Here is a 47618-nt window from a genome sequence, read left to right on the forward strand (position 1 = left end):
GAAGGAGAGCTTGAGCCTTTACCTTCAGATAAGTACCTCAAGAAAAGCCAAGTTAAGCTTACGGTTTGCGACTATAATCAAAGCCAATTAGTGGTCGGGCTTAGCGATGGAACAATTGCCTGTTATGAGTCTGCTAATGGAAAATTCATAAGAGAGAAATCGAGGACTTCTCGAGCTGTTAGATTTCTTCAGGTAGGCAAAGAATACTGTATTAGTGCGGCTAATCCACCTTACTTCTTTGAAGTAGATTCACTTACTCTTGCCGATCTAGCTAGAAAAGATCTCCATTTTAAACGGCCAGGTGAAGTTAGAGAGATAATTTCAGCGATAAGAACTTTTTATTCTAGTAAACGAAGTTTAGCCAGTTGCGATACCAAGGGTTGGCTAGAGCAATGGAATTTTGATGGAATCATCAGTCGGAAAAAAGGAAGTATTTCCCCAAGTAACGACAAGCATAAAGATACGCTTTTACACCTCACACCTTTCCTCTTCAGTTAGGTGTTAGAGGCCTAAGGCGTTTAATTAAAAATATTTGTAAGTCCTGAAGATTTGTCTCTTCTTCAGAAGTGTTTTCTATCTGCTTCGTTAGCTGTTGGGTGGCTTTAAATTGTAATTCAACATATGTTTGGTATCTTGATAATGCTTGTTTAAGTTCATTTGTCATTACCGGGATATCTGGCTGATTACTTTTTAGAAAATTATTTAAATCCTCAAATACTATAGATATATAGGTGTTTATTTCTTTACTACGATATATATTCTTGAATAGCTGTGTGTTGTTCGTCTTTTAAATTTTTAAGCTTTTCCTTATAGCCTCGAATGGCCTCTGGTATTTCTTTTTTTGCTATCTTATATGAAATGTTAGCTTTTTCAGCACGAAAAGGACAAAGAGCAAGAAATTAATAATAAATAGAAAGAGAAGGACAATTATCTATTAATAAAAGCAAAAAGTCTTACTTTTAATTTTTAAAGCGCCTAGTTGCCAGAAAAAACAAGCCTCAAGCACCCCAACCGTAGAGGAGCGAAGTTCTCTATGTGCCATTAAATTTCATGGGAAGCAGAGAATAATAAACGCTAAAAAATTAGGGGCAAACTGTGACTTTAACTATTTGCAATAAGCAAGGGCAGCTTCAATGTCTTTAAACATAAGATCTTTTCCTATGGCTTCTGCTATTCCTGAGTTAATAAATAAATCATAGTTTTTATCATCAACATCAGCGAGCATAAATATTATGCCTTTCTTTTTGCACTTCAACCCAAATTGTTTAATAGCTCGTAATCCAGTCGCGTCAATTAAGGGAGTTTTATGAAGACGTAGAATAAAAACTCGGGGGTGATAGTTTAATTGAAAAAGAACCTCATCGAGTAGATCAGCCACGCTATAGAAAAATGGCCCTCTAATCTCAAAAACTGTCATATCAGAAGGGATATCTTTTCGAAAAAGGAGCTCACCATCCGGGGGTTCTGCTATTTCATTTTTATTCTCATTCACCAAATTTTGGCAAATTTCTACGGTAGTTTTATCAGTCATGCGTTTTAGAAATAGAAGAGCTGCCAAGATAATACCGACTTGCACAGCAACTGTAAGATCTATCAACACGGTTAGCAAAAATGTGATGAGTAAAATAATTGCGTCACTCTGATGTCCTTTCAGAATTTCTATAACATGCGGCAGCTCGCTCATATTCCAAGCAACAAATGTTAGGACACCTGCAAGAGCCGCTAAGGGAATTTTGCCTGCTAGAGGAGCCAAAAAAAGCATAAGCAGAAGAAGGGTAATGGCGTGAATCATCCCGGCTACAGGCGTTTTGGCCCCCATTTTTATGTTAGCGGAGGTACGGGCAAGGGCTCCCGTTGCTGGAATGCCTCCAAAGATTACTGATCCTATATTAGCTAATCCTTGAGCCACTAGCTCCCCATTTGATTTATGTTTGGTTCCTATCATTCCGTCAGCCACAACAGCGGATAATAAAGACTCTATAGCCCCTAATAAAGCTATTGTAATGGCGTCAGGGAGCACCGCTTTAAAAAGATCATAGGAAAAGTGGGGAAGAGAGGGGCTGGGAAGCGTTCTAGGGATTCCTCCAAATTTGGATTCAATAGTTTCAATAGGAAGATCAAAAAAATAGGCAGCAGCCGTAGCTAGAGTGATTGCAATGATTGCACCTGGCCATCTAGGATGATAATGCCTTAATACAAATATTAAGGTGAGCGTCGAAAAGGCAATTAAAAAGGCCCATAGGTTCCAGGTAGGTGCGATTTCATAATAGAATTTATACTTCTCAAGGAACTCAGAAGGAACTTTATCTGCCTCTAGTCCAAAAAAATCTTTAATTTGCGAAGAAAAAATAATCAGTGCAATGCCTGTGGTAAACCCTGTGATTACAGGGTAGGGAATAAATTTAAGAAGCACACCCAAGCGTGCCAACCCCATCAATACGATCAGGATACCAGCTATGAGGGTGGCCAAAGCTAACCCTTCATATCCGTGCTTTTGTATGACTGCATCTACGATGATAACAAAAGCTCCCGTTGGACCCCCAATTTGCACACGGCTACCACCAAGCAAAGAAATGAGAAAACCGGCGATAATTGCTGTAAATAATCCTCTCTCTGGTGACACCCCTGAAGCAATGGCGAAAGCCAGAGCTAATGGAAGGGCAATGACACCTACGCTGATTCCTGCAAAAAGATCATTTAAAAAGTATTGCCTTGAATAACCTTCACGAAAACATACAAGGCTTTTGGGAATAAAATCCGTATACTTAGATTGCATAACTTGTCCTACATAATTAAATAATTCACTATACCAGCACAATAGCTTGCATGGATCAGGAAATAATTTTTTTGGCTATAAGAAAAGGTCTCTTTTTCCATGCTTCATCTATATCATACCTGCTGCTAAATCAATCCTCTAAGTTTACTGATTTGAGTCCATCATAATAGCTTATTAGCTGCTAGCAGCTTACACCGATAGGAAACGGTAAAAGGAGATGTTTTTAAAGCAAAATTATAAGCAGCGATTTCATCCTTTTCTATCTAGTGTAGCTTAAAGTGTAAGCTCATTCATGCTAAAAATAAAGCTTTGCTCTTAATTTTATAAAGTAACCAAATATTAGGTTTAATTTACCATTCCTGCTAGACGGCGTAAATTTTTTAGCTAAATCATCTTTTCTTTGTTTTTTAAGCAGTTTTTCTTAGTCAGCAGGATCTCTTTCTCCCAAGTTTATCGATTGCATCAGATCTCTATTAAACTCGCTTCAAGGGTTGAAAATTGAGTAAGGATAAAAAGTAAGTCGTTAACTTTTACATATTTTTCGAAAAAAAAGCTTTAATATTGGCGCCTTTGCTGAGCATTGCCTAGCTTGAGTTCTGCTCGATATTTGGCTATTGTACGTCTAGCGCAGTCCATTCCTTTTTCCTTTAATAGCTTAGATAAATTGGCATCGGATAAAGGATGTTTTTTATCTTCTTGGCTAATTACTTCCTTTAGTAAGTTTTTTATAGTATTAGAAGAAATGCCTTCTCCTTTTTCTGATTGTAAAGCATTTGTAAAAAAAGAGCGCAAAGGCAGGATCCCGCGGGGAGTATCGATATATTTATTAGCAACTGCGCGGGCAATAGTAGATTCATGCAAGTTCAATTGTTCGGCTATTGATTTCATGGTTAAAGGCATAAGCTTGCCACCATCATCCAAAAAAAATTCCTTTTGCTGATTGGTAAGTAGTTCTAAGATTTTTAAAAGAGTGTCATTACGCTGATGTACATTTTTAAAGAGCCATTTAGCCGAGGATAACTTAGTACGAATAAACTCTTTGGTATCTGCAGAAAGGGATTCGTCCTCTAGCATCTGTAAATAACGTCTGTTAATCCGCATGGAGGGTAGAAAATCATTGTTTATGCGTACAGCTAAGTTATCATTACTTATTTCAATAGTGGCATCCGGAGTAATATATTGGACAAAATGTTTAAAATGTCCTGTTCCAGGATGCAGATCCAAGCGAGAAATATCTTTTTGCAAAGCCTTTGAGATTTCTTCCGAGGAGCATGCAAGCTTTTTGTTAATAGAAGGAATGCGATTATGAATAAGGTCCTCATAATGTTCTTCAAGAATTTTGTAGGCGAGAGTATGATGCTTTTGGCGACAACGTAATTGAATCAGCAAAGATTCTTGCATATTAGCTGCTCCAACCCCATAGGGCTCGAAAGCTTGTATTGTTTTCAAAAGGTTTTTAATTTTTTCTATAGGAAAATTATAAAGCAAAGCGATTTCTTGGACAGGGGTTTGCAAAAATCCATTCTCATCGAAGTTACCAATGATTGCTTCAGCTATTGCTCTATCTTCTTCGCAATCAAAGGATTCTTTTGCCTGTTGCATTAAATGTTCAAAAAGAGAACTTTCCGCATAAATGGAGCTTTCCTGAAATGTTTTAAGCTTCTCTTCTTCTCGTGTGCGATGGCTAGAGGGAGGAAGATCATATAGATAGTCCCGAAACTCTTCATCGAGTTTTTTCATAATCTCAAAATCATTCTCATTAAAAGTTAATTCTTTTTCAGGTTGTTGCTCGCCCTCTTCAGGAATTTCCGCATTTTCTTCTTCTAACTTTTTTAAACTAGAATGCTCTTCTTCATCCTCGATAAAGTCGAGCAAAGGGTTTTGTTGAAGTTCTTGCTCCACTGTGGCTGAAAGCTCTAGCACAGGCATTTGCAGTAAATGAATAGCCTGTTGCATTTGCGGTGACATCATCAGGCGCTGGGTTTGCTTAAGGCTTGTGGCTTGGCGAGCTAATAGGTTTAAAGAAATTGGATCACTCATACCCCCTTTATTTAAAAGATTTTTATAGAATTGACAAGAATTTTTTTAACATAGCGTCAGCTGTTGAATGAATGTCACTTTGATTTTTAATAGGTTGCAAGACAGCTTAAAAAAAATAAGGCAAAGCCTGCCATTAATTCAGTACTTAAGCTACTTTTATTCCTCTTGTTTTTGCTAATAGCCGATAAATCTTAACTTATAGCATTTCTTTAATGGTGGGCTTTGATCTATGTAAATAAATATTTACTAAAATATAGATTAAATAATCTTAAGCCTTTCATATTAAAAAACTTAAGTTAAGAAAATTAAGGAGGAGTAAGGGCTAAAGCTAACGAAATGAACGGCAATTTCTTGGGATAAACTAGAGGTTTATAGTATAGTTTTATCCAAATTTAATGAGATGTGGGTATGTCAGATAATCCTTCTAAAGTTCGTGTTGCTCCTAACTCTAAAGAATCAGAAATGATGGTTCTAGGGTGCATGCTTACCAGTGTCAACGGCCTTAACATTGCGGCGGATGGCCTAGATGAAGCCGATTTTTATTACACCGAGCATAAAATAATCTTCGAGGTTCTTAAGACTTCTTATAAAAATGATAAGCCTGCTGACGTGCATCTTGTTTGTGAAGAGTTAAAGCGTTTAGGTAAGCTAAAAGCTGCAGGTGGAGCTGCTTATATAACAACTCTAGCTCAATATGCTGGCACTTCCGCCTATATTGAAGAATACACGGACATTGTTCGCAACAAAGCTATTTTAAGACGCATGATTAATACGTCTCAAGTGGTTGAAAAAAAAGCCCTGGAAGAGCCACAAGATGTGCTAGGTGCTTTAGATGAGGCCCAACAACTTTTCTATCAAATAAGCCAAACTGCCAATCAGACGACAGGTAAGCTGATTAGCCAAATTTTATCGGGCGTTAAGGCTGAAACGGCTACTCCTTTTTTGAAAGCTTTAGAAGAGCGGCAGGTTCGTTATCAAGAACGTGGGCCGGAAGAAAGTGGCATTACGGGCCTTCCTACTTACTATACCGACCTGGATAAGTTAATTAATGGACTTAACAATTCTAATTTGATGATCCTTGCTGCTCGTCCCGCTATGGGTAAAACGGCCTTGGCTATCAACATTGCTGAAAATGTCTGCTTTAAGAGCAATATGCCCGTAGGGGTTTTTTCCTTAGAGATGAGTGCAGAGCAGCTCGTGCATCGAATTATTTGTTCCCAATCGGAGGTTGAGTCAGATAAAATTAAAACAGGTTCTTTAAATGGCATTGAATACCAAAGGATTGTTTCAGCTGTCAATATGATGCAAAATCATGTCATGGTCATTGATGATCAGCCAGGCCTTAAAATTACAGATTTAAGAGCACGTGCCCGACGTATGAAAGAAACTTACGGCATAGGGTTTTTAGTGATAGACTATTTGCAGTTGATTACAGGTTCTGGCTCTTTTCGAGGACAGGAAAATCGTCAGAATGAAATCTCAGAGATCTCACGCTTGCTAAAGAATTTGGCAAGGGAGCTTAATATTCCTGTCCTATGTCTCTCACAGCTATCAAGAAAAGTAGAAGAGCGTCAAGGACATCGTCCGATGATGAGTGATTTGCGTGAAAGTGGAAGCATTGAGCAAGACTCGGACATTATTTTATTCTTATTGAGGCGAGAATATTATGATCCGATGGATAAACCAGGTATGGCTGAATTGATCGTAGCTAAAAACCGCCATGGTGGAGTAGGAAGTATTAACTTCACCTATCGGAAAGAAATTGTGCAGTTTGCTAATTATATCCCTGTTAAATACGATCCCAATGCCTCTGCAGAAAAAGAGATGGCCTCCGAATTTGGCAATTTTAATTAAAGCACTCCTTGGCTTTTTCGCCTTTTTCTTTATCCAACCAGTATAAAGAAAATGATGTTAAACTAAAGAAGGGGCTTAGCTCAATAGCCCCCATTATAAATTTATTTCAAGTTATCAGCCACCTTATCTCCTATTTTTTGTGCTTTTCTTCTTAAAAATATTCAGCCTATAACTAGGAAAGTAAGATTTTATAATTAATTTATCTCTCCAAGAATGCTAATATCTTCCCTTGGCCGTTTGCGGCAACCTACTCCTAGTTGCTATACCTTTATGATAAACCCAAAGCTCTATATCTTTAAAGATTTCTATGTTTACCTCTTTGCCCTTTTAAGGCTATATAAGAGGAAGGTAAATATTTTTTTAGCTAGAGATTAAAACGCTTCTTTATTTTAGCTGGAATATTGCTTAGCGGATTTCCGTCTAAGGAAAGCCCCCAAAGCTTAGAAAGCTGTTCTATCTCCGCAGGAAGAGAAGTAAGCCGGTTGTTTTCTAATCTAAGGGCTCCAAGTGTTAGCTGGCCTATCCATGTGGGAAGGGAAGTTAGTTGGTTGTTATTTAAGTGAAGCTTGTATAGATTCGGAAGTTGTCCTATCCATGCGGGAAGGGAGGTAAGCTGGTTGTCGTCTAAGCTAAGACATCCCAGGCCAGATAGCTGGCCTACTATCTCTGCAGGTAGAGATGTAAGCTTATTAATGCTTAAGTTAAAATCGTGCAGCCGAGATAGCTGTCCTATCTCCGCAGGAAGGGAAGTAAGCCCGTTTTTTACTAAGCTAAGGGTTAGCAGATGAGACAACTGCCCTATCTCCGCAGGAAGGGATGTAAGCTGGTTGTTGCCTAAATGGAGTTCTTTTAGCTTGGATAGCTGCCCTATCTCCGCCGGAAGGGAGGTAAGCTGGTTGCTGCTTAAATCAAGTTCTTGTAGCTGGGAAAGCTTCCCTATCCTTGCATGAAGAGATGTAAGCTGGTTATCTGTTAAGTTAAGCTTTTGCAGATGAGACAATTGCCCTATCTCCGCAGGAAGGGAAGTAAGCTGGTTGTTTTCTAATTCAAGGTATTGCAGATTGGATAACTGGCCTAACTCTGCAGGAAGGAAAGTAAGTTTGTTGCCTCTTAAGTCAAGCCTTTCTAGCTTCGAAAGCTGTCTTCTCCATGCGGGAAGGGAGGTAAGCTGGTTGTAGTTTAAGTAAAGAAATTGCAGACAAGTCAGCTGTCCTATCTCTGCAGGAAGGGAGGCAAGTTGGTTGCCGCCTAAGTAAAGGTATCGCAGCTTAGATAGTTGCCCTATCTTTGCAGGAAGGGAAGTAAGCCGGTTGTCTTCTAAGCCAAGGGTTAGCAGATTAGATAGCTGGCCTAACTCTGCAGGAAGAGTGGTAAGCTGATTGCTGTTTAAGTAAAGGTATTGCAGCTGCGAGAGCTGTCCTATCGAGGTAGGAAGGGGGGTAAGCTGGTTGTAGTTTAAGTAAAGGTATTGCAGCTTGGATAGCTGTCTTATCTCTGTAGGAAGGGAAGTGAGGCGGTTTTTTTCTAAGTTCAAGTATTGCAGCTGGGATAGCTGTCCTATCTCTGCAGGAAGAGTGGTAAGTTGATTGCCCTTTAAGTAAAGGTTTCGCAGCTGAGATAGCTGGCCTATCCATGCGGGAAGGGAGGTAAGCTGGCTGTAGTTTAAGTAAAGGTATTGCAGCTTGGATAGCTGTCTTATCTCTGTAGGAAGGGAAGTGAGATGGTTTTTTTCTAAGTTCAAGTGTTGCAGCTGGGATAGCTCTCCTATTTCTGGGGGCAAACAGGTCAAGTCCATTGCACTTAAGTCTAAATACTTAATATCTTCTCCATAGTTTTTTATCCAAACCTTAAACAGTTCTCCTTTTTTTTCTAAGGGTAGGCACTTAACTTTTTCTTCATCTAAAATTTCTTTTCCTCCAGGAATTCTTTTCCAAATCAAGAGCCTATTGGTATTTACAAGAGGAGATGATTGATCAGGCTGAGAGAGAGAAGGAGTATGTTGATCCAAATAATCTTTTATTTGTTTTTCCTTATATTGTTTTTTGCTTGTAATAAAAAAGCTTTCTAATTGATCGATGTTAATATTAGAAGGTAGGCCTGTATGACGATATTTAGCCTCAAAAGCAGGCAGAGTTCGTTTAATTTCCTCCAGCAAACTCTTTGCCCCTTCGAAATCATTTTGAGCACATTTTATTCGAAACTGTGTCTCTAATGATGTAAGCGGTAGAAGAGCTTTTTCGGCTTGATATTTATCATAATTGGCTTTGCTTGTAATAAAAAAGCTTTCTAATTCTTTGGTGTTAATGGAATGTGATAAATCTGTTTTATGGTAATCTTTTTCAAAGTTATGCACTTCTTGCTTAATTTTATCTATCGCACGCTTTGCTCCCTCCCAATCATGGGTAGCGCATTCCCGCGTAAATTGCTCCACTAAACTTTTAAGCTCCCCAAGAGCTATATTGGCTAATTTGGTGAGCTGATCTTTATCATAATTGGCTTTGCTTGTAATAAAAAAGCTTTCTAATTCTTCAGTGTTAATGGAATGTGATAAATCTGTTGTATGGTAATCTTTTTCAAAGTTATGCACTTCTTGCTTAATTTTATCTATCGCACGCCTTGCTCCCTCCCAGTCATGAATAGCGCATTCCCGTGTAAATTGCTCCACTAAACTTTTAAGCTCCCCAAGAGCTATATTGGCTAACTTGGTGAGTCGCTCTTTACCATACATTGTTTTCTTTTGAATATATTGTCTTTCTAACTTTTGAAGGTCAATCTCAGGAGAGATATTTATTTCTTGATATTCTCTTTCAAAGATACCTAATTTATATTTAATTTCCTGTAAGGAGCACTCAGCTGAGACAAAATCGTTAAGGTTGAGCTTTTCAAGAAATGTGCAGTGCAAGCCAGCGAGCTCGCGGGCTGCCTGCCCAGCCGCCTTCCTTTTTATGGAGAGAGCAAACCGCTTCTGTAAATCTTCGATATTGAATTGAGACTGAATTTGATTATCAAAATGTTGAATGCCTTTTTCTAAGCTAGCAAGGATGGCGCGTGATTCACCTTCAAGGCGATAGGATTCATCAGCACAGCAGCGATCAAACTGTTTAATCATTTCACGAAAATGCTCGGCAATGAGTTGCCTAGTCTCGGCGACTAGCTTAAAAATGCGAGGATGATCAATAATTTCTAGCTTTTGAAGATTATGTAGATAATCAGCAATTGTTTTAAAATCATTATCCGATAGGCTTGCTTTATCTAAAATAGCCTTAATATTTTTTTGGATTTGCTCAAAGATATCAATTAATTCTTTGATATCTGAATTATTCAAGGCTGTTTTAAAAATAGCCTTGGGATTTTGGATGCATTCAAGTTCAGCTATTTTGCTTAATACCTCCTCTTTAGTTAATGCCTCTGCATATTCTAACTCCTTAGGATCTACAGGATCATAAATAAAGAGGCGTTCACTTAACTCACGAAGGGTAGTTTCTTCAAATTCATTGATCAGCTTAATTTTTCTAATAATTTCTTTTAAGTCATTTAGTGAACCTTTCTCTTCATCAGGGTGAGCTGAAGGAATATGGGTGATACCTAAAAGAATAGCATTTTTGTGCTTGACGAGGTTTTCTTTTGATCCAAACAAATTACAACAAATATTAATTGCATCTTGAAGCCCACGAGCTCTGTCTGCTAATAAGCTATAATAGTTGATAAGTACTACTACTTTTACACTTTTAGCTTTCGTAAAAACCTTTCTTATATTAGTAACATTTGCGATATTGATCTCGTAGCCTCGATTATCCAAAAAGCCAGGACAATCGCAAATGCTCACATGGTTTTCTATTTCGATTAGCTGAGGCATAAAGGTTTGTGAATTGTTAGTATGACCAATCTTCATCACTTCGTCGCGAGCGCTACCTTTCTCAACGATCACCCTTGAACCTATTCCCTCTCCGCGACGTGTTGGAGCAACTTTTTTCATGGTGCAACCATACATAGCATTGCTAAAGGTGCTTTTGCCGCAGCCCGTATTGCCAATCACCATGACAAGCTCTTGGTCTTTAGCTTTCTCTGCTTCTATTTCTCCGCGTCTAATACACTCCATCAATACCGCGATACTTTCCTCGGGTGGCAATTTTTCGGAAGGATTATCGAGCTTACGAGCCAATGAATCATTGACATTAATGGTATGCGAGTCAGGTGCTAATACTTGAGCCTGCTCAGCAGGAGCGGCTAAAGAGATCGGTGTTTCAGCTCCTATAGTTGTTAAAAAAACTTGACTTTCATTGCGTTGAATGGGGGCCGCCATGATTTCCTCCTTTTTTTAATTGGAAGGTTAAAAGTTCTGCTAGTTGGCATCGTGCTTGTACATCGAATCGAATGCTCTTGCCTATGTTTTCAAGCTCTAAGCAATACATGCTTTGTTGATGTTTTTGGTAGATTTCCTGTTCTTTTTGTGATAGTTCTTGTATCGCTTGAATTTCTCTATTCCTTTGCTGCCAAGAAGCTATTTCTTGACGCATGGCTGCGGTATTTGTTTGTCGCTTTAATTCTTCTACTTGTAAAAGTTGATTGTAGAGCTGGGTCTCCTCCTTTAATTTGCCAGCATGCAATTTCATAAAGATTGCCCACTTGTGATCCTTCTGTTTTTCTACCAGCTCGTATTGCTTAGTCAAATCGTCAATCTCTAATTTTCTTGCATGGAACGCTAATTTTAGCGTCTCTTTAAGCTCTGACCCCATTTCTGTCGCTGCCTTTTTCTCTAGGCTGAGGCATTGCCAGGAAGTATCTTGGATAATCTGGAGGCTAAGCCGAGCAAAGCCAAAGAGACAATGAGCTTGTGCCATACGATTTGCTGATAGCCCTCCTTCCTTAAGCTCTTCTTCTAGCTTATCAGTAAGGGAATGTAAAGACTGGCTCAGTTGATAGGTTTGGTCTGCAAATTGTTGGGCATTAGTAAAGAGGAGCGCCCCTAATCTTTCGACCTCTGCATTTGCTGCTAAAACAATATTCATCAGCTGCTGAGAATGTTTCACATATTGTAAAGAAGTTGTTTTAAGTAATTGGGCCTGTAGGCCAATATCAGCAGAGGAGCGAAGTTCATCATCAAAAAGCTTAAGTAAACGCTTTTTTGTGCTAGAGTCAAAATGGCGTAGACCTGCATCCATATCTTTAAGAAGTTGAAAACTTTTCATATCTTCAGCCTCGTATAGGCGGCTAAACTCTTCCAGCAAATGCCGAAATTTGGCCGTTAAGATTTCTTGCAAGTTTTCCATTAACGTGGATATATGTTGATTTTCTAAAAAGTTGAGGGGCATAAGGCTTGCTAGATAAGTCGCTAACTGCTTAAAGTCATGATCGGATAACTCTGGCTTTGAGGTAATATGGGTGATTTTTTCTTTGAAGATACTTAACAATGTATCCAAGCCTTGCAAATCGCTAGGGGATAATACGACTTTGAAGTGGGAGGGATGTCCGATAGAGGGTAAATGTCTGATTCGCTGGATAATATCTTCTCTAGAACTTGCTCCTGCATTCTTCATGGGGAAAGTAGGGAGAGGCTCATAGATAAAGAGCCGCTGAGCTAATTGAGAGCAAACTTCGCGGTCTAAGGGGTCACCTACATTTGAGATAAAAGCTTTCAAATCGTCCACTAGTTCACTTTCTACAGAAGGGAGCTGGGTTACGCCCAGAAGGATAGAGGAGACATGCTTCAGAAGATTTTCCTTAGAACCAAAGAGATGGCTACAGAGGTACAAGAGATCAGTTAATCCTTTAGCTTTATCAGCTCTTAAACTAGCATAGCTAATTAAGATGATTACTTTTAAAGTCTGTGCTGTGTTAAAAATAGTTGGGAGAGTAACGGCTTTCGCTATGCCGATCTCATAACTATCTTGCTCTAAAAAACCCGGGAAATCGCAATATGTTGCTTGCTCATTAGTAACAAATTGAGGCAGAAAAGTTGTCTGTGAGTATCCTGAGTGCCTTATGGGTGTTATTTCATCAAGCTTCCCTCCTTGATGATGGGGCTTGACTGCGGCAACCTTGCTTAGACCGCAAAAGCCAAGCTCACGTGGTCGCTTAAAGAGTAAATCGCATCCACACAAATCATTGACCAAAGTACTTTTACCTGCTCCGGTTAATCCTATGAAGGCTACGATATGCTTATTTGCTGCTTGGCTTGCCACGTTCTGGCCATGCCGGATGCCCTCCATGAGGACAGCTAAGCTCTCTTGTTCGCTTAGTTTAAAGCTAGGATATTTAAGCTTGGCCTCCAGCAAGGTTGTTACATCACGTTGGGCTCTAGCAGAAGCTAAGGCGCCACTTCTTTGTAAATTTTCCGCTGAAGGCGATTGGCTATTTTCCAGGATGTTTCTTGCAAAGTGGGTCTGTATGTCTGTTTGGCAGGTACTTGCTTTTTGAGGTGAAGAGGGTGGGGATAGAGAAGGGCCTGAGGGCACAGATGGGTATACATTCTGAGTAGGATGCATAACTTCCTCCTAATTAAGTGAAGAGAACAGAGAAGCTCCCAAGTTTTTGAAATGAATGAAGCATGGCTTTAGTCCGAGTGTATAGGTTGAGATTGACCCAGAGGGGCTAGTCGCGGAAGAGGTGCAAGCCCCGCACTTCTCACAGAGGTAGAAGGCGGTGTACGACTTGAGTGCGTAGCTTGAGATTGACCTAGAGAGGCTAGTCGTGGAAGAGGTGTAAGCACCGAATTTCTTACAGCAGCAGAAAGGGAGCTAGAATTGGGTTGCACAGTTTGGGAATGGCCAACGGGTACTAACAGCGGGAGGGAGGTGCTTTCCCCTGTTTCGCCAGATAGATAAGGGGGACGCGGATCTGGCTGTGCAACTTGAGCGCAATGGATAGAGCTAGCTACAGCATTTACAGGAAGAGGGCTCTTTGCCTGAGGTACTGTTGGCATAGATGAGGGCGAAAGACTAGAATAAGCAGCTAATCTTGAGGAATCTGGCTCAGGAGATGGGCTACGTGCGGATGCATGAACAATAGGTTTTAAGGCAGCTTGCTTTTTTTCGAATTTCTCTTGTCTATTTTTAAATTCTCCTTCAAACTTTGCTTTATTGCTAGCTAGTTGCTTATTATGAGCTTCATCCTCTTGTTGTGCTCGGTGTCTTCGTGTTTCAATCTGCATGTGAAATTGATGCTGCTGCTCTTTTAAAGCCAGATCATGGAATACTTTTTGCCTCTCAAAGGCTTCTTTCTCTCGCTCCTGGCGTTGCTGCTGTTGGGCAGCATCTGCCTCGACTTGCTGCTGCTGTTGAAAAAACTGATCGATTTTATCGCTAGCTAACCTAATCGTTTTATTGCTCTCATTTCGATTTTGATCGATTGTATTGGCTGCTGATTGATAGGCCTTACAGATATCGGTAGGAAGATAAGTCATAACTTCACCTTTTAGTTAAGTTTCATGATAAATCCCCCTTATGCTCCTCCCTAAGACGGAAGGAGCATAAGGGTAAGTAAAACAGGTTATTCCTTATCTAACTACTGAAGGATACAAGGAGGCCTTACTATAGAAGCTACCGTTTTCAGGCGTTCGGTGCGTTCGTTCATAGCAATTTGCTTTTTTTGAATGGTAGCCTCAAGCCGATTTTTTTCCGCGGCAACTCTAGCTTCTGCTGCAATGCGCTCTGACTCTGTCCTAGCTTCTGCTGCAATTCGTTCTGCCTCATTTTTGGCTTTTTCTCGTATTTCTAACTCTTGATTCAGGGCTGCTGCCTTTTGTTCAGCTTCTTTTATAGCCGTCAATTTTTCTTCTATTTGAACAGCTTGTTTTTTTAAGTCAATTTCTGCGCTTAAGGCCTCTTTTTCGAGTTGATGCTTGTTATGGGACTCTTCTTCTTTTAGGTATTGGCCGCGAAGTTGGATTTGTTCTTCCAAATCAGCTTTTCTTGTTTCAATCTCTCGGCGTGCTTTGCCATCTGTAGCTTCCTCTTGGAGATGAATCACCTCTTTTAATTGTTGAAAAAACTGGGCTTGGTCTTTCAATTTGACCTCCTGGATCTTGAATATGAGATCAAGATCGTGTTGCTCTTGCTTTTGAAACACTTCAAGCTTTTGTGTAAACAAAGTAACTTGGGCAGCACGGGCTTTGAAAATAATATCTATAGTTCCCAAGGTTTGCTGGCTAATCGCGCTTCCTCCTTTGCTTGCCAGATCTAAAGCTGCTTCACTAGAATTTTTCATCACCACTACATTGTTAGCAGAAAACTCAACGATTAATTTAGCTTTTATTATATCATCGGGGCTGAGAGAAGCGTCATTGCTTATGGCGCGTGCCATAATAGCCTTACAATAATCGCTAATTTGGCGGTTTGCGTCTTGAACTTGTAGAGCAAATTCACGTATGGTACTGATGATGATGTCTATATTATCTGCAGTGCTCGATGCTGCTTTATTTAGCGTACGGTCAACAACTCTCATTTGCTCATTATGAGTTTCAACAGACAAAGCCCCCTCAGCTTGCGCTGCATCTGCAAGGGCATTACGACTATGCTGGGTGATTTGAAGCGTTTCACTTTGACCTTCAAAAGTATTTTGTGCTAGGTTACTCCATGCCGCTAAGGCATTAGAAGGGTTATCGATAACGCTATTAGGAAAACTTGGGTTAGCCGCCGCTGTATTTCGAGTAGTTTGTAAGGCCCATCGTGAGGGGAAAGAGTTTTCTGGATTTGAGGTGTCCGCTTGGAAGTTGCTCCAAACGTTGCTTGTAGCGGCAGCGGATGCTGGTACCTGGCGAGGCAAAGAAGCTAGGCTGTTCCAGCTTGAAGAGGATGGGTTGCCCCAGCTAGTTTTTGTAGGATCCATGCTAAACCTCCTAAATGTTTTAAGAATTATATTTCACTAAGCCACCTGATATTTTAAGGATTATAGTTCAACTTTTCTCACCCAAGTGAGATGATTACCATTTTTTTAATTTATGTTTATTCTTGTCAATGCTTTTTTTTTAAATGATTGATTCTGTAGTAATTATGAAATTTTTTTATTTTTTTTATTAAGAAAATTCTGTTTTCTTGTAGCGCCCTTTGAAACCTTATAGAACATTATAGCTAAAAAAGTTTTGGAAACTTTTAACATCCACATGAGGCTTAAGCTGGCACCTGTTGTTTTTGATTACGGTTGCGGCCAGGAAAGTTGCCTAAATTGGTGTAAAAATATTTTATCAAATTTAAAGCCTAAGGATAAAAAATAACCAAATTTTGTCTTAAGAGAAGGTCTTGAATGCTTCAAAAATAGGTTCCTAGCTATTAGCCTATATAATGAACAGGTTTTTTACCTCCCTCTCTATTTTGCAATCCTATACCCACTTTTAGCCACAAATTTACCTTCCTAAGAGTTGTCAATTTCAATACTTACAAGATCTTTTTCTTCTTTCTCTGTCCTTGAGCGTGTATAAAAAGCGTTAGAGGTAAATTTAAATTTGGCAATGGTTGGTGTTAAAAACGCTTAAGATCAACAGAAATTCTATGTGTGTTCTTTCAATCCCCTCCAGAGCTATGAATTTTTACTTGCCGTACCAGCTGTCTTGGCTGCATCTTCTCTTCAAGATATGACTTTACTTTTTAATGCCAAATAGAGTATCATTCCCCAAATTAGCCTTTTAAGCATTTAAATTTAAAATATATAACTGTTGTTCGGGAGAAACTATGTCATCTGTAAAAAAGAAGCGCAGATACAAAATTGCAAAGCATAAGCGCAAAAAGCGTAGTAGACGTGATCGTCACAAAACCTAACCGGCTAAAATAGCTGGCAAAGTTTTAAAGAGAACCCCTGCGTTCTCTTTTGCTTCTCAAATCATTCTTTCAATCTTTAATTTTTATGTGGAAATATCCAACCAAGTATGATGTTATTATCATGGGAGCTGGCCATGCAGGTTGTGAAGCTGCTTTAGCTTCTGCTCGCCTAGGTGCAAGGACACTTCTATTAACAATGAATTTGGATACGATTGGAAAAATGAGCTGCAATCCTGCTGTAGGGGGTGTGGCTAAAGGCCATATTGTCCGGGAAATCGATGCCCTAGGTGGAGAAATGGGCAAAGCTATCGATTGTACAGGAATTCAATTTCGGATGTTGAATGCTACTAAAGGTCCTGCGGTATGGGCTCCTAGAGCGCAAGCCGATAAAGCCGCTTATCAGTTGGAGATGAAGCATCGCTTGGAGAAAACGCCTGGCTTAGAAATTAAACAAGGGACCATTGAAGAATTAATTGTTGAACAAGATCGTATCCAAGGGGTCATTACTAAGGAAGGCATTCTTTATTATTGCTCAGCTTTAGTGATTTCTTCCGGAACTTTTATGCGAGGCTTGCTGCATATTGGGGAGACTAACTATGCCGGCGGCCGTGCTGGTGACCAGCCTGCTGTGGGCTTATCAGCTAGCTTGATCAAGCTAGGTTTAAAGTTAGGGCGCCTAAAAACAGGTACTCCACCACGAGTGAACCAGCGCTCGATCGATTATAGTCACACTGAAGAGCAGCCCGGCGATCCGAATGTGAAGTTCTCTTTCGATGATGAGCCCATCAATCGCTTACCTCAAATATCTTGCTATATCACTTATACTACCGAAGAAACTAAAAAGATCATTTTAGAAAATATTCATCGCTCTCCTATGTATTCAGGTAAAATCACAGGCGTGGGCCCCCGCTATTGTCCCTCGATTGAAGATAAAATCGTGCGCTTTGCAGATAAAGAGCGCCATCAAATTTTTTTGGAGCCTGAGGGCTTAAAAACAGAAGAGGTATATGTTAATGGGGTCTCTTCTTCTCTCCCTTTTGATGTACAAATGGCTTTCATTAAAAGTATTCCTGCTTTAAGAAATGCTGAAATCATGCGTCCTGCTTATGCTATCGAATATGACTATGTAGTCAGTGGGCAAATTGATAGCTCTTTGCAATGTAAGACGATAGAAGGACTTTTTCTTGCTGGGCAAATCAATGGAACTTCAGGGTACGAAGAAGCTGCTGGACAAGGATTAATGGCAGGAATTAATGCCGCTCATCATGTACAAGCTAAACCCCCATTAATCTTGAAAAGATCGGAAGCTTATATTGGTGTAATGATCGATGATCTGGTCACTAAGGGTTTAGAGGAGCCTTATCGCATGTTTACTAGCCGAGCCGAGCACCGTCTTTTGCTCAGGCAAGATAATGCCGACCTTAGATTGCGCCACTATGGTTATGAAATTGGCCTGATAGAAGAAAAACGCTATGCTTCTCTTAAATATAAAGAAAAAATGATTCAAGAAGGCGTGAATCGACTGGAAAAAGCTTTTGTTCAGCTCAAAGGAAAAGGGTATAGCCTAGCGCAGCTTCTTTGCCGCCCAGAAAATAATTATGCAAGTTTATTAAATGATTATCCCGCTGAGATGCAGAATTACGGTATGGAAATTAACTTTCAGATTGAGCTTGCTCTAAAATATGCAGGGTATATTCAACGTCAGCATGGCGAAGTCGCTAAATTGGCTCATCTTGAGCATATTCTCATCCCTGAAGATTTCGATTTTGCCTCTATTACGGGCTTAAGAAATGAAGCTCTCCAAAAACTAGCAGATGCCCATCCCTTAAATCTAGGACAGGCTTCACGCCTTTCAGGAGTTTCGCCAGCAGATATTTCTGTTCTAATGATTGCCTTGGTGCGATTTAATGCTAATAAAAATTCTGAGCTGGTCAATCAAGAGGCTCTTTCTTCTTTTCCTAACAGTGAAGGAAGTGAGTAACATCCTCTTGCGTCCCCCTCTTAATTTGCTGCTTTTAAGCCAATCTACTATCCTGGAGCAATTGCAGCTAGAGGAAGCTCTTTTGCGCGCCGATCAACGCAATTGGTGTTTAATCAACCCCAACCCCCCAGAAGCGATCGTTATGGGGATATCTTCTTCTCCTGAAAAAGTTATCGATCTGGAGAAATTTCGAAGGCAGCCTGTGCCGCTGATTCGCCGATTCAGTGGGGGAGGGACCGTTTTCATTGATGCGAATTCTATAATAAAGACTTTTATTTTTAATCAGGCAGATCTGGGCATTCCCTGCTATCCACAAGCTGTTTTTCGGTGGAGCGAGATTTTTTATCGTGTGGTCTTTAAGGAGATAGAATTGCGTTTATGTGAGAATGATTATGTGATTAAAGGAAGAAAATGTGGAGGGAATGCCCAATATATGACGAAAAATCGTTGGCTCCATCATACTTCATTTTTGTGGGACTACCAGGCAGAAAACATGGCTTACCTAAAAATGCCTCCTAAAATGCCTGGGTATCGTGAACAACGCTCTCATAATAATTTCCTATGCAAGTTAGGTGAGTATTTGCCAAGTAAGCAAGAAGTGGTGGATAGATTTTTAAAAACCTTAGAAGCTTATTTTAAAGTTGAAATTTTCTCTCTCTCTGAAGCTTGCAAAATCACCCAAATTCCTCATCGAAAAACTTCTCAACGAATCGATCTATTTTAAATAAGAGCAATAACCTTCTCTTTTTTAAGGTTAAATGGATCCATGCGCTTTACTAAAAGGGCTAGCTTAAATGAAGGGCTTAAAAAAAGAGCTCAGCGAGGGTAAAAAGGCCGCTGTAAGGGGCTTGGAAAACTGCGTAATCAACACAGTCTGTATAGGTGGGTCCACTCCCTAGCGATCGATGCCTCGAATAACAGGTATTCTGACATCGAGTGGCTAGCGTCGTGATCCCCCAAAAAAATAATATCGTTGATTGGCTTTATCTTCCCAAGGAGTCCCAAACAGCAGCTAGGATATTCTGCTTTCATGGTCTCATTGTAGCGTAAAAGCTTATTAATATTCTAGATGTAAAGCTCTAAAATCGAAAAAGAAAGGGCTTTTTTTTGCCTCTCTCTTGATGATTGAGTGCTTAGAATTTATTGGCCTGCTTCTTTTTTTAAGATCAATATAACTCTGGATCAGCCGGGAGGAGGCCTTGATAATTAATACATTTAAATAAAGCCGCTTCTTTAACTTTCTGATGGCCAAGGGAGAAAAGAATTTTTTTTTCTTTAAATTCAACTGTCTGAAAATATTTGGCAAGTAAGTGGCAGTAGTGTTGGATCTGAAGATCATCCAGCTGATCAAGATGGGGACTATTCTCAGTTACAATAAAATATCCCGTTTTTCCTAGCTGCTCTTCTTTCATGCTAGGCCAAAAGGAAAATTGATTTTTTCTTGCTCCTTGTAAATTTAAAAAATAAGCTCTTTGCTGAGTTGGATTATAAAAACTTAAGAGGCTACTCATCTGGTACTTATCGCTAAATAAAAATTCCTTCGTAGGATCTACCTTTATAGTAGCCAATTCCTGACGCAAGGTGCTCCATCCTAGGTTATGCTTGAAGGGATTAATTTTATAAGGGATGTTAAAAGCAAGAGAGGATTGCAGGGTGGGGAGTAGAAAAGCTAATTGACATAATAAAAGGGAGAGAACAAGCCCTCCTTTTAGCCAAAAAAGCATTTTTTGCGCTCGTTCACAGCAAAACCAGCAGAGACATACTATTCCTGAAGGAAAGGCAAAATCTCCCCAATTGCCTTGCAATTTTTTAAAAATAGAGAGCGTTAAAAATAGGCTAAGCAAAGAAAAACAAAGGAAACCGCAAAAGCATAAAGCAGAAGGGAGCGTATGCCGCTCTTTGTATAACCTATAAAGGCTAAGGAGTAAAAGTATAAAAACAACAGGCGAGAGCAAGGCTGATTGAGCTCCTAGAAACTCCCAAAAATTGCCATTGAAAAAGGTAGATTTTGCCTGCAAAGGGACTTGGGGGACATACAGGGTAGAAAAAACATGACGAAAAGTTACCCAATCGTGCTGGGCATTCCAAACTATTGCAGGAAAAAGCCCTAAAAGTGAGATAGCTAAGCCTATCAAAAAATGGCGATGGATGAGCCGAGGATAGAGAGGGAAAAGGCAAAGAATCCCTAGCCATAGAATATAGATAGGCCATTTAAAAAGAGCTCCTAATCCCACGATTAGGCCTAAAAGCCAGTAAGAAGGCATTTGATCTCTATTTAAAGCATAAGCTATCACTAGGCATGCCAAGATCCAAAAGAGCATCATCCCCCCATCCGTAATAGCAAAAAAGCTTCCTGCTATGCCTAGAGGGGTTAAAGCCATAACGATCCCTGCCCAAAAGCATGTTCTGGGCTTTAATCCGCAACTCCATGTTAAGGAGTAAATCAAAAGAGGATAGAGGGCTGCTAAAACTACAGACATACAGCGTACCCCTAGCTCTGTATTTCCTAGCAAATGAGTGCCCAACCAGATTTGCCAAGCAATGCCGGGCGGCTTACTATAATAACCCCAACTAAGATCTTGGCTCCATGTCCAATATTGAGCCTCGTCTGGCCCCAAGCCAATAGGGCTATAGAGAATGGTTAAAATCATGATGGCAGCCTTTCCAAGGACAAGAAATAGGAGTAGGGGGAAGGTTTTTGAAGAATTTAGGATGCCTTGCATGGTAGTGCGCTCAATTTTTTTATCTCGATCATACAATAGCTTGTAAGAATTGAGAAGAAAAAATTGAATAAGCTTCTATCTAATGCGGGCAAGGAGCTTAAAAAAACTTTAAGCGCCCATTCCTACAGCTAGTAGCTGCTCTCGATAAGTTTGCTTTTGCTTAAAGAGATGGATATGCTGCTTAGTAGCTTCGATAATGCCCTGATCAGCCTTAGTCAAATGTTCGTAAAGCTTTTGCTTGCGAAAGGTAAGCATGCGATTAATTTGGTCAATATTAAGAAGAGTTATTTGAGTATGCCGAGCAACAGAAGGATCTATATTTCGAGGCACCCCTAAGTCTATCAGTAGCTTAGCTGGAATTTCTTTAAGGGGTAAGTGCGAGTAATTAATCACCGTCTGAGGAGCTTTAGTGCCACAGATAATCCAATCAAACTGATGCCATTGCGTAAGAGACTGCCAATCTAAAAGGTTAAGTTGGTAGGTCCTTGCAAGATCGATAGCATGTTTTTTTGTTCGATTACAAATCGTAATGTCGGAAAAGTTTTTACTCAGTAGAAAACGAAGAATTTTTTGATTGATAGCAGAGGCTCCCACCAAAAGGATTTTGACCTGAGAAAGATTTTTAAAAAAATGGCTACCTGTGTTGAAGATTGCATGTTCTATATCAGGAAGAGTGCGAGTTAAAAGGTGTTGCGAGCGGATTTTTTTAGCTATCTTTAAAGACTTTTGAAAAAGATAATGCATTTCCTCGGGAAGTTGAGAAAATTGGCAAGAGATCTTGTAAGCATGCTTAACTTGGCTTTGAATTTCTGTTTCTGCCACGATAGCACTATCAAGCCCTGCCGTCACGCGCGAAAGATGATAGAAGCAATCATGCCCAAAATAAGAGTAAAGCTTTTGATCAAATTGCGTATCGACTTCATTCCTAAAAATATTAAGAAGATAGGTATGAGTATCAGCTAAATCATCTGAGCAAAAATAAATCTCGGTGCGGTTACAAGTAGAGAGAAGAATAAAGTGGTGATGGCCATGCATAGAGATTCCTGCTCCCAAGCGTTTTTGGCAAGCCTTAGCCAATAATTCTCGGAGCTTCAAATCAGCAAGCTTATAATTAATTCCCAGTACTCCAATTCGCATGGCATTCCTTAAAAGATATAAATTACGCCCTTATAAATAATTTTAAAATTATGGTCAAAGCTGGAGGATCAATTGACGCAGAGCTTCAATTCCAAGCCATTGAGAATTAGTGTTAGAAGCATAAGAAAAATCTTCGGGCAAGCGTCGCCCCTCTTCGCCTGTTAATAGCTTTTCTTGCAGTAATTCATCGTGATGGTAGATTTCCGGGATGATCACATAATGATCGGTAAATTCCCAGGTATGACGGGCATCTTCTAGGCCTATCATAAGTTCATGCAGCTTTTCACCTTCTCGAATACCGGTATAGATGTGAGAGCTTGCAGGAGCAAATGCTTGAGCTAAATCTGTGATTTTCATGCTAGGAATTTTGGGCACAAAAATTTCTCCTCCTCGGGAACGTAAAAAAGATTGAAGCACAAAATCAACAGATTGCTCAAGGGTGATCCAAAAGCGTGTCATTCTTTTATCGGTGATAGGCAATGCCTGGGCGCCTTCGGCTAATAGTTTCTTCCAAAAAGGAATAACGCTTCCTCGGCTACCAAGCACATTTCCATAGCGTACTACAGCAAAGGTAGGGTGACTACGAGCGCCTACATAGGAGTTTCCTGCTACAAAAAGTTTATCTGCACATAGCTTAGTCGCCCCGTAAAGGTTAATAGGATTGGCAGCTTTATCGGTTGATAGTGCGATAACTTTTTCCACACCACTATCGATGGCAGCATCGATTACATTCATGGCACCTATAATATTTGTTTTAATGAACTCAGTAGGATTATATTCAGCAGCAGGTACTTGCTTTAAAGCAGCCGCATGCACAATATAGTTAACTTCACTAAAAGCGCGCTTAAGGCGGGATTTATCGCGTACATCTCCTAGGAAATAGCGGATTTTAGGATGAGAAAAAATAGGAGCTGATTGACGCATCTCCCACTGCTTCCATTCATCTCTACTGAAGATAATAACTTTACGGCATTGATCTTCTAGGAGTAGACGCTTAGCTAGTGTTTGGCCAAAGCTGCCGGTGCCCCCAGTAATCAATAACGTTTTATCTTTAAAAAAATTTGTTGCATGCATTTGTGTAGGTGCTCCTGTTCAAAAACCTGGATTCAGAATTCGTTTTTATATATTCTGTTTCCATAAATCATTCAAATTCCTTTTAACATAGTGTTTAACTCATGGCAAAGCAATATGACGAAAGTAGCGTAAAAACTTTAGACGCCTTATCCCACATTCGATTGAGATCGGGGATGTACATAGGGCGTTTAGGCGATGGCTCTCATCCAGATGATGGTATCTACATCATGCTTAAAGAAATTATCGACAACAGTGTTGACGAATTTATTATGAAGCATGGGAATAAAATTGTCATTGAATTAGACGAAGAGAAAGGAATGATTGCCGTAAGAGACTATGGTCGAGGAATCCCTCTTGGTAAAGTGATTGAATGCGTAAGCCAAATCAATACGGGTGCCAAATACAATGATGATGTTTTTCAGTTTTCTGTAGGCCTAAATGGTGTGGGAACCAAAGCGGTAAATGCTCTTTCTAGCCGCTTTATAGCGCGCAGTCATCGGGATGGCCATTACCTTGAGGCCCAATTTTCTCAAGGGGTTTTAAAGCACAAAATTGAAGGGACCACGAAAGAACCTAACGGCACTTTTGTGCAATTCATTCCCGATATAGAAATTTTCAAGAAATATAGCTTTCATCAAGAATACATTATTAAACGCCTTTGGCATTATGCTTATTTGAATGCTGGCTTGGTGATTCACTTTAATGGTGAGCGTATTGAGTCCAAAAACGGTTTACTCGATCTATTAAATGCTGAAGTGGCTGTTGACGATCGCTTGTATGAGCCTTTGCATTATCGTGGCAAAATGCTTGAATTTGCTTTTCTTCATACGCAAAGTTATGGAGAGACCTACTTCTCGTTTGTGAATGGTCAATATACGGCTGATGGAGGTACACATTTATCAGCTTTTCGTGAAGGTCTTTTAAAAGGTGTCAATGAATATGCCAAAAAGAATTTCCAGGGTGTGGATGTACGGGAAGGTATAGTAGGAACAGTTCTTGTTAAGGTTAAAGATCCTCTTTTTGAATCGCAAACTAAAAATAAATTAGGCAATAATGAAGTGCGTGGGCCGGTCGTTCAAGAAGTAAAAGAAGCGGTGATCGATCTTTTATATAAAAATTCAGCGACAGCTAATCAAATTATTGAGAGAATCGCTTTTAATGAAAAGCTGCGTAAAGAGCTGGCAAATGTTAAGAAAGAAGCCAAAGAAAAGCAAAAAAAAATCTCCTTTAAAATTCCTAAGCTTCGTGATTGCAAATGTCATTTTCAAGATGGAACTGCGGATGGAGAAAAAAGCATGATTTTCCTTACGGAAGGAGATTCTGCAAGCGCTTCCATCGTAGCTGCTAGAAATCCCTTTACTCAGGCTGTTTATTCTCTACGCGGCAAGCCCTTAAACGTGCATGGCATGAAACTGGATCAACTTTATAAAAATGAAGAGTTGTTTAATCTGATGAGCGCCCTGAATGTGGAAGATGATATTTCTCAGCTTCGTTATCAGAAGGTTGTTTTAGCTACCGATGCGGATGTAGATGGCATGCATATCCGCAACCTATTGATTACTTTTTTCCTTACCTATTTTGAAGGATTAGTTTTAAATGGACACCTCTACATCCTAGAAACGCCTTTATTTAAAGTGAGGAATAAAGAAAAAACTTATTATTGCTATAGCCCTGAAGAACGTGACAAAGCAGTAGCTAAATTAAAAAAAGGAATAGAAATCACCCGTTTTAAAGGCTTGGGGGAAATTTCTCCGGGAGAATTCAAGCAGTTTATCAGCCAAGATATCCGCCTCCTTCCTGTAACCATTCATGCTTTTTCTGATATTAAAACTACGGTGCAATTTTACATGGGTAAGAATACACCAGAACGTAAGCAATTTATCATGCGTAATTTAATTAACGAAGATGAAGATTCCTTAAAAGAAATAGCTATCCTAGCAGCAGATAAACCAAGCAATAAAGAAAAATAGCCTTTCTAGCAAGAAATAAAAAGAAAATTCTACTAAAATTAGCAAACATTAAATAAAGCTTATTTCAACTGGTTTGTTAAAATAGATTTATTATTTTTTATTAGGGTTTTTATTAAGCCTATATTTTTATTGCCTATTAGCATCCCTAACCTATCTAAATAATTATTGAGTATAAAATTTTATGGACGACATTAAGCAACTCATGCAGCTTAATTATCTTAAATATGCCTCTTATGTGATTTTAGATCGCGCCATTCCTAATGTAGTAGATGGTCTTAAGCCGGTGCAGAGGCGTATCTTATTTACTTTGTGGATGATGCATGATGGCAAATTGCATAAGGTGGCCAATGTAGCTGGCCAAACAATGGCCTACCATCCCCATGGTGATGCGCCTATCGTGGAAGCTCTAGTAAACATGTCTAATAAAGGTTACCTGCTAGACCAGCAAGGAAATTTTGGTAATATGTTCACGGGAGATCCTGCAGCAGCAGCACGTTACATTGAGACGCGGCTTTCTGATTTAGCTCAAAGCACCATGTTTAATCCTGAACTCACCCAAACGATTCCTTCGTATGATGGGCGGCATCAAGAGCCCATTTCGCTTCCTGCCAAAATTCCTTTAGTGCTTATGCAGGGCGCTGATGGTATAGCAGTAGGAATGGCAACCCATATTTTACCTCACAATTTTGTAGAGCTGCTGGAAGCCGAGATTGCTATCTTAGAGGGACGCGAGTATACGATTGTGCCTGATTTTCCTACTGGCGGCATCATGGATGCTTCAGAGTATGAGAAAGGTAAGGGTAGAGTCAAGTTGCGTGCTAAGATAGAGATACGAGATCCTAAGACCTTGGTGATCACCGAGATTTGCTATGGAACTACCACAGAATCACTAATTCGCTCGATTGATGAAGCAGCCAAGAAAGGCAAAATTAAAATTGATTCAATCAATGATTACACCGCTGAAAAAGTAGAAATTGAAATCAAATTACCTCGTGGACAGTATGCACCCGACCTTATTGATGCCTTACATGCCTATACTGAATGTGAAATAATATTGAATTCTTCCCTGGTGGTCATTAAGGATAATTTACCTTGGGAGCCTACTGTTAATGAAGTCTTAGAGTATCATACCGAATTGCTACAAGGTTATCTATCTCAAGAGCTAGAAATTGAGCGTAAAAAACTTTATGAGAAAATTTTTAATAAGACTTTGGAACAAATCTTTATTGAAAATCGCCTTTACAAAACAATAGAGAATATCTCTTCCTACGATAAAATTCATGGAGCGATAGAATTAAGCTTAGAGCCTTTCCATCCCCAACTTTCTCGTGTCCCTACTTATGAAGATCGCGAAGCTTTGCTGAATATTCCCATTCGACGTATTTCTCGTTTCGACTTAAATAAAAACCAAGAAGAAATTGCTGCTACACGCAAGCAACTAGCAAAAGTAGAAAAAGATCTTAAAGATATTAAAAAGTTTACGATTAATTACATTCGAGGAATAATTAACAAATATGGCAAAGCTTATCCGCGTACAACACAGCTACAAGCTATCCAACAAGTAGATAAGCGTGCTATGACTCTACGCAATGTTAAAGTAGGGTTTGATCCTGTTTCAGGATTTATTGGCACTAAAGTAAGCAGCAGTAATCTTTTTGAATGTACAAATTTTGATAAAATTTTGCTTATGTTTAAAGATGGTACCTACACTGTTATTAATATACCTGAAAAGCAATATGTTCATCAGGACGGCAATAAAGTCGTGTATGCCGGTATTGCTGATAAGAAAACCGTTATAAATGTAGCCTACAAAAACCCTCAAACTCATATTTGTTTTGCTAAACGCTTCATTATTACTCAGTTTATTTTGGATAAAGTCTATACTTATATTGAAAAAGGAATGGAGCTACAGTATATTTCTACTGCAGAGCAAGCCCATGTAGAATTGCAACTTATTCCTAAAATTAAACAGAAGCAATCTAAAGTCCTATTTGATTTTGCTAACACCACCGTTAAAAGCGTTTCTTCTAAAGGAATCCGTATGGATCAAAGGCCTGTAAAAAAGATCGTTCTCATGAAGTGAGTAGGGGAGCCCCATGAAAATTAGTTGCTTGCCCAAAGAAGGATCTCGCTTGCTAATGACGGTACTTATTGAAGAGGAACCTTGGCGAGATATCCATACCAAAATATTCGGGCGCCAACCCTTGCTTCCAAAAAGCGATAGCTTAGCAGCCTTTCAAGAAAAATTTAAAAAGTTAGAATATGTCAAAGCTAAAAAATATGCTTTAGATTGCCTAGCCATGCGCAGTTATCTATCTATTCAAATGAAAAAATTGCTAAAAAGAAATCTAGTTTCAGAGGAAACTATAGAAGAAATCTTGCAAGAGTGTACACGCCTAGGCTATTTAAATGATAATGATTGGCTTGAAGGATTTGTTAAAAGGCAATTGGCTCGTCATATAGGGCCTCAACGAATTATCTGTCAGCTGATGAATAAAGGAATATCTCGTTTAGAAGCCCATAGATATGTAGAAATGTATGCTCAAGCCAATGCTTCTCAGCAAAGTATTCAGCATTTAATAAATACTAAATATAAAACACGCAATCTGGCTGATTATAGAGAAAAACAAAAAGTTTTTGCCGCCCTTATCCGTAAAGGGTTTGATATTCAAGCGGTAAAAGATGCATTAAAAGTAGAAGAATAATAAGAAATTTTCTTGAAGATCAAACCTTTAAGCACTTGTTGCTCTTCTCTCTCATCTTACCCCTTGCCTTGACAAGTCTCGGACGCTTGATAAGCTCTTCCCAAAAGAAAGGCTTGCGTCCTCACTCCCATCCATCCTAAAAAAATCTCCTGGCTACCCATCCCACGTTTATGTTTAATGAATAGGGCTAAATTGTATGTCTAATTTTTCGGAAGAGCATGACGCCTCCATCAAAGCGGAGCCCCCTTATCTTCTCGAAGGGGAATGTAACACGAATCTCTGAGGAGATATAGCATAAGAACTCTGAAATGTTTTGCTCAGATGCCAACTAATCTTTAAAGCAAGAATTCAAAACTTTTCAATAGGCTTCTTGAGTAATTAGATTTCAATTTCATAGTTGTAGATCATCGCAATAAGATTAAAGCGCAAACCAAACCTTCTTCTTCGATTTCTGTATCTATCGCTTATGATTTTAAATTTTTTCAAACTCCCAATCACATTTTCGTTTATTACTCTTTCCGAAGATATTGCTTGGTTTTGCTTTTTTTCTTCCTGAGTTAACGCTTTTCTCTTTCTAGATTTTTTTGATAGCCTAGAGTTTCTTCGAAGTTTTTTTATACCTGTATATTCACTATCGGTTATCGCGCAGCGGTTATCAGTCCAGCGCACCTTAATTTCTTTAAACAACTTATAATCATGCTTTTTACCATTGCTAAAGGCCGTACAAATAACTTTCCTACTCTTCTTATCGACCACCACCTGACTTTTTAGGGTATGCCTTTTCTTTTTTCCTGAATAGAAATGCTGCTGCTTGTTGTTGCGATTCCTTATCTTTTTTTTCTTTAACTCTCCTCTTAGGTCGCTCTACAGGTGATTCTGATGCATCTATAAGCACTCCTTCGTATTCACTATCCTTTTCCAGAAGAGCTTTCTTTCCAGGAAGTGAAAATTCCCCACTTTTAATTAATGTGTCTTTCACCCATCTACATGCTCGATAACAACCACTTTCGCTCAATCTATAACTTCTACCTAAATGAAAATAAGTTCGATATTCTCTTAAATACTCCAACGCCATCAAAAGCTTGTCTTGGATACTTAGCCCGCCTCTTCTTCCTGCTCTTCTGTATCTTCTGTTTTGTGCTTCTATTAAAACCTCGACCATTCTTTCAAATGTTTCACGCTTTACTCCTGTCAGCCTTCTAAATTGTTCGGCAGACAGTACTTTAAGCTTCTCATATTTTTCCATATCTTTTTCCTTAGTTTAAAGGATAAGAAAATAGCAAAAATTTATTTAAGCAAGAAGTCTAATTTTTAAAAAGTTGGCAGGTAGGGGGAATGAATTTCATTTAGCACATGAGTATTTCATGCTGAATCTTCCTTAATGGGTCCTCGTGGCCTGGCTGTTTTTGCGGAAACAATATAATGATTCAAAGAATCACGCCATTAGATCTATCTATTTGATCAAGCTCAATCCGCCCCCATATTCTTTCTAAAAGAAAAGTTTTCGTTCAACTTGAGATAAAAGATGACTCTCGTTCACTTTTTGAACGTCCTTATCTTAAAAGCAAGAGTTTGTATTTGTGGGCCAGTAAATTTCATACTTTTTTCTCCTTTCTTTTTCGCGCTAGTGCCTATAAAAAAATTCACTATCTTCATCTTCAAGGATTTATGAGGAAAAGTGACGGGGTTAAGGAAAAAGCTTCCGGAAGAGCCTTAAGTCGAATGGTTAATCAATTTTATTTTTAACTGCAAGATTATTAAAAGTAACAATTTGCGCAATTATTAAGATGTTCCCTATCTTATATAATTTAATTTTCTTACAAAGAGATGAATGTAAAATAATAATTTGTTATAATAAATATTAGAGAGATAAAACTTTTTCCGGAAGGTACACTATGAGTGAGACTATCATAAATTCTAACTCTGCTGCAGTGTCTTCAGCAATAGTAAGCTCTGCTACTCCCTCTTCGACTGGGTCTGAGAATAATGCCTCTACAGGCGTTCAATCAGGGAATATCAGCAGCTTATCAGATTTAAAAGAGCAATCCCCTGAAGTTTATTCTGCCATGATGCAAGGAATTGCGATGAATATATGCAGTAGAATGGCCCAACAGCAAGCCCATTTAAAGCAGATACAAGAAGAAGCTCGCCGTGCCTCAGAAGGCTAAGAGCGGGCAGGCGCAGCATAAGCTAGCTCGATTTTTAAAATTTTTTATCGCTTAAATTTTTTAGCATGGTTAATTAGGCACTTATATTAAACTTAAGAAAGTTTAATGCTAATTTGTTTGGTAAATTCTTCATTCTTTTGCTATAATTATGAATTAGGAAAGATAAACTTAAATTTTTAAGGAGAAATATGGGAGTAGAAAAATCCGAGGCAGCCCCTAGTGCCCCTGCTGCAGAGGCTATGAATACTTCTTCCTCTACCACACCTTCCTCTATGGGCGCCTCCCCACAAAATAGTGAGCGATTTGCAACTATTAGCAGCATGTCTGATCTTAAAGAAAAGGCTCCAGAGATGCATAAGGCTATGATGCAAGGCTTAGCCATGAACATCTGCAATAGCATGCAAAAACACCAACAGCGTTTTAAAGAGATTCTTAGAAAAGGCCGCAGCCAACAATAAATAATAATGAGTTTTATTATCCCCTCACTTTTTCTTGGCTTTTTAATAGATGATGCCTTGGCAAGGGCCTTAGAAAAAAATACTCCTGAATACCTTCATTTCTTCCTTCAGCCAGGCAGTGGATATCTAGAAGAAGTCACTTATCAAGAAGAGCGCTATATAGGCAAATTCGTTAGTAACGAACAAAATGTCGGGCAATTAGAGCTTTTAGAAGCTCATATTTTTAGCCTCTTAAAGAAGCTAGCCCCTGATTACCATTATACTCCTTCTAATCTAATCTTATTTGCCCTTCCTCAAAAGGAAGTCACCCCGCCGGTTATTTCTTATAAAAACAAAAAAAGGAAAGCTTAAAAAAAAGCTATAGAAATTTTCATTAGCTGTTAAGGCGATTTTCCTCCAATAAATATAAGTTTCGCATGAAAAACGATGAAAGTGAATGTATTATAATCCGCGAGGAGGAAAAGGGAGAACGTTTGGATAAAATTCTTTCCCAGCGTTTTTTAGGCGTACATTCTCGGACATATTTTCAATATTTAATAGAACAGGGAAGAATTTTTGTTAATGGCGAAGTAGTCAAAAAACGTTATCGACCCTCAGTAGATGACGAAATCCATATCCATTATATCCTTACTCCTGAAATTGGACTGCAACCTGAAGCTATTCCTTTAGATATTATTTTCGAAGATAAAGATTTGATTGTGGTCAATAAACCGGCAGGTATGGTTGTACATCCTGCCCCTGGTCATCCTACTGGTACCTTCGTACATGCCCTCATTTATCATTGCCAGAATCTACCAAAAAATCAGGTAGAGGAGCTTTATCCTCGTCCGGGTATCGTTCATCGCTTAGATAAAGACACTTCTGGCTTACTAGTGGCTGCCAAAACTACTGAGGCTCATACCCGTTTAATTGAAATGTTTTCTAATCGAGAAATTTATAAAGAATATTTAGCTATCTGCTTAGGTAATCCTGGTAGTCAGGAAATTAAAAACTTTATTGGACGACATCCTATTTTCCGACAAAAGATGAACGTTCTAGAAGAGGGAGGACGTCTGGCCATTAGCGTGTGTGAAACCAAAAATCATTCCGGTCCTTTTAGCTTAGTACAGGTCAATTTAAAAACCGGCAGGACGCATCAAATACGGGTTCACCTGCAACATGTAGGCGCTCCTATTTTGGGTGATCCTATCTATGGAAACCTTCCGATAAATAAAAAATATGGCGTTGATAGACAACTTCTTCATGCCCATATTCTTCAATTTAAGCACCCCATTAAAGGCCACTTTTTAAGTTTTAAAGCAGACATACCTTCGGATATGAGAGTGTGGGTGGAAAAATTAATGAAATAAGCGGGGGTGGGGAAAACTGCGACTGTAGAGAGCCGAAAAAGCTAGCATCAAAACTTAAGAGAAAAATGGCTAGAAAATTTAAAAAGAACATGGGCTTCGACTCACCCATTAAAATGATTGAAGTGAAGTGAATAAAACAGCTGGTAGGCAAATTTACCTTCTAAGAGGCTTTAAGGTAAAAGGGGAGAAAAAAGCGTTAACTAGTTAACTATCAAGAAGAAAGCTTTAATGATTAGCTAGTTTGCTGTCTATAGAGATTACAAAAAAAGTAGAAGGCCAGCTTTTCTAAGGCCGCTTCTTTGCCTTCAGCAAAAAATTTCTTTATGAAAACTTTCTAGCTAAAATAAGAAAGGAAAAGGGATAGATGTTCAACCCTTTAAAGTTGGCAATCGCAAGCCAATTGATTTAATTAAGGAGAGGCTCATTTTTAGCGAAGAGGCGCTTTCTTAGGAGGGGGTAATCAAAGCTTTTTTTATAAATTACTCCTTTAATAGATATACAAGTTTTATGTAGATTTATAAAAATAATTGGGATACCCTAAATGTAAGGGCAGAATAAGGGCCATGCAAGTCTAAATTTGGAAAACTTTTGTCAAATATACATATTGAAAAAGGATCGAACTATGAAAGAATTTGTAGCATACATAGTCAAGAATCTGGTCGACCATCCTGACAAGGTAAAAATTAATGAGATTGGTGGAACACAAACTTTGATTATTGAACTATCGGTTGAAAAATCTGATATAGGAAAAATCATTGGTAAAAAAGGTAAAACGATTAATGCCATTCGTACTCTTTTAATGTCTGTGGCTAGCCGCAATGGCATTCGTGTGAATCTGGAAATACTTGAAGATGGTAATCCAGTTAAGCAGGAAGGCTAAAGAAAAGGTGGAGGGTAAGTTTGTTATATGGGCTATCCCTCCTTTACTCGGCATCATCCGCTTTAGCTAGCAGTAAAAGCAAATGTTTCTTTATTTTTGCAAAGATTTATTAGCTGAATCTTTTCGCTTTACTCACGATTGTTTTTTTAAACTTCTCTATTAGATTTCTTGAAATTCTATACCCCTATAGTTTGCTTCTCTGTTTCAAATAGGCGCTTGCTAATCTGCTGGAATTATCCCTAAATCAGGGAAAAAATGATTGCCTAGAATTTAAAATGCTTCTTTACAAAGTTTACAATGTAATCAAAGATTAAAGAAAAATAGAAAAGGGAAGTAAAATTGGACCGAGTAGGATTCGAACCTACGACCACCCGCTTAGAAGGCGGGTGCTCTATCCACTGAGCTATCAGTCCAAAACAAGTAATAAAATAATACAGTAATCTCTATCTTATTTTCAAGTTCAAATGGATAAAACGTCAAATAAAGATAGGAAAAAGTGTTTGGTAAAAGCCCTTATTTTTTTCTCCATACCACTCACCTATAGAACCAGGTCTTTTGCACTTTTTATGGCAAGGAATATAAATAGCTTAATTGAAAAGAGAGGGAGTGGCATGCTTTTGAGTTACTCCTGATGCACCCCCCTCCTTTATAAAATACTTTTTGCTAAGCAGAGAGGCAGCTTTCAGAGGGTTGGGTATGCAGGCTAAGTTTTTTTAAAGCGTATTATATGTTTTTCTTTCATCAGCAAAAAACTTTTTAAAGAAAAGTATAGATGTGTGTTTTAGACATTCTCTTTAAGGCGAAATTTTTTATAAAGGAGCCAGAAGAGATAAGGATTATCCTCTCTATCATTTTTTATACGACTGATTTTACAATTTTTTGTCGTAAAAAGTGTCATAAAAATGTCGTAAAAGATCATTCTAGGCAGGGGTTAATTCGATAATGGATACCTTTTTTGATCCCTTTCTGTAAAATCAGCCTTATTTCTAAAGGGAATAAATAGGGGTTGAAAAATTATGTTATTAAACATTATGTTTTTAAGCATAATGTTTAATAAGCAAAAGAGTGGATATGAAATTTATTAATCGGCAGCAAGAGCTGTCTCGCTTGGATCGCTTAGCTAATAGCGAGGAAGCAGCAATGGCCGTTATTTGGGGAAGAAGGCGAGTGGGAAAGACGCGTCTACTTTTAGAATGGGCTCATAAATACCAGAGTGTTTACTATACAGCAGACGAATCAGCTCCCGCCATCCAAAGAAAATATTTTGCTTTAGCCCTCCAACAAGCTTTACCAGACTTTGCAGCCGTTGAATATTCAGATTGGCATTCTTTATTCATGCGATTAGCTAAAGAAGCGATGTATACAGGCTGGCGCGGTCCCTTAATAATTGATGAACTTCCTTATCTTATCTCCTCATCTCCTGAATTGGCTAGCGTTCTGCAAAAATTTATTGATCATGAAGGGAAAAAAGCAAAAATAATTGTGGCACTAGCAGGTTCAAGTCAACGCATGATGCAAGGCGCCGTATTAGATGCTTCTGCGCCTTTGTTTGGTAGAGCTAGCGAAATTATCAAGCTGGGGCCTATAGCTGCAGGGTATATGGCAGAAGGGTTAGATATCAAAAATCCTCGTGAAGTGGTAGAAACATATTCTATTTGGGGAGGCATCCCCCGTTATTGGGAACTAGCAAATAACAATAAGGGATCATTTTTTGAAAATATTGATCAGCTGGTTTTAGATCCTCTGGGAGCCCTAAACGATGAGCCTAATCACTTGCTTTTAGAAGAAGCTGCCATAAGTTTAAGGCCTATTTTAGACGCCATGGGCCTAGAAGCCCATCGTCTATCAGAGATTGCTGCTCGCATTGGGCAGCCTGTCACTTCTTTTATGCGCCATATTCAACGCTTATTAGAACTGGATTTAATTGAGCGAGAGATTTCTTTTGGTTCTAGTGAATATAATTCTAAACGTACTCTTTATAAAATAAAAGATCCTTTCCTGCGCTTTTGGTTTGAAATTGTAGCTCCTCAGCGCAGTTATTTTACCCAGATTAGCTCGGCCCTACGTCAAGCTTATCTTAAAAATTCCTTTCAGCCTATATTTTCTGTGGCATGGGAAGACCTTTGTCGAGCTGCGGTTCCACGTTTCCCCTATCAATTGAGCAATATTGCTTTTGGAGGGGCAAGTCGTTATTGGCATAAGCAAGATTCAGAATGGGATATATTAGCTAATTCAGTCGAAGGTAAAGCTTTATTTATTGGAGAAGCAAAATGGATAGCAAAACCCCCTTCGACTCAGTGGATTTATAAAACTATTGAAGAGTTAAAATATAAAGGTCTTCCACCTACAGCTAGGCAATCTAATAAGCAAGTTGTCTACGGATTATTTATTCCCGAAAAGCCTAAGGACTTAGACTTACCTGAAAATATACAAGTAATTGATGCTAATGAAGTGCTACAAGTTTTAAAGTAGGCATGAGGGGGTTTAATAAGTTAGGAAAAGAGAAACTTTCGCCTCCTTTTTTTCTGCACCAAAAAAACTCAAAACTTAGCTTTATTTATTAATCATCCCCCTCACATCAGCACTGAATGTGGCTGGCAAGCCATTCCCATTTCCATCTTCTTGCCATTTATCCCATATTGATAAGGCCGCGCATCTTGATCTCTCTTTTGGCCTTTTAAGAAAATCATCCCCCGGGATTCCCTAGTCAAAATCCAAAATAAGTGGCTACAAATCTTTTTTTGGATCGTATAAGACTTTTCCTTTACAATTTTTGGAGAGCTTTCTGGTAAAAAGAAGAGATAAAATCTATCATTGCATCTATAAGTCCTTCAAGTCGCCTTGGCAAGAGCATTCCCCTGTTTAAAAAAGAAGAATATCTATCATGCAAAAAATCCTTCAACACTATGCGGATTGGTTCAAGATTTATAATTTGTAGCAGTATTTTAAAGCCTTTGGGCAAAATCCATTTTATTCCCCCTTAGAAAAGCATTTTTGCTGGATAAATTTAAGGGAGATCTTTATGATGAGAAGACAATAAATTTTCTAAAGCCATTAAGGTTGAAATGCATCTGCCAGAAGTTTTTGTGGGCTTAGGAGGCAATGTGGGAGATAGCTATGCGATTCTATGCCATGCTATAGAAAAAATGGCTGCTCTTTCTAGCATTTACGATTTAGAGGTTTCTCGCTTTTATTGTACAACACCTGTAAGCTCTATCTCTCAAAGATTTTATATCAACGCTGTTTGTCGCTTTAAAACAACTCTTTTACCTCAAGAACTGTTAAGACAGTTGCAGTCTATTGAGATAAGCTTAGGCAAGCAAGCAAAACCTAAAGAAGCTCCTCGAATAGTGGACTTAGATATTTTATTTTATGGAAGGGAAATAGTGAATGAACCCGATCTACAAATTCCTCATCCTTATTGGCAGGAAAGACTTTTCGTTATAGCTCCTTTAGCTGACCTGGTTACTCACTTATTTGTTCCTCAACTGGGCCATTCTCAATCTCTAGAGCCCTTTAATGTAAGGAAATATCTTCAAAAATTTCCTAATATTCATCAAGAAACTGTCACCCCACTTTTAGAAATTTCAAGGAAAAATTTATGCAGACTATACCCTTTAAAAAATTCTCTATCGGTAAAGGACAACCCTTAGCTATTTTGTCAGGCCCTTGCGTTATTGAAAGCGAAGAGCATTGCTTAGCAACGGCAGAAGCACTTAAAAACTTATTTTCTAAGCACAATATTAATCTTATTTATAAGTCTAGCTATGATAAGGCCAACCGCTCTTCTTACCAATCTTTTCGCGGACCAGGATTGGAAGAAGGTTTACGCATTTTAGAAAAAGTAAAAAAAGAACTCGATTTACCCATTGTGACCGATGTGCATTCGCCCCAAGAAGCAAAGGCAGCAGGTCAAGTGTGTGATCTAATTCAGATTCCTGCTTTTTTGTGTAGGCAAACCGATCTTATTAACGCAGCTGCCCAAACAGGAATTCCTGTTACTGTAAAAAAAGGGCAGTTTATGGCTCCTTGGGATATGCTTAATGTGGTAGAAAAATTCCGTGCGGCTGGCAATGAAAACATTATCTTAACTGAGCGCGGAGCTACATTTGGCTATAACAATCTAGTCTGTGATATGCGAGCGATCCCTATCATGCAGGGATTTGGGGTGCCCGTGTGTTTTGACGCTACCCATGCAGTACAATTACCTGGAGGGTTAGGAAATCAATCAGGGGGACAAAGAGAGTTTATTCCTATCTTAGCCAAAGCCGCTATCAGTGCAGGGGCTAATTGCTTATTTATGGAATCTCATCCTCATCCCATGGAGGCAAAAAGTGATGCTTCTTCTGTTTTAGATTTTAAAGATTTGCCTGCTTTGCTAACTATACTAGAAAAATTATATGATTTGATCCAGGGCAACTAAATCTTATTGCTTAAGCATGCCAAAAAAGCTTTTAAAGCTCATATCAATCAAAGAAACTTAAGTCATGGTCAAAAAACATTCTTTTTCTCCTCTTGCATTCTCACCTAAATGTCAGCATGTCTCTTTGCTTTCTCCTCAGTTTGCGTTGATAATCTTGCTTATGGTAGCCTTATTAAGCGGAATAGCCTGGCAAATAGGGCATGTGAATGAAAAAGACGAGCTAGAATATCGTCAACTGCTTGCTGCCTCTCAATCTTCTAAGTCTGCCATGCAGCTAAATTCTTATACAGCACGCCAAGAAAGAGAAGGTGTTCAAAAGGATATCTATTTTTACAAAAGAGGCGAGCGTTTACACATGCGTTTAATAGCGGATGCCGCTCAGCTGCTTTTAAAGCAACAAGATCTTCATCCTCAGGTAGTAGAGCATATGCAAAATGTTAAATGCTTGATGCAAGAAGAGCTTTATTACCTTCTTCCTGATGGGGGTGAAGCTATTTTACAACCTGATGGGCAATTATGTTTACGTTCCGCTCCTGTCTCTCCTCTTTCCTCTTCCTATTGCCCAGAAAGTAGGTTGGAATGGCGTCCTATGCAACTTTTACGCTTCATAGAAGCAGAGACAGCCGAGTATCATTATAAAAAAGATCTTCTAATAGCTAAAAAAGTAAAAATGAAGCGGTATGCGATAGCGGGTCATCAACTAAAAGAATTAGTAGGACAGGAAAAAATTTTAATGCAAGGAACAGCAAACAAAGTCGAATTTTCTTTGAAGGGCAAGGAAGAAGCTTTTCATTTAAAGGCCTATCATTTTAAAGCTAAACTTTTTGATCAAAACGGTAGGATTTTATGAGAAAATATTTCTTCTTATTTTGCCTTCTTTTCAATTGCCTGCTTGCTGAAGAATCAACACCTTGGAGTGTTGAAGCAGAAAGTGTCCATTACAATGGAGAATTAGCTCATCTATGCGGCAAAGTGCTCCTTGAACATGAATTAGGAAAGGTGAATGCTCAAGAGATAATTATTTTTCCCGCAGAAGAGGCTAAGAAAAGGAGTGTTTCCAGCCTTAAAATAGTCCAAGGCGCTGAAATTGCCTTGCAAGATGGTGGTCAGATGAGCTGCTCGGAAGCCGAAATAGACGCTCAAAACTTGGTAGGAAAATTTTTGAATGGGCCCAACCATGAATATGTTGTATATAAAGAAAACATTCCAGAAAAAGCTTCCCTTCTTACTAAACCTCTAGAAATTAAAAGCCATCAGCTGACCATCTATCTGCAACGGCAGGAACAAGAGGGGAAATCTTTTCTTGCTATAAGTGAAATTTCCGCCTCTCCTAACGTGACTATCAGTTACAATCATGAAATTTTCGCACAAGCTGATTATGGAACCTATAAAAGAACAAAGTCACCCTTTGTTCTAGATAAGCTGAACACCGCGCAAACTAAGAGGGTGGGGGTCATATCTTTGCAAGCTGATAAATCATCAGGAATTTGTCGCCTAAGTAATCCCAAAGGAGATTTTATCAATGCTCAGAAAATTGACTGGGATGTTTTTAGGCGGCAATTAGAGTTTGATAAACCTAGCGGCTCTCTTTATACAGGCACAGCCAATGAGCCTGCCCATAGAATAAATTTTTCCTGTGCGGCCATGAGCTGGGATGAGCAACAAGATATTCTTACTTTATATCAGCAAATTGAAATTGATTATTTAGGTTTAGGCAAATTGACAACCCCTGAAAAGGTTTATATATCCAGACAATCAATAGATGCAAGCAAGCAAGTCAGTTTAATTGAATGTAGAGGTCCTTCGGTTTTAAATTACCAAGACCAGACAAAAAGCCTAGAGTATACTCTTTCTACTTATCATAAGCTTACAGTGGATCGAAAGTTAAGACAGGCTCATCTGGAAAGTCCACGGGATGCTAATGCCCACGTTATGAAGGGCCAGCAGGTACATCTTACAGGCTCTATAGGTGAGATATATGCGGATGAAGCTTTTATTTATTATGATGAAATTGCCCAGCAGCTAAAGCCAGTAAAATTATTTCTTAAAGGTAACATTTGGTTACTTAAACGCAAGGTTAATGACAAAGAAAAGCAAGAGCAATTTTCCCATCTAGCCCTATCTGATCGCTTAGAATATAATATAGAGACCCAAGAAATGTTGTTTTTGTCGGATTATGGGAAACGGGTGCTTTGTATTGATGGGTCTAATCATTTGCAGATTAGCGCGCCTTCTGTAAAAGTGCTAAAAGATCCTTATACGAAAAAAGATAGGGTGCAAGGAATAGGCGATGTTCGTTTTAATTTGATAGAAAAGGAATGCAAGATGTTGCAAGAACGGTTTCCAACTTTTGAAGCAAAAATAGGTATAGGTATCTTAAGTCATGCATAATAACGAGCATAACATATGTTTGGATGTTCAGAATCTTCAGAAAAGTTATAATGGGCGTAAAGTCGTTAATGGCCTATCTTTCTATGTTAAAAAAGGAGAAATCGTAGGACTTGTAGGTCCTAATGGAGCAGGTAAGACCACGGCTTTTTATATGACTGTAGGGCTTATTCGTCCTGATGCAGGCACTGTATCCTTTAATAAATATGATGTCACCCGTTCTGCTATGCATATGCGCGCACGTATGGGAATGGGCTATCTAGCTCAGGAGCCTTCTGTTTTTCGTTACCTAACTGTTGAAGAAAACATTATGTGCATTTTAGAGTGCTTGCCCTTAACTAAAGCAGAGCGTAAATTACGCTTGGAAAAGTTGTTACAAGAACTTCATCTTGAGTCTTTAGCCAAGAAAAAAGCTATAGCCCTCTCAGGCGGGGAAAGACGTCGCTTAGAAATTACTCGAGCCCTTGTGACCGATCCTACCCTTTTAATGCTCGATGAGCCTTTTGCTAATATTGATCCTTTATCGGTTCAAGAAGTCAAACAGATGGTTTCACATCTAGCGCAGAAAAATATCAGCATTTTAATTACAGACCATAATGCACGTGAGATTTTTTCTATTGTCGATCGTAGCTATCTAGTGAGCGAGGGAAAAGTCATCCTATCCGGAACAGTCGATACTTTAGTTAATGATCAGCAGGCCCGCCGTACCTACCTTGGAGACGATTTTAAATTATAAAAGGCCGATAGAGCTGCTAGGCATTAAATTTTAAAAAAAGGGCAGCGGGGAAAAAAGGATAAAACGCCAGGTTTGACCCTTCTATCTCCGCTTTTAATTTCTTACCCTTATTGTAAAAGTCTATAGATGCTTACTTAATAGGATTGACAATCTCTTCGGGTTTAAAGAAGAAAGCAATTTCTAGTTTAGCATTTTCTACTGAATCTGACCCATGGACAGTATTTTCTGTGACGGATTTAGAAAAATCTGCACGAATAGTGGAAGCAGCAGCTTTAGAAGGGTCAGTGGCACCCATTAATTGACGATTTTTAGCTATAGCATCTTCGCCTTCTAGTACCATCACCATGACAGGCCCGGAGCTCATCATGTTGATAAGATCTTGGTAAAAAGGGCGATCTTTATGGACTGCATAAAATTGACCCGCTTGCTCGGCAGTCAAATGGAGCATTTTTGCAGCTGAAATTTGTAAGCCATTTTTCTCAAAACGTGCAATAATTTCACCTACATGCTTATTCGCGATACCATCAGGCTTTATCATAGATAAAGTCTGTTGAGGAGAAGGATTAACATCCGCAGCCATTAGCGAAAAAGGAGTTAAACAAGCAAATAGAAAAAATAGGGTCGTCCTTAACATAGTGAATGTCCTTATAGTTTTAACGGGTATGAGGGCAGATTTCAGTGCTTTTAAAGAAATAGTTAATTTCGGTTTGAGCATTTTCAGCAGAATCTGAACCATGTACGCAATTTTCATCGATGGAGTGGGCAAAATCTGCACGAATAGTGCCTGGAGAGGCTTTCTTGGGATCAGTAGCTCCCATAATTTCTCGGTTTTTAAGGACAGCCTGGTTACCTTCTAATACCGTAATGAGTACAGGACCTGAAATCATAAAGCTAACAAGGTCTTTAAAAAAAGGACGCTCTTTATGAATAGCATAAAACCCCTCGGCTTCCTGCTGGCTTAAATGTTTCATTTTAGCAGCCACAATCTTTAACCCATTTTTTTCAAAGCGAGCAAGGATTTCACCTATCTGATTTTTACCTACAGCATCTGGCTTAATGATGGAGAGTGTGCGTTCTTGTGATGTCATTCTTCTTTATTTCCTCCTTTAAAGGTTATTAAATAAAAGGTAGTATAGCAAACTTGAAAAAAATACACACTATTAAACCATTTTGAGGCTTAAAAAAATGATGGATTTTAAACAAAAACTCTATACTTATGCCCAGTTACTGATAGAACATGGCTTAAATGTACAAAAAGGACAGATTGTTAACATTACAGCAGAAATTTGCCATCGTGAGCTTACCCATCTGCTTTGCCAAATAGCTTATCGCCGAGGAGCCAAGCATGTGAATGTAGATTTTATTGAGCCTCGTTTAATAAGAACTCGCCTCTTGGATTCGATAGAAGACGATGATCTAGCGTATGTGCCTCACTATCTTAGCCAAAAATATGAAGAATTTGTAAAAGAAGGAGCTGCTGTCTTACGATTGATTGGTAGTGAACTTCCCGATAACCTTACAGATTTAAATCCTCAAAAAATTAACACTCTCTCCAATAGTAATTTTAAAGCTCTTAAAAAATATTATACTGAGGGGGTAAGTAAGTCGAAAGTTCAGTGGACAGTTGCCGCAGCAGCTACGCCGCAATGGGGAAAAAAAGTTTTTCCTGAACTTGAGGAAGCAAAAGCTTGTGAAGCATTATGGGAGCAGATTTTCAAAATTTGCCGGGCTGATCAACCTAACTGCCTTGAATTATGGAAAACACATAATAGTATCTTGCAAGCACGTGCTAAGCACCTGACTAAAATGAAAATTCGCGAATTGCATTTTACAGGCCCAGATACCGATCTAAAGGTTTTTTTAAGCCCGCAAGCTCTGTTTGTGGGAGGGGGAAGCCAAGGACCTAGAGGGGAATTTGAGCCTAATATTCCCACAGAGGAGTGCTTCACTACGCCTGATTATCGTCTAACCACTGGTAAAGTAAAAGTTACGCGTCCTGTGCTTGTGAATGGTAAAATAGTTAAAGATTTGCATTTGGAATTTAAAGAAGGCAAGCTTGTTCATTTTGAGGCTAGTGAAGGGAAAGAAAATTTTGCAAGATATATCGATAACGATGCAGGCTCTCGCTTTTTGGGCGAGGTGGCTTTAGTAGGAACAGACTCTCCGATATTCCAAACGGGTAAGATATTTGAAGAAATCTTGTATGATGAAAATGCCGCCTGCCATATTGCCGTGGGTTTTGCCTATAGTATGTGTATAGATGGAGGCCCTTTAATGTCGCCTGAGCAGCTTGCAGATATAGGATGTAATGTAAGTACCGTACATGTCGACATGATGATTTCGGATGAGCATGTAGATGTGGAGGCAACTACCTATGAAGGTAAAAAGGTTAAGTTGATCTGCAAAGGGCAATGGATGCAAGGGTTGTAAATGGGTAGCCGCCAATCTAAATTAAGAGAGAGGAATAGCAAGAAGGTATGTTTGACATTTGATAGAAAAGGTTTAAAACTTTTCCTTAAGTTATCTTTTGTAAAATGTAAAACTAAGCAAGAAAAATAACAAAAAAGGATAAGCTAGCAACTTTAAATAGAAACTTTACTTTCGTTTTTTTGGCGGTTTTAGTCTTTCTAGCTTACAGGGCTTTTTTACATGGATGCAGAGTAACCGCAGTGAGCTATTCTGGATAGATTAAATGAAGAGGTTTATCCTGAATGTTTTTTTCTAGCAGAGCCTTGCAGCGGGTGGATTTCATTTACTTCGCTAAATTTTTGCTTTTTCGCAACTAGAGCTTTTTTTCCACCAGCATTTATTTATAATTTTAGCGGCAACTTTGTTTTTAAATTTTTTTAAAATTTCCTAGGTAAAAGTTTACTAGATGACTTGTAATAAATTTTTGTTAACGCATTAGAATGATATAGTTCGATTTCTTCATTACTTGAATGAAAAATAATTAATTTTCTCATTAAAGCAGTTTTTTTTCTTGAAATTAATATTTCTATTCTTTATCTTTTTGTTTTAAAATACCTATTAGGTTAAGTTTAGTAATCAATATTTTTAAAAGATTGAGGGAATAGAATATGGTAGTTCATATAAATATGACAGCATTTACCGATGCCGCAGGGCAAACTTCCAATGTGCTCAATACGGGGGATATTACCTCAGTAATCAGCCATATTGACGCCTCTAACGCTACTCTTACAAATAAATTCATCGCTTGTATGCAATGTCTTTCTCAAACGCTTAATAGTGATGGGCCTTTTCAAGGAAAGTGTGAAAGCAATTTAAAGGAAAAAATTTTTGATCTAGCTAAGAAAAAACCTGCCGAGGCGCAAGAAGCCATCAAGGATAGCACGATTAGGTATGATGAGAAGCTTTCTTCTACAATTAAAAAAGTGAAGTATTTATCAGCTGGCGTCTGGAGGATCCCTGGGGGCAACTATGTGAGAAAACTTGGTCATCATATCTTTGAGACCTATGGGAATAATAGGAATTTGGGTACTACCTACCTTTTAGCAGGTGCAACTGTTACCTTTACTCGAGGTGTATCTTCCATATTTGCTTTAAATGCTACCGATGGCGGGCAAGGAGCTGGCAGCGCTGATATGTTCATAGGAGCAAGCCTTATGGCCTTTCCCCTAGTAAACTGTTTTATTAAAGCGAGGGGGGATGAACCTTAAAACTTTTGATAGACTGTCTTTACAAAAAAGAATATGATAGTTTTAACTCCAGCGTGTAATGAAAGAGCAATTTCTAGTTTCTTAGCTAAAAAGAGTAGAGTTTTGCTCTAATATTTTTATTCATTAACCTATAAAAAAGAGAGGAAATAATGAATTATATTTTTAGTTTATTTACTTCATGTGGAGTCCACTCTTATCAAGAGTATGAGGTCTTAGAAAAAAAAGATGAAGATAGAGGAATAGAAGAACTGCGCCAATGGATAGAGACTCATCCTGTTAATTCTTCCATTAAAATGTTAGAAAGCGCCAAAAAGCTTGATAAGTATACGAATGAATTAATGAAAAGCTTAAAAGAAGTACCTTTGACTAATTCTAACATTGACTTATTGAAAGATCACTTGATTCTTCTTGCTAAGGAAAATGACAGTGTAAGACGAAGATTAATAGACAAAATTTCTAATCTTAAAGGCGAAAAATCTCTCCTCGAAGATTTGCAAGTTAAATTGATTTTTACATGTGCTCATTGAAAATGAGGGGGAAGGGAGTGGGCTAATACTTATAGCCAGCCCATGCCTAAGCAATAATTTAAACGGACAATTTTGTATTGAGGCATAAAAAATCTCTACTTCCCGGCTCTTTCTCAAACCTTCCTATTCTCCTATCTATCCTCTTTTTTTATTTCTTTCTATAAACTTTTTCATTGTGAGACGGGGCCATAGCGATTTAAGAGATGAAGGCGAGACGCCCCCTGCTAAAGGGGGCGATGCCCATTATTCTTTACCCTCTTGTATGCTTTTTTCCAACATTTAATTTTTAGCTTATCAAGCTAAAATTCCTGCTTAAGCTGAATAAAATGTTAGAACAAAGCTTTGGCTGGTTGAACCACAGGGCGTAGTTCCTGTAATGGTCACCTTAAATGTAGGTCCCGATCCTTTTGAAAGCCCTGTGATTACCCCTGTTGTGGGATTAATGGATGAGTCAGAAGGTAGTCCTGTAGCCGTAAAGGTGAAGGGCTCACCGTTTGGACTAAAAAAATGTCCGGTGACTTGATTTAAGGTATAGGGGTCACCGCTAAGTACAGCCAAATTTACTGGATTCTCCAGGGGGGTGGAGGTAGGCGGAACACAAGGAAAGTCAATGGTAAAAGATTGGCTTACACTTGCACAAGCATCACTAGCTGTAGCCGTGATGACAATGTTATATACCTGATTGTCTTGTAAACCTATCCCTGAGATGAGTCCTGTTGTTGGATTAATACTTGCCCCTGTCGGTAATCCGGAGGCATTAAACGTTAAAGCTCCTCCACTGGGATTGCTAAAATAAGAGCTGATATCAAAGCTATAAGGCTCATTACCTGAAAAGCTAAAATTAGGAATAGGAGAATGATTTAATTCATGGCAGGAGGGAGGCGCAATCATTTTCTTTCTTTTTTCTTCCGCAATGGCTAACACTTCAGGCATATAAACTGCGGGTGCACTCACCCAGCCTGCTAAAGCAGGGTTACAATAGCAGGGGGTGCAGGCACTGGCATCCATTTGTTTTTGCGTTCCAAAAGCGTAGGTAAGCTCGATACCCGCAGTGGTAAGATTGGGAAGGTGAGATTTTCCTTGCGTATGCGCGCCAAATAATCCTACGGTCAATCCTGTCCATTCGGGCTGAGACCAGCTTAAACGTACCTTTCCATAATTATAAGGGCGTTTGAATTCGGCTAAGAGATCAAGAAAAAAATGGGAAGCAATTTGCTGCTGATAGCCAAAGCTTGCCCCCAAGCCAGATAGATGTTTTCTAGATCTATATTTTCGACGGTAGCTTACCCTGTCAAAATCTGCATCTACCTGAAAGCGGCCGGAATACCAAGGGGTTATGGTTATCCCTAGGGAGCCTCCATAGCTGCTAGAGCCAGCAATACGGCGCCAGTAAAGAAAATCTTCACATCTCTTAGGCTTTAAATTGTGAGACGCGGCGTAAGAGTAATAGGCTGTAGCTTCAACCTTATTGAAAAACTGATGATAAAAATCATGCTGATATTTAGCGCCAAGAGCATATTGATGCATCCAACGTTCTTTTTTCCCGGTAGAAAAACGATAGCCTAATCTTTGCGTTAAATATTCAGCTGAAAGCTTGAATCGATCTTCATGGCTGTAGAGCCAACCTACTGTTCCATTGGCACGATAATTCCTCCTGCCTACTTCCCCAAAAAAAGCTATAGCTGTTTCATCGGTGGTAGGGCGAGGCGCTAAGGCTAATTTAAAAGTAGGAATCAAGGCGTTTTGAGTTCTTCCTCTAGCATGATCACAGCTTTGGCTGTATAAATGGCTATAAGCTGCCATGATCACCAGCAAAAATGTTAAAAATTTTTTCATTTTTTTATCCCTTATTTTTTTGGAATTTTCCTTTTAGAGTATTTTTGTTTTTGGCGTCAAAGTTTTTTCTTAATAAAAGTTTACTTAACACGAGTTATCGGATAAGAAAGCACTTTAAGTTTGCTTCAATTCTATCTAAGCTCTAAGCCAATTCATTAAACATTTTGCCAAAAATGTTTTAGATAAATCAGAGACAGGGGCCTTGGATCCTCACATCTCCTGGCGCTAGCATATAAGTAAAAATTTTTCCTTTATCATTAACAATTAAATGTAGTTTGAAGCCACAGAAGTGCCTGATAGAGGCTTTTCCTCTTTTGGTTATTTTTTTTTAAACTTGGAAGGGAATGGATGCGACGATTATGGCATACTATCAATAGATTAAAATCAATAAACGAGATGCCTCTATACTCTCTTTAAGCAAGCTTGTGAATAAACAAAAAGTGGAACTAAGCATGTTTTCATTAAAATGATGAACTCATGGTAGGAAAGAAGATGCGGAAAATATTTCTTCAGCATTTCCTTATCCGATAACTCGCGTTAATTAAAGAAGTAGGAAGAGTGCGCCTGGTGCTAAAAGTTATATCCAAGAAAATATGGGCAGTAGGCGTTTTCTACCCCTCAATACACCATATTTTCGTCAGAAATCTCCCCAATGTGTTGTAAGATAAAGGAGCCCTGCAACTAATCTTATAGGCCTAACTGGTGGGCCTATTTTTCTGCAAACACCTTATCAAATTCTTCCTCTGGCTGCTTCCATACAATCAACTTAAGATAGCTTAAATAAGAGAATGATTTTGATTGAGTTCGCGGCTAAGGCGTAATTCAAAAAGGTGACCCTATGGGTCATCTAAATTGTGTGGTTTTATTGTAAACTTTGCAAGAAATTAAGAGCTTTGTCAGCCATTCCCGCAAATAAAAATTTTAACGTTATTTAAAGATAATCCTAAGGTCTACTTATCTAAAAGCAAAAGGGTACCTTAGGCTTTCTTTGCCGACGTTAATATTTAGTTTAAATTTAAGAATTTCTACACTCAAGGGTTCAAAGGGCACTTTCAAGCTTTTTTTTGTTAAGAAGTATTCGGAGTAAGTCTTGCTCCTTTAAATCCATAGGCAATTGAGTGATAAAGATCTTGCCAGCTATCGATAAAGTAAGAGACAAAAAAA

36 protein-coding genes and 1 tRNA gene are annotated in these 47618 nt (G+C 38.8%); 22 read left to right on the forward strand and 15 right to left on the reverse strand.

Going from position 1 to position 47618, the window contains the following annotated elements; all coding sequences use genetic code 11:
- Positions 1 to 498 (forward strand): hypothetical protein (locus tag NEOC65_RS06050; protein ID WP_213156040.1); only part of this gene is annotated, 498 nt, incomplete at its 5' end.
- A gap of 607 nt (positions 499 to 1105) precedes the next feature.
- Here the strand turns inward: NEOC65_RS06050 and NEOC65_RS06055 are convergent.
- Both NEOC65_RS06055 and rpoN read right to left on the reverse strand, forming a co-directional pair.
- Positions 1106 to 2776 carry a SulP family inorganic anion transporter gene (locus NEOC65_RS06055; RefSeq protein ID WP_213156041.1) on the reverse strand — a complete coding sequence of 557 codons (1671 nt, stop codon included), beginning with the start codon at positions 2774 to 2776 and terminating at the stop codon, positions 1106 to 1108.
- A gap of 555 nt (positions 2777 to 3331) precedes the next feature.
- Positions 3332 to 4816 carry an RNA polymerase factor sigma-54 gene (rpoN, locus tag NEOC65_RS06060; RefSeq protein ID WP_213156042.1) on the reverse strand — a complete coding sequence of 495 codons (1485 nt, stop codon included), beginning with the start codon at positions 4814 to 4816 and terminating at the stop codon, positions 3332 to 3334.
- A 408-nt stretch (positions 4817 to 5224) separates the two neighbouring features.
- Here rpoN and dnaB point away from each other — a divergent pair, with 408 nt between their 5' ends.
- Complete coding sequence (gene dnaB, locus NEOC65_RS06065; RefSeq protein WP_166158154.1) at positions 5225 to 6670, forward strand: replicative DNA helicase; 1446 nt, start codon at positions 5225 to 5227, stop codon at positions 6668 to 6670.
- 364 nt (positions 6671 to 7034) lie between these two features.
- Here the strand turns inward: dnaB and NEOC65_RS06070 are convergent, their stop codons facing one another.
- The 4 genes from NEOC65_RS06070 to NEOC65_RS06085 all read right to left on the reverse strand — a co-directional run bounded on the left by NEOC65_RS06070 (position 7035) and on the right by NEOC65_RS06085 (position 15496).
- A complete protein-coding gene (locus NEOC65_RS06070) occupies positions 7035 to 10973 on the reverse strand; it encodes a leucine-rich repeat domain-containing protein (RefSeq protein WP_213156043.1) in 3939 nt (1312 codons plus the stop codon).
- The gene (locus NEOC65_RS06075) at positions 10948 to 13155 is read right to left on the reverse strand and encodes a GTPase (RefSeq protein ID WP_213156044.1); all 2208 of its coding nucleotides are present in this window, start codon (positions 13153 to 13155) and stop codon (positions 10948 to 10950) included. Before NEOC65_RS06075 ends, NEOC65_RS06070 begins: the two co-directional genes overlap by 26 nt.
- A gap of 68 nt (positions 13156 to 13223) precedes the next feature.
- Positions 13224 to 14072: a hypothetical protein gene (locus NEOC65_RS06080; RefSeq protein ID WP_213156045.1), complete on the reverse strand. Its 849-nt coding sequence runs from the start codon at positions 14070 to 14072 to the stop codon at positions 13224 to 13226.
- Between the two features lie 101 nt (positions 14073 to 14173).
- A complete protein-coding gene (locus tag NEOC65_RS06085) occupies positions 14174 to 15496 on the reverse strand; it encodes a hypothetical protein (protein WP_213156046.1) in 1323 nt (440 codons plus the stop codon).
- 839 nt (positions 15497 to 16335) lie between these two features.
- Between NEOC65_RS06085 and NEOC65_RS09795 the strand changes: the two genes are divergently transcribed.
- The 3 genes from NEOC65_RS09795 (at position 16336) to NEOC65_RS06100 (ending at position 19127) form a co-directional block, all read left to right on the forward strand.
- Positions 16336 to 16422 carry an AURKAIP1/COX24 domain-containing protein gene (locus NEOC65_RS09795; protein ID WP_079979849.1) on the forward strand — a complete coding sequence of 29 codons (87 nt, stop codon included), beginning with the start codon at positions 16336 to 16338 and terminating at the stop codon, positions 16420 to 16422.
- 85 nt (positions 16423 to 16507) lie between these two features.
- Positions 16508 to 18403: a tRNA uridine-5-carboxymethylaminomethyl(34) synthesis enzyme MnmG gene (gene mnmG / locus NEOC65_RS06095; RefSeq protein WP_213156047.1), complete on the forward strand. Its 1896-nt coding sequence runs from the start codon at positions 16508 to 16510 to the stop codon at positions 18401 to 18403.
- Complete coding sequence (locus NEOC65_RS06100) at positions 18396 to 19127, forward strand: lipoate--protein ligase family protein (protein WP_213156048.1); 732 nt, start codon at positions 18396 to 18398, stop codon at positions 19125 to 19127. The genes mnmG and NEOC65_RS06100 overlap by 8 nt, the downstream gene beginning before the upstream one ends.
- A 442-nt stretch (positions 19128 to 19569) precedes the next feature.
- Here NEOC65_RS06100 and NEOC65_RS06105 read toward each other — a convergent pair whose 3' ends face one another.
- From NEOC65_RS06105 to pseB, 3 genes are all read right to left on the reverse strand, one after another.
- Positions 19570 to 21054 (reverse strand): ArnT family glycosyltransferase, encoded by a 1485-nt coding sequence (locus NEOC65_RS06105; protein ID WP_213156049.1) that lies wholly within the window; start codon positions 21052 to 21054, stop codon positions 19570 to 19572.
- 180 nt (positions 21055 to 21234) lie between these two features.
- Positions 21235 to 22263, reverse strand: coding sequence for a glutamyl-tRNA reductase (locus NEOC65_RS06110; RefSeq protein WP_213156050.1), 1029 nt, complete (start codon positions 22261 to 22263; stop codon positions 21235 to 21237).
- Between the two features lie 54 nt (positions 22264 to 22317).
- Positions 22318 to 23337 (reverse strand): UDP-N-acetylglucosamine 4,6-dehydratase (inverting), encoded by a 1020-nt coding sequence (gene pseB / locus NEOC65_RS06115; protein WP_166158139.1) that lies wholly within the window; start codon positions 23335 to 23337, stop codon positions 22318 to 22320.
- Positions 23338 to 23438: 101 nt separating this feature from the next.
- Here pseB and NEOC65_RS06120 point away from each other — a divergent pair, with 101 nt between their 5' ends.
- From NEOC65_RS06120 to NEOC65_RS06130, 3 genes are all read left to right on the forward strand, one after another.
- On the forward strand, positions 23439 to 25307 hold the full coding sequence (locus NEOC65_RS06120) for a DNA topoisomerase IV subunit B (RefSeq protein WP_166158136.1): 1869 nt from the start codon (positions 23439 to 23441) through the stop codon (positions 25305 to 25307).
- Between the two features lie 181 nt (positions 25308 to 25488).
- On the forward strand, positions 25489 to 27390 hold the full coding sequence (locus NEOC65_RS06125; protein WP_213156051.1) for a DNA topoisomerase IV subunit A: 1902 nt from the start codon (positions 25489 to 25491) through the stop codon (positions 27388 to 27390).
- Between the two features lie 13 nt (positions 27391 to 27403).
- Positions 27404 to 28012, forward strand: a complete 609-nt coding sequence (locus tag NEOC65_RS06130) for a regulatory protein RecX (RefSeq protein ID WP_213156052.1) — start codon at positions 27404 to 27406, stop codon at positions 28010 to 28012.
- 378 nt (positions 28013 to 28390) lie between these two features.
- On the opposite strand, the gene NEOC65_RS06135 is transcribed toward NEOC65_RS06130, so the two are convergent.
- Positions 28391 to 29258 (reverse strand): IS5 family transposase gene (locus NEOC65_RS06135; RefSeq protein WP_249299089.1). Its coding sequence is split into 2 segments (ribosomal slippage): positions 28391 to 28853 and positions 28852 to 29258, totalling 870 coding nucleotides; the frame shifts between segments, so codons are not numbered across the junction.
- Between the two features lie 649 nt (positions 29259 to 29907).
- Here NEOC65_RS06135 and NEOC65_RS06140 point away from each other — a divergent pair.
- The 5 genes from NEOC65_RS06140 to NEOC65_RS06160 all read left to right on the forward strand — a co-directional run bounded on the left by NEOC65_RS06140 (position 29908) and on the right by NEOC65_RS06160 (position 32867).
- The gene (locus tag NEOC65_RS06140; protein WP_213156053.1) at positions 29908 to 30180 is read left to right on the forward strand and encodes a hypothetical protein; all 273 of its coding nucleotides are present in this window, start codon (positions 29908 to 29910) and stop codon (positions 30178 to 30180) included.
- Positions 30181 to 30368: 188 nt separating this feature from the next.
- A complete protein-coding gene (locus NEOC65_RS06145) occupies positions 30369 to 30638 on the forward strand; it encodes a hypothetical protein (protein WP_213151256.1) in 270 nt (89 codons plus the stop codon).
- A 6-nt stretch (positions 30639 to 30644) separates the two neighbouring features.
- Positions 30645 to 30989: a hypothetical protein gene (locus tag NEOC65_RS06150; protein ID WP_213156054.1), complete on the forward strand. Its 345-nt coding sequence runs from the start codon at positions 30645 to 30647 to the stop codon at positions 30987 to 30989.
- Positions 30990 to 31054: 65 nt separating this feature from the next.
- Entirely contained in the window at positions 31055 to 31987 is a 933-nt protein-coding gene (locus NEOC65_RS06155) for an RluA family pseudouridine synthase (RefSeq protein ID WP_213156055.1), read from the forward strand.
- A gap of 622 nt (positions 31988 to 32609) precedes the next feature.
- Positions 32610 to 32867: a KH domain-containing protein gene (locus NEOC65_RS06160; RefSeq protein ID WP_039386287.1), complete on the forward strand. Its 258-nt coding sequence runs from the start codon at positions 32610 to 32612 to the stop codon at positions 32865 to 32867.
- A gap of 340 nt (positions 32868 to 33207) precedes the next feature.
- Here NEOC65_RS06160 and NEOC65_RS06165 read toward each other — a convergent pair.
- A tRNA-Arg gene (locus NEOC65_RS06165) sits at positions 33208 to 33280 on the reverse strand.
- Between the two features lie 658 nt (positions 33281 to 33938).
- Between NEOC65_RS06165 and NEOC65_RS06170 the strand changes: the two genes are divergently transcribed.
- The 6 genes from NEOC65_RS06170 (at position 33939) to lptB (ending at position 40414) form a co-directional block, all read left to right on the forward strand.
- Positions 33939 to 35339, forward strand: coding sequence for an ATP-binding protein (locus NEOC65_RS06170; RefSeq protein ID WP_213156056.1), 1401 nt, complete (start codon positions 33939 to 33941; stop codon positions 35337 to 35339).
- Between the two features lie 593 nt (positions 35340 to 35932).
- Entirely contained in the window at positions 35933 to 36520 is a 588-nt protein-coding gene (folK, locus tag NEOC65_RS06175; protein ID WP_249270140.1) for a 2-amino-4-hydroxy-6-hydroxymethyldihydropteridine diphosphokinase, read from the forward strand.
- On the forward strand, positions 36469 to 37290 hold the full coding sequence (kdsA, locus tag NEOC65_RS06180) for a 3-deoxy-8-phosphooctulonate synthase (protein WP_213151264.1): 822 nt from the start codon (positions 36469 to 36471) through the stop codon (positions 37288 to 37290). The genes folK and kdsA overlap by 52 nt, the downstream gene beginning before the upstream one ends.
- A 64-nt stretch (positions 37291 to 37354) precedes the next feature.
- Positions 37355 to 38140, forward strand: a complete 786-nt coding sequence (locus tag NEOC65_RS06185) for a hypothetical protein (RefSeq protein WP_213156057.1) — start codon at positions 37355 to 37357, stop codon at positions 38138 to 38140.
- Positions 38137 to 39681, forward strand: coding sequence for a hypothetical protein (locus NEOC65_RS06190; protein WP_213156058.1), 1545 nt, complete (start codon positions 38137 to 38139; stop codon positions 39679 to 39681). The genes NEOC65_RS06185 and NEOC65_RS06190 overlap by 4 nt, the downstream gene beginning before the upstream one ends.
- The gene (lptB, locus tag NEOC65_RS06195) at positions 39674 to 40414 is read left to right on the forward strand and encodes an LPS export ABC transporter ATP-binding protein (protein ID WP_213151270.1); all 741 of its coding nucleotides are present in this window, start codon (positions 39674 to 39676) and stop codon (positions 40412 to 40414) included. The genes NEOC65_RS06190 and lptB overlap by 8 nt, the downstream gene beginning before the upstream one ends.
- 130 nt (positions 40415 to 40544) lie before the next feature.
- Here lptB and ndk (NEOC65_RS06200) read toward each other — a convergent pair whose 3' ends face one another.
- Together ndk (NEOC65_RS06200) and ndk (NEOC65_RS06205) are read right to left on the reverse strand one after the other, a co-directional pair.
- On the reverse strand, positions 40545 to 40994 hold the full coding sequence (ndk, locus tag NEOC65_RS06200; protein WP_213156061.1) for a nucleoside-diphosphate kinase: 450 nt from the start codon (positions 40992 to 40994) through the stop codon (positions 40545 to 40547).
- 73 nt (positions 40995 to 41067) lie between these two features.
- Positions 41068 to 41502 (reverse strand): nucleoside-diphosphate kinase, encoded by a 435-nt coding sequence (ndk, locus tag NEOC65_RS06205; protein WP_166156392.1) that lies wholly within the window; start codon positions 41500 to 41502, stop codon positions 41068 to 41070.
- Between the two features lie 97 nt (positions 41503 to 41599).
- On the opposite strand from ndk (NEOC65_RS06205), the gene NEOC65_RS06210 reads away from it, so the two are divergent.
- From NEOC65_RS06210 to NEOC65_RS06220, 3 genes are all read left to right on the forward strand, one after another.
- Positions 41600 to 42844: an aminopeptidase gene (locus NEOC65_RS06210; protein ID WP_166156389.1), complete on the forward strand. Its 1245-nt coding sequence runs from the start codon at positions 41600 to 41602 to the stop codon at positions 42842 to 42844.
- A 647-nt stretch (positions 42845 to 43491) separates the two neighbouring features.
- Positions 43492 to 44091, forward strand: a complete 600-nt coding sequence (locus tag NEOC65_RS06215) for a hypothetical protein (RefSeq protein ID WP_213156059.1) — start codon at positions 43492 to 43494, stop codon at positions 44089 to 44091.
- Positions 44092 to 44240: 149 nt separating this feature from the next.
- Positions 44241 to 44618 carry a hypothetical protein gene (locus NEOC65_RS06220; protein ID WP_166158474.1) on the forward strand — a complete coding sequence of 126 codons (378 nt, stop codon included), beginning with the start codon at positions 44241 to 44243 and terminating at the stop codon, positions 44616 to 44618.
- Positions 44619 to 44930: 312 nt separating this feature from the next.
- Here the strand turns inward: NEOC65_RS06220 and NEOC65_RS06225 are convergent, their stop codons facing one another.
- The gene (locus NEOC65_RS06225; RefSeq protein ID WP_213156060.1) at positions 44931 to 46454 is read right to left on the reverse strand and encodes an Ig domain-containing protein; all 1524 of its coding nucleotides are present in this window, start codon (positions 46452 to 46454) and stop codon (positions 44931 to 44933) included.
- Between the two features lie 187 nt (positions 46455 to 46641).
- Positions 46642 to 46776: a transposase gene (locus NEOC65_RS09985; RefSeq protein WP_502710354.1), complete on the reverse strand. Its 135-nt coding sequence runs from the start codon at positions 46774 to 46776 to the stop codon at positions 46642 to 46644.
- Positions 46777 to 47618 lie beyond the last annotated feature (842 nt).

The organism is Neochlamydia sp. AcF65 (assembly GCF_018342435.1).
Lineage (GTDB): Bacteria > Chlamydiota > Chlamydiia > Chlamydiales > Parachlamydiaceae > Neochlamydia.

Coding starts and splice junctions, on each gene's coding strand:
- NEOC65_RS06070 (WP_213156043.1), bottom strand. CDS start 10,973: ATGGCGGCCCCCATTCAACGCAATGAAAGTCAAGTTTTTTTAACAACT.
- NEOC65_RS06155 (WP_213156055.1), top strand. CDS start 31,055: ATGAAAAACGATGAAAGTGAATGTATTATAATCCGCGAGGAGGAAAAG.
- NEOC65_RS06080 (WP_213156045.1), bottom strand. CDS start 14,072: ATGACTTATCTTCCTACCGATATCTGTAAGGCCTATCAATCAGCAGCC.
- NEOC65_RS06210 (WP_166156389.1), top strand. CDS start 41,600: ATGATGGATTTTAAACAAAAACTCTATACTTATGCCCAGTTACTGATA.
- NEOC65_RS09795 (WP_079979849.1), top strand. CDS start 16,336: ATGTCATCTGTAAAAAAGAAGCGCAGATACAAAATTGCAAAGCATAAG.
- NEOC65_RS06055 (WP_213156041.1), bottom strand. CDS start 2,776: ATGCAATCTAAGTATACGGATTTTATTCCCAAAAGCCTTGTATGTTTT.
- rpoN (WP_213156042.1), bottom strand. CDS start 4,816: ATGAGTGATCCAATTTCTTTAAACCTATTAGCTCGCCAAGCCACAAGC.
- NEOC65_RS06120 (WP_166158136.1), top strand. CDS start 23,439: ATGGCAAAGCAATATGACGAAAGTAGCGTAAAAACTTTAGACGCCTTA.
- folK (WP_249270140.1), top strand. CDS start 35,933: ATGCATCTGCCAGAAGTTTTTGTGGGCTTAGGAGGCAATGTGGGAGAT.
- NEOC65_RS06150 (WP_213156054.1), top strand. CDS start 30,645: ATGAGTTTTATTATCCCCTCACTTTTTCTTGGCTTTTTAATAGATGAT.
- NEOC65_RS06085 (WP_213156046.1), bottom strand. CDS start 15,496: ATGGATCCTACAAAAACTAGCTGGGGCAACCCATCCTCTTCAAGCTGG.
- NEOC65_RS06140 (WP_213156053.1), top strand. CDS start 29,908: ATGAGTGAGACTATCATAAATTCTAACTCTGCTGCAGTGTCTTCAGCA.
- NEOC65_RS06220 (WP_166158474.1), top strand. CDS start 44,241: ATGAATTATATTTTTAGTTTATTTACTTCATGTGGAGTCCACTCTTAT.
- NEOC65_RS06215 (WP_213156059.1), top strand. CDS start 43,492: ATGGTAGTTCATATAAATATGACAGCATTTACCGATGCCGCAGGGCAA.
- NEOC65_RS06110 (WP_213156050.1), bottom strand. CDS start 22,263: ATGCGAATTGGAGTACTGGGAATTAATTATAAGCTTGCTGATTTGAAG.
- mnmG (WP_213156047.1), top strand. CDS start 16,508: ATGTGGAAATATCCAACCAAGTATGATGTTATTATCATGGGAGCTGGC.
- NEOC65_RS06145 (WP_213151256.1), top strand. CDS start 30,369: ATGGGAGTAGAAAAATCCGAGGCAGCCCCTAGTGCCCCTGCTGCAGAG.
- pseB (WP_166158139.1), bottom strand. CDS start 23,337: ATGCATGCAACAAATTTTTTTAAAGATAAAACGTTATTGATTACTGGG.
- NEOC65_RS06160 (WP_039386287.1), top strand. CDS start 32,610: ATGAAAGAATTTGTAGCATACATAGTCAAGAATCTGGTCGACCATCCT.
- NEOC65_RS06190 (WP_213156058.1), top strand. CDS start 38,137: ATGAGAAAATATTTCTTCTTATTTTGCCTTCTTTTCAATTGCCTGCTT.
- NEOC65_RS06130 (WP_213156052.1), top strand. CDS start 27,404: ATGAAAATTAGTTGCTTGCCCAAAGAAGGATCTCGCTTGCTAATGACG.
- NEOC65_RS06170 (WP_213156056.1), top strand. CDS start 33,939: ATGAAATTTATTAATCGGCAGCAAGAGCTGTCTCGCTTGGATCGCTTA.
- NEOC65_RS06125 (WP_213156051.1), top strand. CDS start 25,489: ATGGACGACATTAAGCAACTCATGCAGCTTAATTATCTTAAATATGCC.
- NEOC65_RS06185 (WP_213156057.1), top strand. CDS start 37,355: ATGGTCAAAAAACATTCTTTTTCTCCTCTTGCATTCTCACCTAAATGT.
- NEOC65_RS06105 (WP_213156049.1), bottom strand. CDS start 21,054: ATGATTTTAACCATTCTCTATAGCCCTATTGGCTTGGGGCCAGACGAG.
- dnaB (WP_166158154.1), top strand. CDS start 5,225: ATGTCAGATAATCCTTCTAAAGTTCGTGTTGCTCCTAACTCTAAAGAA.
- lptB (WP_213151270.1), top strand. CDS start 39,674: ATGCATAATAACGAGCATAACATATGTTTGGATGTTCAGAATCTTCAG.
- NEOC65_RS06225 (WP_213156060.1), bottom strand. CDS start 46,454: ATGAAAAAATTTTTAACATTTTTGCTGGTGATCATGGCAGCTTATAGC.
- ndk (WP_213156061.1), bottom strand. CDS start 40,994: ATGGCTGCGGATGTTAATCCTTCTCCTCAACAGACTTTATCTATGATA.
- NEOC65_RS06075 (WP_213156044.1), bottom strand. CDS start 13,155: ATGCATCCTACTCAGAATGTATACCCATCTGTGCCCTCAGGCCCTTCT.
- kdsA (WP_213151264.1), top strand. CDS start 36,469: ATGCAGACTATACCCTTTAAAAAATTCTCTATCGGTAAAGGACAACCC.
- ndk (WP_166156392.1), bottom strand. CDS start 41,502: ATGACATCACAAGAACGCACACTCTCCATCATTAAGCCAGATGCTGTA.